We start from the raw sequence: 57,671 nt of genomic DNA on the forward strand, positions 1-57,671 counted from the left end.
TTGTTAATGGAAGAGCGCGCGACAATTGCCCGTGAGCTACACGATTCGCTGGCGCAGGTACTTTCTTATTTACGTATTCAGTTAACGCTTTTGAAGCGCGCCATTCCAGAAGATAACGCCGGCGCGCAAAGCATCATGGCGGATTTTTCCAGAGCGCTGAACGACGCCTACCGCCAGCTTCGCGAGCTACTCACCACGTTCCGTCTGACGTTACAGCAGGCCGATTTACCCTCCGCATTGCATGAGATGCTGGAAGATTTACAGAGTCAGACCCCGGCCAAACTCACGTTGGATTGCCGTTTACCCACGCTGGCGCTGGATGCGCAAATGCAGGTGCATTTGTTGCAAATTGTGCGTGAAGCGGTCCTGAACGCCATTAAACACGCCAACGCGAGCGAAATCGCCGTGAGCTGCGTCACCGCGCCTGACGGCGATCATACCGTTTATATTCGCGATAATGGCATTGGTATCGGCGAACCGCATGAGCCTGCCGGACACTATGGTCTGAATATAATGCGTGAGCGCGCGGAGCGCCTTGGCGGCACGCTGAATTTTTCGCAACCCTCCGGCGGCGGCACGCTGGTCAGTATCAGTTTTCGCTCCTTCAATAAGGAAGAGAGTCAGTTAACGTAAAGAACGGCAAATCGCCGGAAGGCCAGATGTCAGGCTTTCCGGCGTTGGCACAAAAAGTATGCTGTAAAAGCGCATGATAATTTACATTATCTCCTTTATTTCTCCACGTTTGGCTCGTAGCTTGCCGCTACAGTGAAGCAGTTCAAATCTATAACGATATGTAGAAACACGAGGTTCCCCTTTAATGGCGAATTTTTTTATCGATCGCCCCATTTTTGCCTGGGTGCTGGCTATCCTGTTGTGTCTGACAGGGGCGTTAGCCATTTTTTCTTTACCTGTTGAACAATATCCCGATCTGGCACCGCCCAACGTACGTATTACCGCGAATTATCCGGGAGCGTCGGCGCAAACGCTGGAAAATACCGTAACCCAGGTTATTGAGCAGAATATGACGGGCCTCGATAATCTGATGTACATGTCATCACAAAGTAGCGGCACCGGACAGGCGACCATCACCCTGAGCTTTATTGCGGGAACCGATCCTGATGAGGCGGTTCAGCAGGTGCAAAACCAGTTACAGTCCGCGATGCGTAAACTGCCGCAGGCGGTACAGGATCAAGGCGTCACGGTACGCAAAACGGGCGATACCAATATTTTGACCATCGCTTTCGTCTCTACCGACGGTTCTATGGACAAGCAGGATATCGCCGACTACGTCGCCAGTAATATTCAGGACCCGCTCAGCCGCGTCAACGGCGTCGGCGATATTGACGCTTATGGTTCACAGTACTCTATGCGTATCTGGCTCGATCCGGCCAAATTGAATAGTTTTCAGATGACCACGAAAGACGTGACCGATGCAATTGAGTCGCAGAATGCGCAAATCGCCGTCGGGCAGCTTGGCGGTACGCCTTCGGTCGACAAGCAGGCGCTGAACGCCACCATTAATGCGCAGTCATTGCTGCAAACGCCGCAACAATTTCGCGATATCACCCTGCGCGTTAATCAGGACGGTTCCGAGGTCAAACTGGGCGATGTCGCCACCGTGGAGCTGGGGGCGGAAAAGTATGACTACCTCAGCCGTTTTAACGGCAATCCGGCTTCCGGTCTTGGCGTTAAGCTGGCCTCCGGCGCAAACGAAATGGCGACCGCGAAGCTGGTGCTGGATCGCCTCAACGAGCTGGCGCAGTACTTCCCTCAAGGGCTGGAATACAAGATCGCGTATGAAACCACCTCCTTTGTCAAAGCCTCGATTATCGATGTGGTCAAAACGTTGCTGGAGGCTATCGCGCTGGTTTTCCTGGTGATGTACCTGTTCCTGCAAAACTTTCGCGCCACGCTAATTCCGACGATCGCCGTGCCGGTAGTATTAATGGGCACCTTCTCTGTGCTTTACGCGTTTGGCTACAGTATTAACACATTAACCATGTTCGCGATGGTGCTGGCAATCGGGCTCCTGGTCGACGATGCCATCGTGGTGGTGGAAAACGTCGAACGTATCATGAGCGAAGAAGGGCTCACGCCGCGTGAAGCGACGCGCAAATCCATGGGACAAATCCAGGGGGCGCTGGTCGGTATCGCGATGGTGCTGTCTGCGGTATTCGTGCCGATGGCGTTCTTTGGCGGTACCACCGGGGCGATTTATCGTCAGTTTTCTATCACCATTGTCTCGGCAATGGTGCTGTCGGTGCTGGTCGCCATGATCCTGACACCGGCGCTGTGCGCAACGTTATTAAAACCGCTGCACAAAGGCGAACAGCACGGGCAACGCGGATTTTTCGGCTGGTTTAACCGTACCTTCAATCGTAATGCCGAACGTTATGAGAAAGGCGTAGCGAAAATTTTGCATCGCAGCCTACGCTGGATTCTGATTTATGTTCTGTTGCTTGGCGGCATGGTGTTCCTGTTTTTGCGTCTCCCCACCTCCTTTCTACCGCAAGAAGATCGGGGCATGTTCACTACGTCTATCCAGCTACCGAGCGGTTCTACGCAACAGCAGACCCTGAAAGTCGTTGAAAAGGTTGAAAACTATTACTTCACCCATGAGAAAGACAACATTATGTCGGTCTTCTCGACGGTAGGTTCCGGCCCTGGCGGGAATGGGCAAAACGTCGCGCGCATGTTTGTTCGCTTGAAAGACTGGGACGCGCGCGATCCCACCACCGGCTCCTCGTTCGCCATTATTGAGCGGGCGACAAAAGCGTTTAACCAGATTAAAGAAGCTCGCGTCTTCGCCAGCAGCCCGCCGGCAATTAGCGGTCTGGGCAGCTCCGCCGGTTTTGATATGGAATTACAGGATCACGCCGGAGCAGGCCATGACGCGCTGATGGCCGCACGAGATCAACTCATTGAGCTGGCCGGGAAAAACAGTTCCTTGACCCGCGTGCGCCACAACGGCCTGGACGACAGCCCGCAACTGCAAATTGATATTGACCAACGGAAAGCGCAGGCGCTGGGCGTATCGATTGACGATATCAACGACACCCTGCAAACAGCCTGGGGATCGAGCTACGTCAACGACTTTATGGACCGTGGTCGCGTGAAGAAAGTCTATGTTCAGGCCGCAGCGAAATATCGTATGTTGCCGGATGATATTAATCTTTGGTATGTCCGTAACAAAGATGGCGGCATGGTCCCCTTCTCCGCCTTCGCCACCTCGCGCTGGGAAACCGGCTCGCCGCGTCTGGAACGCTATAACGGCTATTCGGCGGTAGAAATTGTCGGAGAGGCCGCGCCGGGGGTTAGTACCGGGACGGCGATGGATATCATGGAGTCGTTGGTGCATCAGCTACCGGGCGGTTTTGGCCTGGAATGGACAGCCATGTCTTACCAGGAACGGCTCTCCGGCGCGCAGGCGCCCGCGCTGTACGCTATTTCGCTATTAGTCGTCTTCCTGTGTCTGGCGGCATTGTATGAAAGCTGGTCGGTGCCCTTCTCGGTGATGCTGGTTGTGCCGCTCGGCGTCATTGGCGCGCTACTCGCTACCTGGATGCGCGGGCTGGAAAACGATGTTTACTTCCAGGTGGGGCTGTTGACCGTTATCGGCCTCTCGGCGAAAAACGCGATTCTGATTGTGGAATTCGCCAACGAAATGAATCAGAAGGGACACGCGCTGTTAGACGCCACGCTGTACGCCAGCCGCCAGCGCCTGCGACCGATACTGATGACTTCGCTGGCGTTTATCTTTGGCGTATTGCCGATGGCCACCAGCACCGGGGCAGGCTCGGGTAGCCAACATGCTGTCGGAACCGGCGTGATGGGGGGAATGATCTCAGCAACCATTCTGGCTATCTTCTTTGTACCCCTGTTTTTCGTGCTGATACGTCGCCGCTTCCCGCTGAAGCCGCGCCCGGAATAAGCTCCCGGCCAGCCTGATACGAGGTGTCGGGCACAAAAAAGGCGACTTTCGTTGAGTCGCCTTTTCTTATCCCCTATGGGAGCGCGGTGCCTTCCAGGCATTTATTTACGAAGCATGACTTCGATAAAATCTTTCCAGTTCCCCAGTTCACGTTCAATCATAATAGCCTCTCTTATTATTATGGGTATTCTACGTAGTTAGCGGTATAGAGAGAAGTTCATTTAACCGATTGTTGCGATATCCTCTGGTTATGCTGTCTATGATATTACTATGGCGCTGTAGCCGTAAATTTTATGTGACTTACTGCAATATTTAGCAACATTAATACCTTTTCTACTACCTTATCAAATCGGGTTAAAAAACAATCAATTGCATGTGCGCAAAATAGGATTTTCCTCGCGAATTATAAACAAGCCACATCTGGAACGTTTTGGAATCATTATTCACATTCACTCAACAATGTTATATTGATTGCCGATCAGCGCTGGATAAATAACCATTAACAGCCACACTTATTATCCCGCAGACGATACTATTGATTATTTATTCGAATTTCGCGTTAAAGGATTCAATATGATTACCCTCTATGGCATTAAGAATTGCGACACGATCAAAAAAGCGCGCCGTTGGCTGGAGGAGCATGGCATTGATTATCGTTTTCACGATTACCGTGTGGATGGCATAGACCTCCCTCTTCTTAATACCTTTATTGCCGAACTCGGCTGGCAGCCGTTACTGAATACGCGCGGCACAACATGGCGCAAACTGGATGAAGGCGACCGCAGCGGGATTACCGATGCCGACTCCGCCGCTGCTCTCATGGTTGAACAGCCGGCAATCATCAAACGCCCATTGCTCTGCGCGCCCGGGAAGCCTATGCTGCTTGGTTTCAGTGAATCCCGTTATCAGCAGTTTTTTGATGAGGTGTAGTCTATGTCGTGCCCGGTTATTGAGCTGACACAGCAACTTATTCGTCGCCCCTCCCTGAGTCCGGATGACGCAGGCTGTCAGGCATTAATGATTGAACGCCTGCGTAAAATCGGTTTTACCATTGAGCATATGGATTTTGGCGACACGCAAAATTTTTGGGCATGGCGTGGGCGTGGCGAAACGCTGGCGTTCGCCGGGCATACTGACGTCGTACCGGCTGGCGATGTCGATCGCTGGATCAATCCGCCGTTTGAGCCTACGATTCGCGACGGAATGTTGTTCGGTCGCGGCGCGGCGGATATGAAAGGTTCACTGGCGGCCATGGTGGTGGCTGCTGAACGATTTGTTGCGCAGCATCCTCATCACCGGGGCCGCCTCGCGTTTTTGATTACCTCTGATGAAGAAGCCAGCGCAAAAAATGGCACCGTAAAGGTGGTTGAAGCGCTGATGGCCCGTAACGAGCGGCTGGATTACTGTCTGGTCGGCGAACCTTCCAGTACTGAAATTGTGGGCGATGTCGTCAAAAACGGGCGTCGCGGTTCCCTCACCTGTAATCTCACTATTCATGGCGTTCAGGGGCACGTCGCCTATCCGCATCTGGCGGATAACCCTGTTCATCGCGCCGCGCCTTTTCTCAATGAACTGGTCGCTATCGAGTGGGATCGGGGCAATGACTTTTTCCCGGCCACCAGTATGCAGGTAGCCAATATCCAGGCAGGCACCGGCAGCAATAATGTCATTCCCGGTGAACTGTTCGTGCAGTTTAACTTCCGTTTCAGCACGGAACTGACCGATGAGATGATCAAAGAGCGGGTACATGCGCTGCTTGAGAAGCATCAGCTACGCTATACCGTAGACTGGTGGCTTTCCGGCCAGCCGTTCCTGACCGCACGCGGCAAGCTGGTGGACGCGGTGGTAAACGCCATTGAGCACTATAATGAAATTAAACCGCAATTACTGACGACGGGCGGTACGTCCGACGGACGTTTTATCGCCCGTATGGGAGCGCAGGTGGTAGAACTGGGGCCGGTGAACGCCACCATTCATAAAATTAATGAATGTGTGAATGCCGCCGATCTCCAGCTACTGGCCCGTATGTATCAACGCATTATGGAACAGCTCGTCGCCTGATGAGCGTTCCGGTAAGAGGAAATAAGCATGGACTGGCTGGCAAAATATTGGTGGATTCTGGTATTGGTGTTTCTGGTAGGCGTACTGCTGAATGTGATCAAAGATCTCAAACGCATCGACCATAAGAAATTCCTTGCCAATAAACCTGAGCTGCCCCCGCATCGCGATTTTAACGATAAGTGGGACGATGAAGAAGACTGGCCGAAGAAAGATCAGCCGAAAAAGTAACCGGATATCATGCCGGACAGGTATCGCTATCCGGCATGGTCCCCACCGTCGGGCATTACGTCGCGCAAACGCTGCGTTCGTCCGGCATCCAGCGCAATCAGCGCCTGCGCCGCCTGCGTACGCTGCAACGCCAGCAGAGCTTTACGGCCTGAAATGCGTAGCCGGGCGCACAGTTCGGCATCGCTGGCTTTTTCCTCCAGCCGCCCTCTCAGCGCCGGTAATGGCAATGCGCTGTATTGCAGTAAACGATGCAGGCAACCTAACGATGTCAGTAGCGGGCGGTGCGCGAACGCAAAACCGACCAGCTCACGCCAGTCTTCATCATTAAGCGCCTGTTCATCTAACGCCGCCAGCGGTATCGCCTCGCCGTTCCACTGCGTCAGGATATCCGCATCGCGGCGCAAACGTCGGTGTTCCTGCTGCGCCAGCCGTTTTCCCGCGTCGCTCAGCGGCAATAACGCCATCGCCGTATAGCAACCGCTGCTCGCCTCCCGATGGTTGCCCATCCGTACCAGTACAAAGCCGCAGCGTTGCCAGAAACGCCACAGCTCCGGCGTATAGCCGAAGCTGACGGAAAGATAATCACACTGCGCCGCCTGCATGCACGCGCAGGCAATCAACTGCTGACCGATGCCTTCGCGCTGGCGGGCGGGGTGCACCGCGATACGGCTTACGCGACGCCCGACCAGCGTCGCGGCTAAAGGGTCGCTACCGTGCGCCGCCAGCGACTGCGCCACCAGATTTCCACGCGGCCGCCGGAAACCGCCCCATACAGCGTGACTGAGTTCTGCGGATAACCCACCCTCTTCGACCAGCCAGAGGGCGCCCGCCACACGGTTATTCGCCGTAGCCTGCAAGAAATGCTGTCCTGGCGCATCCATCATTCGGCGCAGATCCAGCGGCGAAGTACGATAGTGCGCCCCCGACAGTAATTGATACACAGCCCTCGGCAACGCGGGCGTATTCACCCAGGCCTGTTGGTAAAACGCCGAGATTGCTATCGCGCCATGTGGCGCCTGCGCAAACGCTTCATCGTCGAATATCAGCGCCTCGCTGACGATATTTTCCAGCGGGCATTCTGGCGCCCAGCGGACAGGCTGACGAAGCGTGAAGCGGTGAAGCTGCGGAAAACGGGCGCAAAACTTAAGTAAAAAACCGCGTCCGGTGCCTTCGTAGCCCTGAACGGTGGTGGTGAGTAGTATGCGGGGAAAGCGCGAAACCAGTTGCAGCAGCAGCGGCGTGGGGATTGCCGCCGCCTCGTCAACCACCAGCCAGTCGGCTCTTGCCCCGCTCGCCAGCAACGCATCCGGCGCCATAAAGCAGAACCGCTCACCGGCAAACGCTGCCAGGATATCCGTTGCCGTTTTCGCCGGTGCGGTCACGATAGCCGTGCCCGCCATCCGGGAGATGAATTGCCCGGCCAGCGCCGATTTGCCGCGCCCACGGGGGGCAATCACCGTCGCCACGCCGGGCGGCATTTCACGTAAACGCGATAAGATAGCCGCCTGCTCCGGCTGCGGCTCGCCGGTGGCGGGTCGCCAGCGTCCACGGGAAGGATAAGATGGCCAGCAAAACGGCTGGCGCTGTCGCCAAAGCAGCGTTTGCGGATCGCGGGAAAGAGTCCGTTTAAGATGCTGTGCAAACTGCGGTGTAGGGATAGGCTGCGCGCAGTCGCTCCAGCGCAGTGAATCGGTATCAGGCCTGCTTTCCCACGTCTCATACGGCGGCATCAGCAGAAGCAGCCAGCTTCCGGCCTGCAAGGTCCCGCTCAGGGCGGCAAACGCTGCGGCGTCAAAGCCCTGCCAGGCATCAAATATCGCATGACGGAATTCACGGCCCAGCAGCGTTTGTAACGCCTGTGGCGTACAGCACGGCTGGGCGGGCGCGTCAGGCGCGACCCACAGCCAGTCACCGGGCAATGCAGCGCGTATCGCCTCGGCCCGCTCCCGGCACCACGCCGCATCGCCGCTGATGACCAGTAAACGGCGAATGCCTTCCTGTGTCATTTGCGACGTTAACGCCTGTAGCGCATCGATATCAGACATCCCTGCCCCGGTTTATCAAAAGTTTTTGCCAAACGTATTACATTGCGCCGGGTCACCGCTGTCAAATCCACGCTTAAACCAGCTGTAGCGCTGTTCTGAGGTGCCGTGGGTAAAACTATCCGGCACGACGCGCCCCTGCCCCTGTTGCTGTAAGCGATCGTCGCCGATAGCCTGTGCGGCATTGAGCGCCTCTTCCAGATCGCCCGCCTCCAGTACGCCTTGCTGCTGCATACTGTGTCCCCACACGCCGGCAAAGCAATCCGCCTGTAGCTCCATGCGCACCGAAAGGCGATTCACCTCCGTTTGCGACGCGTTTTGCTGCAACTGGCGTACTTTCGGCTCAATACCTAACAGTTTTTGTACGTGGTGGCCGACTTCGTGGGCGATGACATAACCCTGAGCAAAATCACCGTCCGCGCCCAGCTTATTTTTCATATCATCGTAAAATGAGAGATCGATATAGACGGTGCCGTCCGCCGGGCAGTAAAACGGCCCCATCACGGACTGACCCGCACCACAGCCGGTGCGCGTCATACCACGGTACATCACCAGTTTTGGCTGCTGATAGCCGCGCCCCATTTTTTGAAAGAGTTGCCCCCAGGTATCTTCGGTCGTCGCCAGAATCACCGAGGTAAATTTTGCCGCTTCATCATCATTGGGGCTTATCGAACGCGTCGACTGCTGCTGCGAAACCGGCTGACCGGTCAACAGACCGGTTAAATCCACCCCATAGTACCCTGCGACCAACACCACCACCAACAGAATGATGCCGCCTTTCCCGCGCGGAAGACGAAAGCCTGGGCCACCCAGCGAGGGGCCGCCTGGCCGATTACGTCTGTCCTCTACATTGTTACTTTCACGACGCCCTTGCCAGCGCATAATCACCTCATTCTCTCTTTGTTATACAGATGATCGTAGGCGGTCAGGCGCAGGATTACCACAGGTAAACGCTATCAGAATGAGGAAAGGATGATACCGGAGAGCGGTTGCCCCCCGGTCAGAAGCGGAATTAATCTAATTTCACGCCCAGGCGATGCGCGACGGCTTCATAGGCTTCAATCAGACCGCCCAGACTCTGGCGGAAGCGGTCTTTGTCCATTTTGTCCAGCGTCTCTTTATCCCACAGGCGGCTGCCGTCCGGCGAAAACTCATCGCCCAGCACCACTTCGCCTTTATACAGGCCAAACTCCAGTTTGAAATCCACCAGGATAAGACCCGCGTCATCAAACAGTTTTTTCAGTACGTCGTTGGTTTTGTAGGTTAGCTCTTTCATACGCGCCAGATTTTCCTGACTTACCCAACCGAACGTTTCACAGTAGGAACTATTCACCATCGGGTCGTGCAGCGCGTCGTTTTTCAGGAACAGATCGAATATCGGCGGGTTAAGCTCCATGCCTTCTTCCACGCCCAGACGCTTGACCAGCGACCCTGCCGCACGGTTGCGCACCACACATTCAACCGGCACCATCTCCAGCTTCTTCACCAGACACTCGGTATCAGACAGCAAACGTTCCATCTGGGTCGGGATGCCCGCCTCGGCCAGTTTGGTCATAATGAAATGGTTGAATTTGTTATTTACCATGCCTTTGCGATCAAACTGTTCAATGCGCGCGCCATCCCCTGCTGACGTATCATTGCGGAATTCGAGCACCAACAGGTCCGGGTTTTCCGTGCTGTATACGGTTTTCGCTTTACCACGATACAACTCAGCTTGCTTTTGCATCTTTAACACTCCTGGGTGTGAATTAACGATAAGTATTCATTTCCTGCTACGCCTGCCGGAGACGCCGGCCTGTAATTGTGGTGCGAAATAGCGGTTAAATCGCGTTTTTGTACCGACGCACACGTTTGCGTATCTTATCAGAAAAAAGGGCCGGATTACTCCAGCCCTGTTAAATTACTTGTTGAACGCTGCCTGGAAGACGGCAACCAGCGCGTCGTTCTGGCTTTGCGTCAGAGTATGCCCCTTAGGATCGATAAACTGCAAGCTGCTGCGGTTATCTAAATCGCCAACCTGCAATTTATAGTCTCCGGATGCCAGGCCCGGGTCGCTAGCGCCCAGATCCCGCCAGTCGCTGTCAGACAACGGTTTGTACGTTACCGCCATGCTGCCCTGAGAGCGAGTGCTGTCGGTGACTTTCATGCCCACTTTTTCCAGCGCGGCCGGGAGGCGCTGCCACACGAGGTTGAACGGACCGCGAACGACCAGCATAGGTAAACCGGTATCATCAGCGGCGCTCTGCACATCCATCGTTGCGGCGGAACGGTTCTGCGCGGCATTTGCCGCATCCGTAGCGGTCTTATCCAGACCGGCGGAAATGACGTTCATCATTTCCGTGCTATAGCGCTGCAGCGACGCCGCGTCAGCGGCCGGCTTGCCAGCCTGTTCCAGATTAACCAGTTTTACCGTTACCGCCTGCTGATAGCCCTGCGGCTTCACCGAGATTTGATAACGTCCACGATACTGTTCGTCTTCATCCAGGCGGTTCCAGTTCACCCAATCGGTCGTCAGGGTCTGGCTGGCATCGTCACGTTTTTCAATCGGATAATTTTTCGCCTGAATCACGCTGACGACTTGCGGCCACAGCGTGCTGCTACGACCATTTTCCACCAATAGCGTAGCGGTATCGCCAGAGAACTGGGTACGCGCGCCGCTCACTAACGCTAACGGCTGCGCTGGCGGACGGATATCCAACGCCTTACCAACCGCGCCGCTCCCCTTCGTGACCGGTATAACGTAGTCGCCGGTCGTTATCGGCAGGATCATTCCTGCCGGGGCGTGAAGTTCAGCAAGCGGCGCGGCATCCAGATAGGATTCATCGCCGCTTACCTGGCGCTTGTAGCGCGAATCGGAACTACAGGCAGCGAGCAGTAAAACAAGCGAAACACCCGCAACCTTCGCCAGGCGCGACTTTTGTACTGAGTAAGCCATCAAATCTCCCTAAACTTTACAGCAGGCCAGCATACTGAAGCGCTGCTTTGACGATGTCACGACCATGGTCCGTGATAGGCGTCATTGGCAGGCGCAGCGTGTCGGTCGCCACAAGACCCAATGCCTTACATGCCCATTTCACCGGGATAGGATTGGGTTCGACAAATAGTTTGTTGTGTAACGGCATCAGACGCTGGTTGATAGCGCGCGCCTCGGCAAATTGCCCTTCCGCCGCCAGTTTGCACATGTCAGCCATCTCGCGCGCCGCTACGTTAGCCGTAACGGAAATCACGCCATGACCACCCAGTTGCATAAAGTCCAGCGCAGACGCGTCATCGCCGCTAAGCAGAATAAAATCGTCTGAAACCAGCTCTTTGATCTGGTGAACGCGGGTTAAGTTCCCTGTCGCCTCTTTGATAGCGATAATATTTTTTATTTCCGCCAGACGACCCACGGTTTCCGGCAACATGTCGCAACCGGTACGGGACGGCACATTATACAGAATTTGCGGCAAGTCAGTGTGTTCCGCGATGGCTTTGAAATGCTGGAACAAACCTTCCTGCGTCGGGCGATTGTAGTACGGCGTTACCGTCAGGCAGCCAACAATGCCGCTATCGTTAAAACGCTGCGTCAGGCTAATCGCTTCCGCGGTCGCGTTTGCGCCCGTGCCGGCGATAACCGGAATACGTCCGTCAGCCAGTTCCAGCGTCATCATCACGACATCGCCATGTTCATCATGGCTTAGCGTGGCAGACTCGCCGGTGGTGCCAACCGAAACAATCGCCGAGGTACCGTTGGCGACATGATAATCAATGAGTTTTTTCAGGCAAGACCTACTGACGTTACCTTTCTCATCCATCGGCGTAACAAGCGCGACAATACTTCCCGTGAACATGGGCCATCCTCTGTGCAAACAAGTCTCTCAATGGTACGTTTGGTATGGCAATAAAAGCAAGCGACCAAAGCCGTTCTGATTGTTGTATGCAGGTTTTTTTTATGGTTTCCTTAAGATTACCTCACCGCTCAAAGGAATAACTGGTTTGACACCGTCATCACAACACTATTTGGTTATCACTGCGCTGGGCGCCGACAGGCCCGGTATTGTGAATACCATTACTCGCCATGTCAGCAGTTGCGGCTGTAATATCGAAGACAGCCGACTGGCGATGCTGGGCGATGAATTCACGTTTATTATGCTGTTGTCCGGCACGTGGAACGCGATTACCTTGATTGAATCGACATTGCCGTTAAAAGGCGCGGAGCTGGATCTGCTGATTGTGATGAAACGGACGTCCGACCGCCCCCGCCCGGCAATGCCCGCGACGGTATGGGTTCAGGTTGAGGTCGCCGACTCCCCGCATTTAATTGAGCGATTCACCGCGCTGTTTAATAGTCATGAAATGAATATTGCGGAGCTGGTCTCCCGCACGCAGCCGGCTGAAGGTGATAAAGCTGCGCAATTATTTATTCAAATCACCGCACATAGCCCGGCGTCGCAAAATTCCGCAAATATTGAGCAAGCCTTTAAAGCACTATGTACAGAACTCAATGCGCAAGGCAGTATAAACGTCGTCAATTACTCACAACATGATGAACAGGATGGAGTTAAGTAATGAATCCACTGAAAGCCGGTGATATCGCACCGAAATTTAGCTTGCCGGATCAAGACGGGGAACAAGTAAATTTGACCGACTTCCAGGGACAGCGCGTTCTGGTTTATTTCTACCCAAAAGCCATGACACCCGGCTGTACCGTGCAGGCCTGCGGCTTACGCGATAACATGGACGAGCTCAAAAAAGCAGGCGTGGACGTGCTGGGTATCAGCACCGATAAACCTGAAAAACTCTCCCGTTTCGCTGAAAAAGAGCTGCTGAACTTTACCCTTTTGTCCGATGAAAACCATCAGGTGTGTGAACAGTTCGGCGTCTGGGGCGAAAAGTCGTTTATGGGCAAAACGTATGACGGCATTCACCGCATCAGCTTTTTGATTGACGCTGATGGTAAGATTGAACACGTCTTTAATGATTTTAAAACCAGCAATCACCATGATGTGGTGCTGAACTGGCTGAAAGAAAACGCGTAAAAGCCTCAGGCCGCGCTGATGTGCGGCCTGGAAAGGGAATGCGCCGTCAGGCTTGCCGCGCCAGACGCCATATCGCCGCCACATTGCGCGCCGACAGGCTCAGGTTATATTCCGCCTCGTGTAAGGCTTCCGGCAGCGTAACGATATGCGACAAAATCGATAGCGCCGCATCGATACCCTGCTGATACACAACGTGATGATCGTGTTGCAGCCCACCGGCGAGCGCGATAACCGGTTTATGATACCGCTTCGCCACTCTGGCGACGCCAATCGGCGTCTTGCCGCAAATACTTTGGCTGTCCAGCCGCCCTTCTCCGGTAATCACCAGATCGGCATCTTTAACCGCCTGCTCAAGCTGTAGCGTTTCCACGACAATCTCTACGCCGGCGCGTAATTCCGCATTGAGCAACCCTAAAAGCGCGGCGCCCATTCCACCTGCCGCGCCCGCGCCGGGAGCGTTAATCACCTCACGTCCCGTAGCCTGATAAATATGTCGGCCCCAGTTTTCCAGCGCCGCGTCCAGGGTGTTCACCATTTCCGCTGTCGCCCCTTTTTGTGGGCCAAAGATGGCCGATGCACCCTGGGGACCACACAGCGGATTGTTGACATCACACGCCACGGTTATCGATACCTTACGCAGCAATGGGTGACAACCGGACAGATCGATAGAGGCCAGCGCCGCCAGCGCCTCACCGCCCGGAGAAAGCGAGCGCCCCTGTTTATCGCGCAATATAACGCCAAGCGCCTGCATCATCCCCGCGCCGCCGTCATTCGTCGCGCTGCCGCCAATTCCCAGAATAATACGCTTTACGCCACGCTCCAGCGCCGCGACGATTAACTCGCCGGTGCCGTAGCTGGTGGTATTAAGCGGATTGCGCAATTCAGGCGAAACGTGATGCAGCCCGGATGCCGCCGCCATTTCAATCACGGCGGTATCGCTATCGCCCAGCATTCCCCAGCGCGCTGCCACCGGTTGCCCAAGCGGGCCTTGTACCCACTGGTCGACATAACGCCCGCCGCTGGCCTCCACCATTGATTGTACGGTTCCTTCCCCGCCATCCGCCATGGGCACTTTAATGTAGTCGGCGTCAGGATAAATTTCGCGGAACCCCTTTTCTATCGCCTCAGCGACCGCCATTGCGGACATACTTTCTTTAAATGAATCAGGAGCAATAACAATTTTCATAGGGATTATCCTGCAAAACCAAAGAAACCGAACATCAGAGTAGAAATAAAGGTAATGGCTAACCCCACCAGCGTTTCATACGGCATTAGCTTTAAACGTTCATGAATTTGCATATTGACGCTGCCGCCCGTCGCGTGGAAAAAGCTGCCGTGCGGCAGATGGTCCAGCACCGTGGCGCCCGCATGGATCATAGCGGCTCCCGCCAGGGCGGAAACGCCAAGTTCAAGTAACGTGGGAGAGAAAACGCCGGACGCCACCGCCGTTCCCGCCGTGGTTGAGGCCGTCGCCATTGACATCATGGCGCCAGACACGGGCGCCAGCAGCCAGGACGGCAATCCCGAAGCGGTGAGGCCATGAATCAGGACATCTTTAAGTTCGGAATTAGCGATAATGCCGGCCAGCGTACCGGTTCCCAGCAACATAATAGCGACAGGCGCCATACGCATCAGACCAGCGACCATGTACTGGTTACAGTGGCGCGCGCGTCCCATCAACAGCAGACCGACCAATCCCCCTACGGGCAGGGCAATTAACGGGTCAATGGAAATGCCGGCAAACGGACGGAGAGAAAGCAGGAAAATAGCGACCAGCGGCGCGCTAATCGCCACCAGAAAACCGGGTCTGGCGACGGAGTCATCATGGTGAGTCACTTCATGATCGGCGACGCCCGCGCCTTTATTATTCAGCCGTTTCGCTAACAGATAGGCGATAATAAGCCCAACGATGCCCGGAACCACGCCCGCCAGCATAATAGAGGTAAGAGGAACATGAAACGCATCGGAGGCGGCAATAGCGTTCGGGTTGGGTGACATCACGTTACCCGCTTTGCCGCCGCCGACCATCGCCAGCAGAATAGCGCTTTTTGACAGCCCTGCATTACGCGCAATCGACAGCGCAATCGGCGCGACGGTAATCACCGCCACATCAATAAATACGCCGACAGCGGTCAAACATAGTGTGGCAATGGCTAATGCCAATAATGCCCGGGTTTCCCCCACTTTGCGGACAATCGTCTCAGCAATCGTATTCGCCGCCCCGGACTCAATTAATACGCCCGCCAGTACGCCTGCGGCCAGAATACGCAATACGGCATTAACGATGCCCTGCGCGCCTGACACCATCAGCGACACGGTTTGCAGAAGATCGGCACCGCCAATCAAACCGCCGACCAGCGCGCCCGCCATCATGCCGTAGGCTGGCGACACTTTTCTTAAAATTAATACGATGGCCACAACCAATGCGGCAATGGCTCCCAGGGTGGATATCGACGTCATATACTGCGCCTCCTTTAACATGGAGCGCGCAGTATGGAAAAACCCGCCTAAAAATCCGCTGGAGCTTTCAACAAATTTCGATTCGACCTGGCAGCGGTAACTTGTCGGACGGTACAGATTCGGCCTGGAGCTCCATACCGATATAAAGCCAAAGCGTACTTTTTAACTCATTGATTTTTATGTGCGTAATATCCTCACAGCGCTGTAAGCGATAGCGCAATGTATTCACATGAATATGCAATGCTTTGGCTGTTTGCGTCAGGTCACAATTATGTTCAAACCAGGTCCGCAGCGTCTGTTGCAATACGCCTTTCGCGTCATGTTGCGCCAGTTGCAGCCACAGACGCGATAGCTCCTGCACTTGCCAACTTTCAGATAGCCCGCTTAGCAGCGCGGGAAGCGCGTGGTCATGATAAAAAATGTACTGGCTGCGCAGCTTTTGTCTTTTCGCCATCGCCTGCGTGGCTCTCGCAGTGAGCAAAGATCGGTGCAATCCCGTCTCGCCGGCAAAATAGCCCCCAACCAAAATACGGCTAAAGCCCGATGATGCAGCCCATGATTTAAAAATCTGCAATTCACCCATTTCCTGGCGGGTATTCCACTTTCCCTCTTTTAACGTGATAGGTTTAATAATGATTAATTCATTAAATTCGGTAAACGTCACCAAATGGTTGCGCGCGTGATTCTCGAAATAATCCATTACATTGCGCAGCGCTTCGCGATCCGGCTGGGAAAGTTCAATAATCAGCACCACTCTGGGAACCGCCAGATCAATACCCAGATAGGCCGCCATAGAGCGCAACGACTCTGTTGAATTTTCTCGCAAAATCAATTGGTTGATCAGCTCTTCGCGATAGCGTTTATCCCACTGTCGCTGTTCGATCAGCACCATATGCTCGATCACCAGCTCCGCCGCCATTTTAACCAGCTCGGCATACGCGCGAACCTCCTCCGGCTCGCCGGTAATGCCGACCACGCCGATAAGCTGTTCATGAAAAGAGATGGGAAGATTAATGCCGGATCGCACGCCTTTTAGCTGATTGGCGGTAGCGGAATCAATTTCTACAATACGGTTTTCCTTCAGCGCCAGAATGGCCCCTTCGTGACGCTGGCGAAGCCGCGAAGGTTCGCCAGACGCGATAATGACGCCATGTTCATCCATGACGTTTACCGAGTAAGGAATAATTTTCATGGCTCGCTGTACAATTTGCCGCGCGGTATACCCTTTCAAGTAATGTTTTCTCAACACACTCATTCCCTGTTTCGTTATCGCTTCACATTAAAAAAACAATCTCGCATCAATGATGTCACTTATTAACGAATTTCTCAGAAGAATGCTTAGGCTAAGTCACCAAATTTTGGCGGCTTTACAGCGAGAATTTTGTAGGTTCCGACAATAAAAATGCCGCAACACGGTGCGGCATTAAAAAAAAGAGCGGCTTTCTAAGCGCTTGTCCCTCATCAGGCGTGCGCAAAATGGCGGCAGGGCACTATGATGTCGTTCACGCTTTACAACTTTTGTACAGACCGCTCAGGATGAGGCATCCGTCACCTGACCATCCGGCCAGGCATGGACAACGGCTTTAATCAGCGTCGCCAATGGAATAGCGAAAAACACCCCCCAGAATCCCCACAGACCGCCGAAAATCACCACTGACAGAATAATCACCAGCGGATGCAAATTCACTGCTTCGGAGAAAAGTACCGGTACCAGCAAATTGCCATCCAGCGCCTGAATAATCAGATAAACGGCAAAACAGCTCCAGAATTCCGTCCCCAGACCAAACTGAAACAGCGCGACGCCCACCACCGGAATTGTCACCACAAAGGCGCCGATATAGGGGATCAGGACCGAAAAGCCCACCAGTACCGCCAACAGTAGCGAATAGTTGAGGCCAAACAGCAAAAAGCCCAGCCAGGTCGCTACGCCCACCACCACCATCTCCAGCACTTTTCCGCGGATATAGTTGGTGATCTGCTGATTCATCTCATTCCACACCTGCCCCGCCAGCCCGCGATTACGCGGCAGCACGCGGCGCACGGCATTCAGCATCTGCTCTTTATCTTTTACCAGGAAAAAGACCATCAGCGGCACCAGCACCAGATATACCGCCAGCGTCAGTAGCCCGACTAACGAAGCCAACGAATACTTCACCACCGAATCGCCCATGTTAAGCATCCGGGTACGCATGTTTTCCGCCATCGCATCAATAATGCCCGCATCCATCAGCGCCGGATAGCGTCGCGGCAAGGTCGCGGCAAAATCGGACAGTTTATTCAGCATACCGGGCATATCACGAATCAGGTAAATACCCTGCTGCCAGGCAATCGGCATCACCACAAACGCCATTAATAACAGAATGCCGACAAAGAGGATAAGGACAATGGAGGCTGCCCAGCGCCGGGAACAGCCAATCGCCTGCAGGCGCGCCGTCGGCCACTCCAGCAGGTAGGCCAGTACGATAGCGACCAGCAGCGGCGCTAACAGGCCGCTAAAGAAAAAGAGGATGCTAAAACCAGCCACCAGAATGACCAGCAAGGCAATCGCCTCCGGGTCGCTGAAGCGACGGCGATACCATTGCATTAACATTTCGAGCATAAAACCCTTCCCAGAACTCAACTGCGGGATTGTGATGCCGAATTGTATCGAAATGTCACAAAAAAGACTTCGCTTTTTATCGTTGATTCAGGAAACTAAAATAGTGAGTCTGTGCTCATCACAGTTACACTTATGAAGTGTCGGAGCGTGGAACGATATTTCACGACGTTGGTCAAAGGGCTATCTCAAAACAACAGGATAGAGGTTATGTTCAGGCAGTTGAAAAAAAACCTGGTGGCAACCCTCATTGCAGCATTGGCTCTCGGTCAGGTCGCGCCCGCATTTGCCGACCCTGCCGACACGCTGCCCGATATGGGAACCTCGGCAGGAAGCACGCTTTCTATCGGACAAGAGATGCAAATGGGCGACTTTTATGTGCGCCAGCTACGCGGCAGCGCGCCGTTAATCAACGATCCGCTGCTGGTGCAATACATTAACGCGCTGGGTATGCGTCTGGTCTCGCACGCCGACTCCGTCAAAACGCCCTTCCATTTTTTCTTGATCAATAATGACGAAATCAACGCGTTCGCGTTCTTTGGCGGCAATGTGGTGCTGCACTCGGCGCTTTTTCGCTACGCGGATAACGAAAGCCAGCTAGCTTCAGTCATGGCGCATGAAATCTCCCACGTGACGCAGCGCCACCTGGCGCGCGCGATGGAAGATCAAAAGCGCAGCGCGCCGCTTACCTGGGTGGGCGCGCTGGGTTCCATTTTGCTGGCCATGGCCAGCCCACAGGCCGGTATGGCGGCACTAACCGGTACTCTGGCGGGAACGCGCCAGGGAATGATAAGTTTCACCCAGCAAAATGAGCAAGAAGCCGACCGTATTGGTATTCAGGTACTGCAACGCGCCGGATTTGACCCACAGGCGATGCCCTCTTTCCTCGAAAAACTGCTCGACCAGGCGCGTTACTCCACGCGACCACCTGAAATTTTGCTCACTCACCCCTTACCGGAAAGCCGCCTTGCGGATGCCCGCAACCGTGCCAACCAGATGCGCCCGGTCGTGGTGCAATCTTCCGCCGACTTTTATCTCGCCAAAGCGCGCGCCCTGGGAATGTACAATTCCGGACGTAACCAGCTTACCAGCGACCTGCTGGATCAGTGGTCTAAAGGCAACGTGCGTCAACAACATGCGGCGCAATATGGCCGGGCGTTGCAGGCGATGGAAGCGAGCAAGTACGATGAAGCGCGCAAAACGTTGCAGCCGCTGTTAAGCGCGGAACCGAACAATGCCTGGTATCTTGACCTCGCCACCGATATTGACCTCGGGCAGAAAAGAGCCAACGACGCGATTAATCGCCTGAAAAATGCCCGCGATCTGCGCGTTAATCCTGTGCTGCAGTTAAACCTCGCCAATGCGTACCTCCAGGGAGGCCAGCCGAAAGCGGCGGAAACCATTCTGAATCGCTACACCTTTAGCCATAAAGATGACGGTAACGGTTGGGATCTGCTTGCTCAGGCCGAAGCCGCGCTGAACAACCGCGATCAGGAGCTGGCGGCGCGCGCTGAAAGTTATGCGCTGGCGGGACGACTGGATCAGGCAATTTCACTGCTCAGTAGCGCCAGCGCCCAGGCAAAACTGGGTAGCCAGCAACAGGCGCGTTACGATGCGCGTATCGACCAGTTGCGCCAGTTACAGGAACGCTTCAAGCCATACACGAAAATGTAATCGCCGTTTATTAGCCGGATGGCGTCACAAGGAGAACTCATGATCGACACGATTAAAATCTACCATAACCCGCGCTGCTCGAAGAGCCGCGACACGCTGAACCTGCTGAAATCTAACGGCGTGGAACCGGAAGTGGTGCTTTATCTGGATACGCCCGCCGATGCCGCCACCGTGCGGGAACTGCTGCGTATGTTGGGCATGTCCAGCGCGCGCGAACTGATGCGCCAGAAAGAAGATCTCTATAAAACGCTTCACCTGGCGGATAGCCAGCTAAGTGAAGAGGCGTTAATCCAGGCGCTGGTTGAACACCCTAAACTGATGGAGCGCCCCATTGTGGTGGCAAATGGTCAGGCGCGCATTGGCCGACCGCCTGAGCAGGTGCTGGACATCCTCGGTTAACCGTTGAACGCCGCCGTCGCGGCGTATTACAGTTTCAGGATCTCTTTGACAAACGGGATCGTCAGTTTTCGCTGGGCAGTGATCGACGCATGATCGAGCTGATCCAGCGTCATAAACAGCGTGCGCATTTCGCGATCAAGACGTTTGAGTAAAAACCGCCCGACATCTTCCGGCAGTTCAAACCCCCGTAACCGGGCGCGCAACTGTAGCGCCTGAAGTTTGTCTTCATCGGAAAGAGGCTGGAGTTTATAGATTTGCCCCCAGTCCAGACGGGAAGCGAGATCGGGCAAGCCCAGATTTAACTGTCTTGGCGGCCGATCGCCGGTGATCAATAACCGCGTCTTACCGGACTCCAGAATGCGGTTATAGAGATCAAAGATCGCCATCTCCCACAGTTCATCGCCAGCGACACACTCAATGTTATCAATACACACCAGCGAGAGGTGTTCCATACCGTCGAGCACTTCCGGCACGAACCAGGTACGTTTATCGAGCGGGACGTAGCCTACCGCATCTCCACGCTGCGACAATTCAGCGCAGGCGGCGTGCAGCAAATGGCTGCGGCCCGCGCCTTCACGCGCCCAAAGGTAGATATATCCACTATGTTCCTGGCGCAACACGTTTTGTAACGCGGCCAGTAGAGAGGCGTTATCCCCCGGCCAGAAACTTGCGAAAGTTTCGTCGTCAGGAAGATAAAGTGGCAAAGAGAGCTGTGCCGGTGTGTTCAGAGATACCTCAACCCAGGATGACATAAAATCGCGCTGAGTTTACCACATAATTCCCTTGAGATAGAACCGGGCAGCATCGCTGCCCGGCAACCCGTTACTGATGCGGGGGCTCCGCATCATTTGCCTCCAGTACCACTTCTTCCGGACGCAACAGGCTAATCAGTTTAAAAATCAGGCTCAGGCAAATCCCGACGATGGTCGCCAGCGCCATCCCTTTCAATTCTGCCGCGCCAATATGCACTTTCGCGCCGCTCACGCCGATGATCAAAATCACCGAGGTGAGGATCAGGTTTTGCGCTTTGTTGTAATCGACTTTTGATTCGATCAAGACGCGAATCCCCGACGCGCCGATAACGCCGTACAACAGCAGCGAGACGCCGCCCATCACGGGTAACGGGATAATCTGAATCGCCGCCGCCAGTTTGCCAACGCAGGAAAGCAGAATGGCGAAAATCGCCGCGCCGCCGATAACCCAGGTACTGTAAACGCGGGTGATCGCCATGACGCCAATATTTTCCCCATAGGTGGTATTCGGCGTGGAGCCGAAGAAACCGGAGACGATCGTCGACAGTCCGTTAGCGAACATCGAGCGGTGCAAACCGGGATCGCGCACTAAATCCTTTTTGACGATATTCGCCGTCACCACCAGATGACCGACATGCTCGGCGATCACGACCAACGCCGCGGGCAGAATCGTCAGGATCGCGAACCATTCAAAACGCGGCGTATAGAAAGTCGGTAGCGCAAACCAGTGTGCCTGGGCAATCGGCGTGGTATCGACCACCCCCAGCGCGAATGACAGCGCATAGCCTGCCAGCACGCCGATCAAAATCGGAATGATCGCCAGGAAACCGCGAAACAGTACGGAGCCGAACACCGTCACCGCCAGCGTGACCATGGAGATGATAATTGTTTTCGTGTCCGGCGACTGCCCTTGCGCAGGCAGCAATCCGGCCATCCCCGCCGCGACGCCAGCCAGCTCCAGACCGATGACGGCAACGATTGCGCCCATTGCCGCAGGCGGGAACATCACATCCAGCCAGCCGGTGCCCGCTTTTTTAACGATGAAAGAGACCAGACAGAACAACACGCCGCACATAATAAAACCGCCCAGCGCCACTTCATAACCCAGCGGCAACAACAGTAGTACCGGGGAAATAAAGGCAAAGCTCGATCCGAGGTAGGCAGGAATTTTACCTTTGCAGATAAAGAGATACAGCAGCGTTCCGATACCGTTAAACAACAGCACCGTCGCGGGGTTGATATGAAACAGAACTGGCACCAGCACGGTCGCGCCAAACATGGCGAAAAGGTGCTGTAAACTAAGCGGGATTGTCTGTAAAAGCGGCGGTCTTTCACTCACCCCGATAGCACGGCGCGTCATAGTGTTTTCCTCTAAGTGTGTTTGTTATGAGTGGTTTTATTCAAAAAAAAGCCGACTCTTAAAGTCGGCTTTTAATTATTTATTCACTTATTTGGTACCAAAAATCTTATCGCCGGCATCGCCAAGCCCCGGAATAATGTATCCGTGCTCGTTAAGCCCCTGATCGATAGAGGCGGTGTACAGTTCAACGTCCGGGTGCGCTTTTTCCAGCGCCGCAATGCCTTCCGGCGCGGCGACCAGCACCAGCACCTTAATGCTGCTACAGCCGGCTTTTTTCAGCAGGTCGATGGTCGCGATGACAGAACCGCCGGTCGCCAGCATCGGGTCGACGATCAGCGCCATGCGCTCATCAATGTTCGATACCAGTTTCTGGAAATAAGGTACTGGCTCAAGCGTCTCTTCGTTACGGTACATCCCGACTACGCTGATACGCGCGCTCGGTACATTTTCCAGAACGCCTTCCATCATGCCCAGACCCGCGCGCAGAATCGGCACAACGGTAATTTTTTTACCTTTGATCTGGTCGATTTCCACCGGGCCATTCCAGCCTTCGATGGTGACTTTTTCCGTTTCCAGGTCGGCTGTCGCTTCATACGTCAGCAGGCTGCCTACTTCTGAGGCGAGTTCACGAAAGCGTTTAGTGCTAATGTCGTTTTCACGCATCAGACCCAGCTTGTGTTTGACGAGTGGGTGTTTGACTTCCACGATCTTCATACTCTTCTCCTATCCTCAGATGACTGGCAACCACAAAAAAAATCGCCGGATTATACCGCTTTTCCTCTCTGACGCAACACAATGTATGCTTGACCTGGATCAACCAAAAGCGCTGATAGCGGAAAAGTGAGTATAAATCACTCACGTTGAAACAGGCGATAAAGGCTAACAACCGTTTGAATATTAGCAATTTTAAGGGTGAATGACCTGTCCCGACCGCCTGTCGTAAACCAAGTGCTGGATATCCTTTTCTTTTTTACCAACAGGGAAATTTTCAAGCAGCGACCGAAACCATGCAAAAAAAATCGCCCGGATAACCAGGGCGCAGACCACGCTCGCAAACGTTTGCTTTCCCTGTTAGAATTGCGCCGAATTTAACTTTTACCGCAAAAAAACGTGGGGAACCAGGCAGTGACCGATAAGACCTCTCTTAGCTATAAAGATGCCGGCGTCGATATTGATGCGGGTAACGCTCTGGTTGATCGAATCAAAGGCGTAGTGAAGAAAACTCGCCGCCCGGAGGTTATGGGCGGTCTGGGCGGTTTCGGTGCGCTGTGCGCGTTGCCGCAAAAATATCGTGAACCGGTACTGGTTTCCGGCACTGACGGCGTAGGCACCAAACTTCGCCTGGCGATGGACTTAAAGCGTCACGACGCTATCGGTATTGATCTGGTGGCGATGTGCGTAAACGATCTGGTCGTTCAGGGCGCGGAACCGCTGTTTTTCCTCGATTACTATGCCACGGGTAAACTGGATGTCGATACCGCTGCCAGCGTGATCAACGGTATTGCCGAAGGCTGCCTGCAATCCGGCTGCGCGCTGGTCGGCGGCGAGACGGCGGAAATGCCGGGCATGTATCACGGCGAAGATTACGATGTGGCGGGTTTCTGCGTCGGCGTAGTCGAAAAATCAGAAATCATCGACGGCTCCCGGGTTGCCGAAGGCGACGTGCTGATTGCGCTCGGCTCCAGCGGCCCGCACTCGAATGGATATTCGCTGGTGCGGAAAATTATTGACGTTAGCGGCTGCGACCCACAAACCACTCTGTTGGAAGGGAAGCCGCTGGCCGATCATCTGCTTGAACCGACCCGTATCTACGTAAAATCGGTTCTGGAACTGATTGAAAACGTCGATGTGCACGCTATCGCCCACCTCACCGGCGGCGGCTTTTGGGAAAATATTCCGCGCGTTCTGCCGGAGAATACCCAGGCGGTAATTAATGAGTCGTCATGGCAGTGGCCCGCCATCTTTACCTGGCTGCAAACCGCCGGTAATGTCAGCCGACATGAAATGTACCGTACCTTTAACTGCGGCGTCGGCATGGTGATTGCGCTCTCCGCTCCGGAAGCGGACAAAGCGCTTGCTCTGCTAAACGAGAAAGGTGAAAACGCATGGAAAATCGGTATCATCAAAGCCTCTGATTCCGAACAGCGTGTGGTTATTGAATAATGAATATTGTGGTGCTGATTTCCGGCAATGGAAGCAATTTACAGGCGATTATCGATGCCTGCGAAGCGAAGAAAATTAAAGGCACCCTCAGGGCAGTATTCAGCAATAAGGCCGACGCGTTCGGCCTTGAACGCGCCAGAGAAGCCGGTATTCCGGCGCAAGCGCTGACTGCCGATAGGTTTGACAGCCGCGACGCCTTCGATCGCGAGTTGATTCGCAAGATAGACGCGTATGCGCCCGATGTGGTCGTGCTGGCCGGTTTTATGCGTATTCTGAGTCCGATGTTTGTCGCGCATTACTACGGGCGTCTGCTGAACATTCACCCTTCCCTGCTGCCAAAATATCCGGGGTTGCATACCCATCGCCAGGCGCTGGAAAACGGCGATGAGGAGCACGGTACCTCGGTGCATTTCGTGACAGACGAGCTCGACGGCGGCCCGGTCATTCTCCAGGCGAAGGTGCCGGTTTTTGCCGACGACAGCGAAGATGATATCACCGCACGCGTACAGACTCAGGAACATGCGATTTATCCGCTGGTGATTAGCTGGTTTGCGCAGGGGCGTCTAAAGATGCGCGATAACGCCGCCTGGCTGGACGGGCGTCGTCTGCCGCCGCAAGGTTATGCGTCTGACGAATAATACGTCATCGAACAGGACTGCGTCTGCTTGCCGGATGGCGGCATAAATGCCTATCCGGCCTACTCTTTTCCCTTCCTTTATGCTATCAGTTTATTGTCATATTTTTCTGGCGCAGTTGGACATTAACGCGTAATGCTCGCCATAATCATCAGGCAGTGTCCCGTGAATAAAACGGAGTATAGGTAGTAATGGGTCAGGAAAAGCTATATATCGAGAAAGAACTAAGCTGGTTAGCATTTAACGAACGCGTGTTACAGGAAGCGGCGGACAAATCCAACCCGTTGATTGAGCGGATGCGGTTCCTGGGAATCTATTCTAATAACCTCGACGAGTTCTACAAAGTGCGTTTCGCTGAACTGAAACGACGCATTATTATCAGCGAAGAACAGGGTTCAAATTCTCATTCACGCCATTTGTTAGGCAAAATTCAGTCCCGCGTGTTGAAAGCAGACCAGGAGTTCGACGGCCTGTACAACGAATTACTGCTGGAAATGGCGCGTAATCAAATCTTTCTGATCAACGAGCGTCAGCTCTCGGTGAACCAACAAAGCTGGTTGCGCCACTATTTTAAGCACTATTTGCGCCAGCATATTACCCCGATTCTCATTAACCGGGAGACGGATCTTGTTCAGTTTTTAAAAGATGATTACACCTATCTGGCGGTGGAGATTATCCGCGGCGACACCATCAACTATGCGCTACTGGAGATACCGTCCGACAAAGTCCCACGCTTCGTTAATCTGCCGCCGGAAACACCACGCAGACGCAAGCCGATGATCCTCTTGGATAATATTCTGCGCTACTGCCTGGATGACATTTTTAAAGGGTTCTTCGACTATGACGCGCTTAATGCCTATTCGATGAAAATGACCCGCGATGCCGAATATGACCTGGTGCATGAGATGGAATCCAGTCTGATGGAGCTGATGTCTTCCAGCCTGAAGCAGCGCCTGACCGCTGAACCTGTGCGCTTTGTCTACCAACGCGATATGCCCGCCGCGCTGGTCGACGTACTGCGGGAAAAACTGACGATCTCCCGGTATGACTCAATCGTACCCGGCGGGCGCTACCACAATTTTAAAGACTTTATTAATTTTCCGAATGTCGGTAAAGCCAACCTGGTCAATAAACCGTTACCGCGGTTACGCCATCTTTGGTTTGATAAAGAGAAGTTTCGTAACGGTTTCGACGCGATTCGTGAACGTGATGTGCTGCTCTATTATCCTTATCACACCTTTGAACATGTGCTGGAACTGCTGCGTCAGGCATCGTTTGACCCAAGCGTGCTGGCGATCAAAATCAATATTTATCGCGTAGCGAAAGACTCGCGCATTATTGACTCGATGATCCATGCCGCCCATAACGGCAAAAAAGTCACCGTGGTGGTGGAGTTGCAGGCGCGCTTCGATGAAGAGGCGAATATTCACTGGGCCAAGCGGTTAACCGAAGCGGGCGTCCATGTTATTTTCTCTGCGCCTGGGCTGAAAATTCACGCCAAACTCTTTCTCATCTCACGAAAAGAGGGCGATGACGTGGTGCGTTATGCGCATATCGGCACCGGTAACTTCAACGAAAAAACGGCGCGGCTGTATACCGATTATTCGCTGCTGACCGCCGATGCGCGCATTACCAATGAAGTGCGCCGGGTCTTTAATTTTATTGAAAACCCCTATCGCCCGGTCACTTTCGATTATTTGATGGTTTCTCCACAAAACTCACGGCGTCTGCTGTATGAGATGATCGATCGTGAAATCGCCAATGCCCAGCAAGGCTTACCGTCAGGGATTACCTTAAAGCTTAACAACCTGGTCGATAAAGGGCTGGTCGACAGGCTATACGCCGCGTCGGGTTCGGGCGTCCAGGTCAATCTGCTGGTGCGCGGTATGTGTTCTCTTATTCCGCAACTGGAAGGCATTAGCGATAATATTCGCGCGATTAGCATTGTGGATCGCTATCTGGAACACGATCGGGTTTATATTTTCGAAAACGGCGGTGATAAGCAAGTTTGGCTCTCTTCAGCTGACTGGATGACGCGTAATATTGACTACCGTATCGAAGTCGCTACGCCTATCCTCGACCCGCGGCTTAAACAACGCGTCCTGGATATCATTGACATTCTGTTTAGCGACACGGTAAAAGCGCGTTTTATCGATAAAGAACTCAGCAACCGCTACGTACCGCGCGGCAATCGCCGTAAAGTCCAGGCGCAGCTGGCAATTTATGACTACATCAAATCACTCGAGCAACCAGACTAACGCTATGCCAATTTACGATAAATCCCCCCGCCCGCAGGAGTTCGCTGCGGTCGATCTCGGCTCAAACAGCTTTCATATGGTTATTGCCCGCGTGGTTGACGGCGCAATGCAGATTATCGGCCGTTTAAAACAGCGCGTCCATCTGGCGGACGGGCTGGGCGCAGATAACAAACTCAGCGAAGAAGCCATGGAACGGGGGCTTAGCTGTCTGTCGCTGTTTGCTGAACGCTTACAAGGTTTCTCCCCTTCCAGCGTCTGTATCGTAGGCACCCATACGTTACGTCAGGCGCAAAATGCCGCTGATTTTCTCAAACGCGCGGAAAAGGTTATTCCCTACCCGATAGAGATTATTTCCGGTAACGAAGAAGCGCGCCTGATTTTTATGGGCGTAGAACATACGCAGCCGGAAAAAGGCCGCAAGCTGGTGATCGATATCGGCGGCGGGTCAACAGAGCTGGTCATTGGCGAAAACTTCGAACCCAGGCTGGTTGAAAGCCGTCGTATGGGCTGCGTGAGCTTCGCGCAGCTCTACTTTCCCGGCGGCGTTATCAATAAAGAAAACTTCCAGCGCGCCCGAATGGCGGCGGCGCAAAAACTGGAAACCTTAACCTGGCAGTATCGTATTCAGGGTTGGAACGTGGCGATGGGCGCTTCCGGTACGATTAAGGCCGCTCATGAAGTTCTCCTGGCGCTGGGTGAGAAAGATGGCTTCATTACGCCGGAGCGCCTCGATAAACTGAAGTCAGAAGTGTTGAAGCACCGCTCCTTTAATGCTCTCAGCCTGCCGGGTCTGTCTGAAGAACGAAAAGCGGTCTTTGTGCCGGGCCTGGCGATTCTGTGCGGCGTTTTTGATGCTCTGGCTATCCGCGAGCTTCGCCTTTCCGACGGCGCGTTGCGCGAAGGCGTACTGTATGAAATGGAAGGCCGCTTCCGCCATCAGGATGTTCGCAGCCGTACCGCAAAAAGTCTGGCCAATCAATACAACATTGACAGAGAACAGGCCAGACGCGTGCTGGAAACCACCATGCAGATGTACGAACAGTGGCAGGCCCAGCAGCCAAAACTGGCGCATCCGCAGCTTGAAGCGTTGCTCCGCTGGGCGGCAATGCTGCATGAGGTTGGACTGAATATTAATCACAGCGGTTTACATCGCCATTCGGCTTATATTCTGCAACACAGCGATTTGCCCGGCTTTAATCAGGAGCAGCAAATGATGATGGCGACGCTGGTGCGTTACCATCGTAAAGCCATAAAACTGGATGATATGCCCCGCTTTACGCTGTTTAAGAAAAAACAGTATCTGCCGTTAATTCAGCTACTTCGGCTGGGCGTATTACTGAACAACCAGCGGCAGGCGACCACCACGCCGCCGACGCTGCGGCTAACGACCGATGACAGCCACTGGACGTTATGTTTTCCGCATGACTGGTTCAGCCAGAATGCGCTGGTACTGCTTGATCTGGAAAAAGAACAGCAGTACTGGGAAGCGGTAACTGGCTGGCGTCTCAATATTGAGGAAGAAAGCTCGCCGGAGATCGCCGCGTAAATTGTGAGCCAGACGCCGCGCTGCGGCGTCTGCTTTTACTGAATCTCAGATAATAGCTGCGGCTCGCCAATTAAATATCCCTGAAGATAGTCGATTCCCAACGAGAGCACTACGCTTCGTATTTCTTCGCTCTCGACATACTCCGCGACGACCTGCATATTTTTCATTCGCGCTAAATGACAAATAGAAGCTACAATCTGATAATCGAGACTGTTTGACACTATATTGCGAATAAAACTGCCGTCAATTTTAAGAATATCGGCGTCAACGTTTTTCAGCCGCGCATAGCTGGCGTAGCCAGTACCGAAATCATCAATCGCTATCTGACAGCCAAACTGCTGTAGCTGTCCCAGCGTCAACTGCGCCTGCTCAGCATTGGTGAGAGAGTTGCTTTCCGTTACCTCAAAAACCAGTTGCCAGGGTTCAACCTGATATTGCGTAAGCAGTTGCTTAACTTCTGCAGGGAAACGAGCGCGGCATACTGATGTTGGCGACAGATTAATGGCAAAACGATGCGCGGGCATATATTCCCGGCTGGCCGCCATAAACCGCAGCGTGTTTTCAATCACCCAGAGATCGATAGCGGAAGACAAACCAAACTCATGCGCCACGGGTAAAAAATTGTCCGGGTTGATAACGTCGCCGTTGTCATCCCTGAGTCGCAGTAAAATTTCATGGTAAACGTCCCCACGAACGCCGAAAATAGGCTGCGCCATCAGGAAAAAATGATCGTGCTCCAACGCCTGTTGCAGCCGATTCATCATCGCAATTCTGCCCTTCAAATCGCGCTGCAGGTGCATTGCGCCGCGCCGCTGTAAATCCTCCGGCGCGTTAGTCGTCAACGAAAGATCGGAACTGGTGCTTAATTCGCCCAGCAGAAGATAAAGGTGGCTAACCGGAGAACGCACGCAGCAGTAGCTCACGCCGACAGGCGGCTGTAGCGGCAGTCCATCCCAGATAAACCGAAACTGCTTAATATGTTTATCCAGCGCTTCAATACGCTGCTGATGCGCCTCTGTATTAAGACGCAGCACCAGGTCGTGCCCTGACATCTGGTAGACACACTCATTTGAGGCCAGCATCGGCGTAATCCAGTGAGAGAGCTTTTGCTTATACTGGATGCGTAGCATGACGCCATAATTTTTACCCAATAGCTCCAGGCCCGGCACGTGTAAAAAACAGATCGTAGACCAGGGCGCATTTTGGAGCGCGCGGTTTAACGCACGTAAATTGGGAAGATGTACAACCGGGTCAAGATAGGCCAGCCGCCGTGCGCGACCACTCACTACGCGCTGACGCGTGGCCAGTACAGCCATATAATTAACAATAAAAGAAAAAACCAGATAGCTCGAAGAGGTAATCGCTAATTGCGTATCATAACCTGAATACCAGGGCATATAACGCTGATAATAATGAATCGACGTAATTAGCACGACGGCCCAGATAATTGAAATAAACTTATAGCCATAGCGCATCGCACCCCACAGCATGACCGGCAATAATAACGAAAGCGTATAGTTGGTACTAAATATTGAACTATTATCAGTCAATGGCATACACAGTATAAACATTAGTGTAGTCAATACGGCCAGCCAAATAACGATCTCTTTTTTATTGGCCTTGCTATCAATCTGTAGCTTTAATTGCTGATAATACCCCCGCAGGTGCAGCGGATTGCGGAGAGTACGAATAATAAAATAGCACAATGGCACGCCGACAAGGTTACCGACCAGTAACGCCTGGTAATTAATCAGCGTGTTGATATTAAAGGGCATTACCCCCATCAGGCTGGCTTTGCTTTCGTACATGCCAACAAAAGCGGCAAACTGGTAGATGACCAGAAATAATGTTGCAGAACAAAATACCTGCCAGAATATTCGTTGAAACAGCAGGTGGGCGTCGCCGTGGGAAACATTGTTTCGCCGGGGGGAAAAGACACGATAGCCGCCCCAGCTTAGCACGATAGTAATGATAAAGTGCATCGTCACAGAAAGGGTTTCATACAGCCCTGTCTGCGGGTATCTGCGCCAGAAGATAGCAAGCACAATGCCCGGCAGTGCTGCCCAGCCGAAAAAGAGCATCAGGCTAAGCATAAAAGCTAACGGCAGGTAAAAAAGAACCACATTTCCAGTGCTGGTAAGCGCATAAGTATTTGCGCTACTTAAAACAGGTAGTAAAATCGAAGGAAGGATGAGCGGTAGTCCCCACCATTTATCTCTGATATTTATATAAGTTTTATTTAGTTTCATAGATGCTCAGCAGAACCCCCCAATCCCAAAGGGGCGTTAACAGACAGGCATCCCACCTGACTTTAAATTGATGATGCGATATACATCACACGATAGTCATCGATTGTAATTATTAAACAAAAGTAACATTTGATTTAAGTCAATTATTACCTTTCTCCTGCAGCCTTTATTCGCCTTTTTATTCTTTGTTATCATTAATTTATTATTAATGTAAATACTAAAATTATCTTCCATAACAATATAAGATAAATCAACTGACGCAATTTTACATTAAGAGGAATTGACCATCGGTTCGCAGTATGCCTTAATGTAGAGTGAACGCAGGCTTGTTACGTTCTTCGCCTTGATAATACCCTTGAAGAACCCAGCCTGATCCCGCCCATACCGCTGGGCCAACGTTAAGGAACCCTTTGTGAGTCAGGCCAACAGTATGCGAAAACGACATCGATTTAACACTCGCATGACCCGTATCGTACTGCTTATCAGTTTTCTCTTCTTCTTTGGACGTTTCGTCTACTCTTCTATCGGCGCCTGGCAGCACCATCAGGATAAAAAAGAAGCGCAACAGTCATCGCTTTCTGTCACCACGCCGGGACAACGTTAAGCTGTTATCCGTTAAAATAGTGATGGCGGTATTATCGTCACAGGTTTGCCGTGTTATCCAGCGCTCTGTTACCCCCTTCCCTGGTTTAGCATGAACCGATAAAAACAAAGCATCGTATTATCTAATGCTTTGTTTTTTAGTCTAAAAAAACAATCAACTACAAGAAACGATAGTTTACTTTTTTTAAGATTAGTCTTAAATACATTCCTTTTTGCGTTATTACCTAAACAAGGAATTGTGATGAATTTTAAAAAAAATGCTTTGCCTCTGGTTTTGTTTGCCTCTTTTTCTCTTGCCGGATGCCAGTCCAATGCGGATGACTACGCCGCAGATGTTTACCAAACCGGGCAGTTAAACGCGAAGCAAGAAACAAAGACCGTCAATATTATCTCTGTTTTGCCAGCGAAAGTTGCCGTAGATAACACCGCCAATAAAAAAACCGCTCAGACCTTCGGCGCAATTCTTGGGGCTGTAGCGGGCGGCGTTACTGGTCATAACGTGGGCTCAGGTAGCGGTTTGGGTACTACTGCCGGCGCGGTTGGCGGCGGAGCCGTTGGCGCAGCGGCGGGTTCATTAGTTAAAGATAAAACGTTAGTTGAAGCCGTATCTTTGACTTACAAAGAAGGAACGAAGGTTTATACCTCCACCCAGGTGGGAAAAACGTGCCAATTTACCACCGGTCTGGCTATGGTGATATCGACCAAAGATAACGAAACGCGAATTCAACCCAATACGAAATGTCCTGAGAAAAGCTAACTATCGGGAGATTTTATGAAGAAAGTTATTTTAGGCGCTGTTTTATTCACCCTAAGCGGCTCGGTTTTATCTTCTTCTTTGCAGGATCAGCTTGCGGCGGTAGCCCAGGCTGAACAGCAAGGAAAAAATGAAGAAAACAGACAGCGTGATGCTCTGCAAGCCAAACGAGATCAAGAGGCTCAACAGGAAAGACAAAGGCAAGCCAATGCGGCAGCGGTTGCTAAGCAGCGAGCAAAAGCGGCAGAAGCTGAACGGAAAGCACGGCAAGCAAAATTGGCAGCGGAAGCCGCGCAAGATAAAGCGCGCGATCAAAGCTACGAAGATGAGCTTCGTCGTTTAGAAATTCAGAAACAAAAACTGGCGCTGGCCAGGGAAGAGGCCCGGGTAAAAAGAGAAAATGAATTCATCGATCAAGAGCTGAAAAGTAAAGCTGCCCAGACAGATGTTATTCAATCTCATGCTGATGCAAACAGAAATCTATCTGAAGGCGGTCGCGATCTGCTGCAAAGCGAAGGTAAAGCCCGTGAGGAAAAGGCAAGCGGCTGGTTTAACTGATTTCGCTAATCATTTATGACCAGTAAAAACCTCTGCGTGAGCGGAGGTTTCTGTCTGGTCGCACAGTATTTTCGCTGTTCAGGACGGGTCACCCTACATAAAAAAGCCCGCGCAATAAAAAGAAGCTTTAGCGTTAACGCAAAAAGACAATCCCACTCAATGGGTTCAGGCCATGATCAGACGCTTAAAGAGCAACCGCGGGATATCCTGCCTGGGTGACAAGATCATATGCGCGGTTACTAAGATTCCCTCGACCGAATACAAAATCCGATAGCCTTCAGCGTGGTTAAACCCCCGGTAGCTGGCACAAGTTCAGGGCAAATCTGGCATCCCAGCGGGCACTGGCGTACGGTACTCTCAAACTGTGTAAGTATCTCTGCGATAGCCGGATGCGGCTCAACCTCAACGCGCTTCAGGAAACCCGCTATTGTGTCGATGCAGTGCTTTACCGTAAACGTATACTCAAAGGTCACCTGCGGTTCCGCCCTATCCGCCAGAGTCAATGCGAAATCAGGAAGATAACCATCGTGGAAGGAGAATAAGGTGACCAGTCCCATACGTCAGAATTTGTTTTGTAAAGAGCCCATTAAGCTCTGAAATTTTTTAGGCGTAGTCGGCCTGGTGCCAGGAACGGAAGTTTCAATCGTATTTTCAAATGGCCAAACTCTGTAAATCACAACAGATTTCAAACAGGTGGATAATTTTTCTTCAATCATAAACTCACCTTCCTATTGTCGTTAGCATCTGTTATAAAAAACTTAACATCTAATAGAATAACGAATTATTAAAAAGGTCATCGATGAAAAAAACATGCTCTTCATTAAACCTTGGCATCACTCATTCTCTATTGTTCTATATGGCAGTACTCGTCATCATGCCTCAGAGAGCGCCTCTATATCCCATTGTTATTTGGTTGGGTATGATTATTCTCAGTGGGCTAATTGTACACAATTATTGGAATAAAAAGTCATCCAATCAACTGGTCGTTCGCTTACGAAAGAATTATAAAAAAACGCAAGGTGCAGCACTATTGTCGGCATTGCTATTTTTATTAACATGTATTTCCTTTAAAGTCATTAATTATATCAATACCATCATTCCAAGCGCATTAGTTTTTATGACGGCATTGTGTATCATATACACTATATCATCTCACATACAATCGTTCGATAACAAAGAAAAAAACATAGCTATAAAAGTAAAGCTAGGGATTAAATACTCATGGCTAATCGTATCATTAATTTCATATTATCTTGCGCGCTCGCTAATCTCCAATATATTTGATATTCCTTTTGATACCACACTCAATAAACTCATGACGGCAGTCTCAGCATTGCTTTTTATTTTTATATTCTATTATACCATTTACTTTATTTGCATTTCTTATTTAATACTCATGGCCCCAAAAATAAAAAAAAGAAAAGCAACACCATCTGATGACATTAGCTATTCAATGTCAGTTTTCGCTCCACTATTTTTTATTGGTTACATTTCATATATTGCATTTAGTATACAGACGTTTTCCATCATCAAATTCGGTTTCGGATTTGCCATGGAGTATGACACGCGCGATACTTTCTTTTGCAATAATAAGTATATGTGGCTCAGCGAATATTCTAAAGCTCGCTTTATGTTTATCGCTGAAGGAAATTATCGCGCATTAATACCTCACCGTGATGACTTTACAATATCACGCTTGACCTGTACAAATAGTGAACCATTCTATTTACTAGTTACTGTACAAGATAAAAAAGATTTTATGTTAGAAGCTTTGGAAAAACAGGCAGAGATGCTTACTAGTGACCTAAAGACGGCAATATCACTGAATGTTCGATGACGATCTGAATCGCCAAATTCTCGGTAGCCAACTTTCGCACCTCACTCATAATGGACAACCATACTCAAATCTCCCACATTACAGGACAGTTGAGTATGAACACGTCACCGTGAAACAAAGACCGTATCATCGGCCAAAAAAGACTACTTCAGATATCTCATATCTGGGGTATCCGAATCCGGCTTGAACTGGAAGGTAAAACGAGCGATTTGGCTCAGTGATCTTACCCAGCAATAGTGGACACGTGACTTAGTGAGTAAACTCTCAACCAGAGGTAGCTCACATGACAAAACCAGTATCAACCATCAAAAAGATCCGCCAGCAGTTCCGTCTGAGTTGCGACAGCGCCGTGCACCAAGCTCTTCACCGGGCAAAACAGCGCTACGGGGCACTGCGTCTGACCGGTGAACTGCATGCTCAGGGTTACTGCTTCAACGTGAAGACCGTGGCAGCCAGCCTGCGTCGTCAGGCGCTGCGGGCGAAAGCTTCGCGGAAGTTTATCCCGGTCAGTTACCGCGAGCATGGCCTGCCGGTGTCGGAGAACCTACAGAAGCAGGATTTTTACGCCAGCGGTCCAAACCAGAAATGGTCGGGTGATACCATCTGTTTACGTACTGATGAAGGCTGGCTGTATCTGACTGTCGTCATTGACCTGTGGTCGCGTGCCGTTACAGTGCCAGTGGCGGTCTCAGCCCGGAACAGTTTGAAAACCAGAACCTCGCTTAGGTCTGTGTCCACATTACGTGGGTAAGATCACTATAATTGTTGGTCATGGTTAGAAGGGGTGAGTAAATGGACACTACTGAACCATTGAATGGTACCTACTTCTACGGCGGGTTATCCAACCTGACACCACAACAACTATGGTGGGCTATCACCATCGCCGTTGTGAGCGAGCATCTGGGGATCTCAGTGGTTGATGCTGCACTGGTTATCTCAGGGCAACCAATTCTACCTACGAGGGGGAAACCTCGTGGGACAACTCCAGTAACATCAATTGCTTCTAAGTACATCAGTAATTGGTTGAACTATAAACTGCCACCTGGGATCAGATTACCAACGTTGACAGGCAAAACCATCAACTCATTACAGCTAAGCTCAACGAATAATTTAGGTCGTTTCGTTGTTCGTAATGTACCCTGGCTCGGTTGGGTTATGACATTCACTACGATTTATGATATCCAGCGTGATATTAAAGATACATTTAATCGTGTGGCGGTTCCTAAAGATCGCATTCAGTGGACGTACTTCTAATGAGAGATATTGAGAAAGAAATTATCGATTTTATCGATCAGGAATATAACACTAAAAAGTACTTTCTCTGTGGGCCAAAGCGAACCATCACGCTTGATATCAGTATTAAGGATGATCTAAAACTCGTTTTTGAAGATAGTGAAGAACTTCTACAAGAGTACTTCAAGCGTTGGAATGTAGATTCAGAAGGATTTGACATACTCAACTATCTGAATCCAGAGTACTTTGGAAGTAAAGAGCCTGATCCGCGTAAACCACTAACGGTTGGTATGCTCGTTGAAAGTGCTAAAGCTGGACGTTGGTTATATAGTTGAAGAATAAGTTACTATATTTTAAATACCCCTTATTTGGGCTGAATCGCCACGGATAACCTGGACACTTCTGAGTCGTTGGTAGATCTTTTTCTTTATCCGTTCACGCTTCAGTAGCTGGAAAAAGCTTTCTGCAACCGCATTGTCATGACAGTTGCCACGACGGCTCATACTGCCCTCCAGTCCGTGCAATTTCAGCCATTCATAGCGGGTGTACTGACTATCCTGATGAGACTGAACCAGCACCTGTTTTTGGGGATGACGTCGCCACACGGCCATCAGAAGCGCATTCAGGACAATATCTTTTGTCATTCGTGGTTGCATTGACCAACCGATAACTTTGCGCGAGAACAAATTAACGACCACGGCAAGATACAGCCAACCTTCGTGGGTTCGTAATTACGTCAAATTTGCCGTCAGGAGCTGTGCACTACACAAAAAATGCATCTATGCACATAAATAAAAACCCTCTGTAAAAACAGAGGGTTAAATTTCCTTTTACCTGTTCATGAAAACACAGGAAGGGTTATCGGCTTATTCCCATTCAATGGTTTAGGAACCATCCAACATCTTGTTATCACGGAATTTTATGACAACCATTTCCAGACGATACTGTAATAAATACCGTCAAAATGATGAAATTTGTGATATTAATCATGTTGCTATGATGGTTTACAGACACGCTCTTTAGATTTGTATTATTGCCGTACAACACGCATTTAGGGTTATCAGGCCATGATCAGACGCTTAAACAGCAGTTGCTGCACGTCCTGCCGATGTGCCAGGATCGCATGCGCGGTCACTAACGTTCCGTCTACTGAATACAAAACCCGGTAGCCTTCAGCGTGGTTAAACTCCCGGTATTTGGCGCAGCCAATTTTAAGCAATTCGGGGCAAATCTGGCAGCCCAAGGGGAACTGGCCTACGGTACTCTCAAACTGTGTGAGAATATCTGCGATAACCGGACGTGGCTCAACATCAACACGCTTCAGAAAGCCCGCTATTGTGTCGATGCAGTGCTTTACCGTAAGCGTGTACTCAAAAGTTACCTGCTGTTCCATGGAAATCCCTTAATGTTGAGCGCGCTGCATTTAATCCGCAAGGCTATCCAGCAACTGGTCTTTCGAGAACACGCGCCCTTCCGCTTTATCTTTCTCTGACAGGGTCAGCAATTTCAGCAAAGCAATGGCGTTTTCCCGTTCCTGCTGCTGGTCATAGGACTCTATAACATAAGCAGGCACACCATTTTGTGTGACCAGGATGGGTTCTGACAGATCAAGCGTTGCTGCGTTCTTTTTAACGTAGCTGATTGTCTCTACTTTCATGTTGGTCCGCCTAATGGTCATGTCTCGGTTTTAATATAGACTATATTTAGACCACTAACAAGGTCTCATGCCCCCCTGCTCTTCTGAGAAATAGGTCCAGATTAAGTACAGAGATCAATTTGTTCCTGCCGGAAGCTGATTTCCTTTATGCACTCCACAGATCCTACATGTCAGAACAAAACTACCAACACTCTGGTGATAATCTGCCTTTTGTTTATTTAATGAGCAAGGGCAGAGTAAAACCCTATCCGCCAGAACCGGTGTGAAAGTGGGAAGAGAGCCATTGAGGGAGGAGAATAATGTGACCAGTCCCATTCGTCAGAATCTATTTGAACGGGAATGCGATATGCCGCTGCTGGAAGCGCGGCATCTAGCCCTTCTGCTTCTCGGCCTCGATGCTTCCCAACCTGCAAACGCCCTGCCGGAAGAACATCAGGAAAATTACCGTATCCTGCACGACGCCATCAGCCGCACCATCAAAGCCACTGGCATGGTCAGTGCCCCGGCGAATAAACGCATGTTCTATGCCGATGAGATGTTCGCCCTAGCCTGGCGGCTTATTGATGACGAACTTACACCGCCAGAAATTAAGACCCGCAGCCTGAAGGCGGTGATGAAACTGTCGCGTAACAGCCGTGGCCGCAAGTGGCTGAAGACGCTCGGTGACGACGCGCTGCCGGATCTCACTGCTTCCACACAACCTTCCCAGCGTGGGATGCATAAACGAGACAAGGCTCGGGAGAATACTGCCCCGACTCTGCTGGCTACTGGTTCAGCTTCTGGTTGAGGAGACTGACGGGCGTTATGGGACGTCTGATAAACCGACATCTGACCAGATACTTCGAAAGCTGAAGGCTCTGGCTCAGGAACAGGAGTTGCCGTTGGATGGGCTTGGGCGAGGAAGCTTTTATGAAGTGCTGAAGATGGGAAGAAAAGGGGAGCGTAAGTAGGTGTTGCCTGGCTCCTATGTAGCGAACCGATTGAGCTCTGAAGCTTCCAAGTGTATAGTCGACTTGATTCCAGAAGTAAACATGAGAGTCTAGGAGACTCCCCTACATCAAGTAATCTTTACCAAAATACTTGGTTTCACGCAGCATCAAACTGTATAATCGATTAAAATTTTAAGAATAACTATTCCCTATAGTTAAGTGTAATTTAAGCAATGAGATTTTTATCTTAAATAAAATCTCAAAGGATGGATTTATAAATATTTCATAAGGTGATGTGGGGATGATTTGGCTTATTGTATACGGGATATCAATTTTTTCAATTGCACTAATTTATTATTTCATGGGTTGGTATAAATTAACTTATAATTCTCTAACATCTCAAGGGTTGTTTTGGGGAGCTATTTTCGTTCCATTTTTATCATTTCTATATTTTGGCTTTTTTGCGTGGAAAGGTCATTCGGTTGATATGTCATCGCAAGGGTTAAATACTTTTATTATGATAAGCAAACTTCCTTTGGGGTTACTGTCATTATCAATACCATTCGTTGCCATTATAACGAGTTTACATAGATCAATTCAAACAGCCACACAAATATCATCTACCAATACTCAAATTGAATTAATAAAAAAGAAAAACTCCTTAGATGAATTATTTTCAAGAGAGAAAAATTTTGTCGATAAATGTGTCTATATTGAAAAACAGGTTGGAGATATCGACATTAAACTCAAAGATACTGTTAGTACTTTTAAGTTTAGCATTTCTGCGCCACATGTTTTATTTCATAAGATATACAATACAACTCCTAATAATGGTGATATTAGATATGAGTTAACTGGTTTCGTCAATGGTAGCTTTCTTGTAGAGTTTTCAACTATAGAAGAAAATCTAAGACTCCATTATGAATGCATTGAAAAAAAAGATGGTATGGGTATTGATGATGAACTATCTCGTTTGTTTGTAATAGTCAAAGCATTATGTAGAACATTAGATTTATTATCAGTCCCTACCTGTCAAGTTCCTTATTTTTATATAAAAGGTAAAGATAACAACTTTCAGATTTGCATAAGCACAGAAGAAGAGTTAAAAATGTGGCTGAGAAAATATATAATCCTCTCAGAATCTTTATTCAGCGCTGTCAATCTTTCAGGGAAATATTCTTTATTTAATATGAAAAAATACACATTTCAAGGGTTTAAACTATTCCCTTCATTTAGTCAAGGAAATATTATAAACAATTATTCAGGAGTTAACTGGGATAGTTCAGTTAATGTGTTTAAAAATCAGAATTAGTTATTCTCACCTATTTAAATATTGATGGGATATCATAATAAAATATCCCATCCAGCAGTTGCGCTTCAATATAAACATGTCACTCCAAAACAAAAAATATCTTGATAGAAAAGCCCCCTTTTGGATATATTCCAGCTCCCACCCGAGAAAACATGTGCGCTCATCGTTCACAGCAAGCTTCTTGAACACCATGTCTGGTTCACTTGTAAATAGACCCGTTTTAGTTCCATACATTTTTTGAGTTCCCGGCCAAATAATGGTGCTGTCGGTATTCCTCCGGTGTCATATTGTTCAGCGATTCATGCGGGCGTTCACAGTTATATTCTGATAACCATTTTTCCGTGATTTCACGTACTTCATTCAGCGTTCTGAACAGATAAAAATCGAGTATTTCTGTGCGATATGTCCTGTTAAAACGCTCAATGAAAGCATTTTGTGTCGGCTTACCCGGCTGGATAAACACCAGTTTTACGGCATGTTTCTCTGCCCATTCAGTCAGTGCCAGAGAGATAAATTCTGGGCCGTTATCCATGCGAAGCATGGCCGGATAGCCACGGTTTGCCGCGATCCTGTCAAGCACCCGGACCACTCGTGGGGCTGGCAGATTCAGATCTATTTCAATCGACAACGCCTCACGGTTAAAGTCATCAACGACATTGAACGTGCGAAAACGACGCCCACAGACCAGGGCATCATGCATAAAATCAACAGACCAGCTCTGGTTCAGCGCTTCCGGCGTGGCCAGTGGCGAAGGGTTACGCACCGGCAGCCGTTGTTTGCCCTTACGGCGAAAATTCAGCTTCAGCAGACAATAAATACGGTGGATCCTTTTGTGATTCCACATGTATCCCTGCCGCCGCAGAACCTGAAAAAGCTTCGGAAAACCGTATCGTGGATACCGTTCAGCTGCCGCCTGCAGTGCGGTAATAACGGGTTCGTCACGTGTGTTATCCGGACGGTAATGATAAACCGTTCTGCTCAGGTTCAGGCTCCGGCAGGCCTGACGGATACTGAGTCCGAATGCCGTTATCAGATGAGTGACCAGCTCACGCTTAAAGGCTGGTTTTAAAGCTTTTTTTCGATAACGTCTTTCAGCGCCCGGTTCTCAAGGCTCAGGTCGGCAAACATCTGTTTGAGGCGTCGGTTCTCGTCCTCAAGATCTTTTATCTTTTTAATATCAGAAGGTTCCATGCCGCCGTATCTGGACTTCCAGTTAATGGGATGGACTACCTCCTCCCGCTGCGGTTAACTGTACGAAATGTGCTCACCAGGAGAATCACCATGAATATCGTATTTCTGGGTATTGATCTGGCTAAAAATGTTTTTCAGCTCTGCGGGTTAAACCAGGCCGGCAAACCGGTTTATACGAAACGCACTGGCCGAAAAGAATTGCTCCAGACGCTGGCAAATATTCCTGCATGTCTGATTGGGATCGAAGCGTCCACCGGGGCATTTTACTGGCAGCGTGAGTTTGAGAAACTGGGGCACAAAGTAAAGGTCATCAGTCCTCAGTATGTAAAACCCTTTGTCCGCGGGCAAAAAAATGATGGTAATGATGCACAGGCCATCGCAGTGGCTCTGATGCAACCGACAATGCAGTTCGTGCCGCCAAAAAGCCCCGAACAGCAGGATATCCAGGCTTTACACCGGGCAAGGCAGCGTATTGTCAATCACCGTACTGCTACAGTCTGTCAAATAAGGGGGCTGTTACTTGACCGGGGGATCCCCATTGGCAGTGCTGTCTCCAGAGCTCGCCGTGCTATTCCTCTTATCCTTGAAGATGCAGAAAACGGTCTAAGTTCCCGTATGCGCAGAACAATTGCCGAACTCTATGATCTCTTTAACGATCTCGGGCGTCGGATCCATTTGATCTTTGGCACCAAAGGCGGATGACCGCGCATGACGCAGGTGATAGACCGGGAAGCGGTTCGTCAGGTCGTGAAAGAGGCGCTGAATACTGCCGGGGAGCGTGACGGGCATCTGATCGATAAACCGGATCTGAAATCAGCGATGGATTACTGGCACAACCATCTTCGCGATGCCGGGCTGACGGGCGAATACTCTTCCCATTCCCTGCGCTATGCCTGGGCACAGGACGCGATCCGGTATTATAAGGAACAGGGGCTAAGCCAGAAAGAAGCACTGGCGGTAACCTCAACGGATCTGGGCCATGGGGATGGGCGAGGACGGTATATAGAGCAGGTGTACTGTGGCAGATAATTTCTGGCGGTGACTTTCCATAATGTCATATCTAATTAAAAACATTAATGAAGTATATAAATAAAAGAGAAAATGTTAATAAATATTAATTGGCACATTTCATCAAATAAAATATATGACTGAATTTATTTATTGATGCTTTGATATTTATCATTAAGTCATTACGCCGAAAGTGTGACCGTTTTAGAGAATTAGAATGAAACATTTCTCAAACGGGAGAACAATAATGGCACTGAATTATATAAATCTAGATCATTTAACTCGTGAATACATGAAAAAAGAGTTCCAATACGATCAAGAGAAAAATGGATTTTATCTTAGTAACTTTCTTTCCGAAAATGGAAAAGAGCAATGGCCGACCCTACTTGGAGAAGCAATTGAGTATGATGACTCTTGGTTAGAAAATGAAATTATACGTAGAGGGCTTTTAGCTCAATTTTATCCACGAAGAAAACCGCGAAGCACTGAAATGATGCAAGCCAAAGTTCCGGTAACAGCAGCTCAAACTCTAGCAGAGGGTGAGTTTAATCGACTTTACGCACGGGGCTTGAGTGCAAGGGTCATTTCTGAAGGCGATGAATTTGTTGAAGTTTATAGAGCACGATATTCTGAACATCCTCGTCCTGAATCTGAAGCTATTATAGGAAAAAAAATAAACCCTAGTGCTATACTTCAGGATTTGCGCGACAACCCTGGCGTTGATACCGCCTTAGGTATTCCCCCTGGACCTAATTCTGGCATCACAATAAAAAAAGTAGAATAAATAATCTAAGATAATTACGTCACTTTTTTTTGGTAGTGGCGTAATTATTAAAATTCACATTATTTTCTGTCATGTTTCCGTAACTTTCAGCCACTCCTCATACTTACTCGGCGAAAACGGTATAAGCCTCACCAGCGTCCCGGCGATCCACCCATCAACCATATCCGCCCACTGCTGCAACATGTAAGCACGCTGCTGTGCATATTTCGCTTTGTTGTAAATTGCCCTCACCCCTTTTTGCTCATGCGCGAGGCATTTTTCTATCCAGTCTGATGGATACCCTGCCTCATGCAATAAAGTGCTGGCGGTTCGTCGCATGTCATGGACGGTAAAATGCTCCAGCGACTTCCCCTGCGACTGTGCAACTTTTACCGTCGTGGTAATAACCCCGTTGAGAGCTGCATTAGACAACGGTTTGTTGATGCTATAGCGCCCGGCAAGTAAGTAAGGACTTCCTCCAGCACACATTTGCAGCGCCACCAGCAGATCGCAAGCCTGACGGGAAAGATAGACGACATGAGGCCGTCCCCCTTTCATACGGCCTTTGGGTATGGTCCATTCATTAGTGCTGAAATTCACTTCATTCCAGGTCGCCTGAGTAAATTCACTTTTACGCACCAGCGTAAGAAAAATCAGTTTCAGGGCCAGTTTGAGCGTGGGAATGCCAGCGACGGTATCCAGCGTATTAAAGAAGATAGAAATTTCCGGCAGAGAAAGGGTTCTGTCACGAGGAAAAAATGTGGCTATCGAACTGGCCTTGATATCCTGAGCGGGATTCTTAAAGTCATGCCCCCGGTTTTTCGCGTATGTATAAACGCTACTGATAATCTCACGCGCCTGTACCGCCGTGGCATTACCGCCACGATCCACGATGCGATCGCATAGGGTTCGAACCATTGACGGCGTAATCTCCGCCATTTGCTTGTTACCCAGAAAAGGAATGATGTCCCGGTCAATAACGGCCTGCTTCATCGATCTCGTGCTGTCCGCAAGGGAGGCACGCTTCATATAGCTGACGGTAAAATTTGCGAAAGTTTCCGCATTTCTGATCTGATTTTTACCGTCACGTTTCTTCACAGCAGGCGACACGCCTGACTTGATCAGCTTTTTGGCGGCAATGAGTTGTTCACGCGCTTCAGCCAGTGAAATACCGTCAACGCCATACTGTCCAATGGTCAGGGTTTCACGACGGCCATTAATCCGATAATCGTAACGAAATGAGTGAGTTCCGGTGGGCGATACGGCTACATAGAGCCCATCACGATCGGTAACTTTGTAGATTTTTTCCTGCGGTTTAAGTCTTTTAAGCTGGATATCGGTAAGCATACGCCCTCCGGAAACACCGTCAGAATTGACTAATTACTGTATGTATTGACTAATGAGGACTGTCTACTTTTTCGACGATTACGTCAAATTTGCCGCCAGAAGCTGTGCGCTACACAGAAAACTCATCTATGCACATAAACAAAAACCCTCTGCAAAAACAGAGGGTTAAATTCACTTTTACCTGCTCATGAAAACACAGGAAGGATTATCGGCTTATTCCCACTCAATGGTAGCCGGCGGTTTACCGCTGATGTCATACACCACACGGGAAATCCCGTTGACTTCATTGATGATGCGGTTGGAAACACGACCGAGGAAGTCATACGGCAGGTGCGCCCAGTGTGCGGTCATAAAGTCGATGGTTTCGACGGCACGCAGGGAGACCACCCAATCGTACTTACGACCATCGCCCATGACGCCAACGGAACGGACCGGCAGGAAGACGGTAAACGCCTGACTGACTTTGTCGTACAGATCCGCTTTACGCAGCTCTTCAATGAAGATAGCGTCCGCGCGACGCAGCAGGTCGCAGTACTCTTTCTTCACTTCACCCAGAACACGAACGCCGAGGCCCGGCCCCGGGAACGGATGACGGTACAGCATGTCATACGGCAGGCCCAGCTCCAGACCAATCTTACGTACTTCGTCTTTGAACAGCTCTTTCAGCGGTTCAACCAGCCCCATCTTCATCTCTTTCGGCAGGCCGCCGACATTGTGGTGAGATTTGATGACGTGCGCTTTACCGGTTGCAGACGCCGCAGATTCGATAACGTCAGGGTAAATGGTGCCCTGCGCCAGCCACTTCACGTCTTCCAGTTTGAGCGCTTCTTCGTCGAACACTTCTACAAAAACACGACCGATGATCTTACGCTTGGCTTCCGGATCGTTCTCGCCAGCCAGCGCGGACAGGAAGCGCTCTTCCGCCGGTACGTGAACGATATTCAGACCAAAATGGTCGCCAAACATGTCCATCACCTGCTCGGCTTCGTTCAGGCGCAACAGGCCGTTGTCGACGAAAACACAGGTCAGATTTTTACCGATCGCGCGGTGCAGCAGCATTGCGGTGACGGAAGAATCCACGCCGCCGGAGAGACCGAGGATCACTTTATCGTCGCCTACCTGCTCGCGAATGCGTGCCACGGCGTCGTCGATAATTTTCGCCGGCGTCCACAGTGCTTCACACTGGCAGATATCACGCACAAAACGCTCCAGCATGCGCATACCCTGGCGGGTGTGAGTCACTTCCGGGTGGAACTGTACGCCGTAGAAGCGTTTTTCTTCGTTGGCCATAATGGCGAACGGGCAGCTCTCGGTGCTGGCGACGGTCACGAAGTCGGACGGAATCGCCGTCACTTTATCACCGTGGCTCATCCAGACATCAAGCAGCGGTTTGCCGTCGGCGGTCAGGGAATCTTCAATACCGCGAACCAGCGCGCTGTCGGTCAACACTTCGACCTGCGCGTAACCAAATTCACGCTCATTAGAACCTTCTACATGACCGCCAAGCTGCATCGCCATGGTCTGCATCCCGTAGCAGACGCCAAATACCGGCACGCCTGCTTCAAAGACATACTGCGGCGCGCGCGGGCTGTTTTCTTCGGTGGTGCTTTCCGGGCCGCCGGAAAGAATAATGCCGCTTGGGTTGAAGTCACGAATTTGTGCTTCTGTCACATCCCACGCCCACAGTTCGCAGTAAACACCCAGCTCACGCACGCGGCGTGCAACCAGTTGAGTGTACTGAGAACCGAAGTCCAGAATGAGGATGCGATGCTTATGAATGTTTTCCGTCATTGACGCTTATTCCGAGGCAAGTGAAACAGATTAAATAAATCGCCCGACGCGAAGGTCGGGCGAAGAAAATCAGGAGCCCAGACGGTAGTTCGGGGACTCTTTGGTGATGGTCACGTCGTGAACGTGGCTTTCCTGGATACCCGCACCGCTGATACGCACAAACTCCGCTTTAGTACGCAGTTCGTCGATGGTAGCACAACCGGTCAGCCCCATACAGGAGCGCAGGCCGCCCATCTGCTGGTGAATGATCTCTTTCAGGCGACCTTTATAGGCTACGCGGCCTTCGATACCTTCCGGCACCAGTTTGTCGGCGGCGTTGTCGCTCTGGAAGTAACGGTCGGAGGAACCTTTGGACATCGCGCCCAGCGAGCCCATGCCGCGGTAAGATTTGTACGAACGGCCCTGGTAGAGTTCGATTTCGCCCGGGGATTCTTCGGTACCGGCCAGCATAGAGCCCACCATTACCGCGCTCGCGCCTGCGGCGATGGCTTTGGCGATATCGCCGGAGAAACGGATACCGCCGTCAGCGATAACCGGAATCCCGGTGCCTTCCAGCGCTTCAACTGCGTCAGAAACAGCGGTGATTTGCGGAACGCCCACACCAGTCACGATACGGGTGGTACAGATAGAGCCAGGGCCGATACCCACTTTCACCGCGCTGCAACCGGCTTCCGCCAGTGCGCGAGCGCCTGCGCCAGTGGCGACGTTGCCGCCGATGATTTGCAGGTCAGGATATTTAGCACGGGTTTCACGGATACGTTGCAGAACACCTTCTGAATGACCGTGAGAGGAGTCGATCAGCAGGACGTCAACGCCTGCCGCCACCAGCGCGTCAACGCGCTCTTCGTTGCCCGCGCCTGCGCCGACCGCCGCGCCGACACGTAAACGGCCCTGCTCATCTTTACAGGAGTTTGGTTTACGTTCCGCTTTCTGGAAATCTTTTACGGTAATCATGCCAAGCAGATGGAAGTTATCATCAACGACCAGCGCTTTTTCTACGCGTTTTTCGTGCATTTTTGCCAGCACGACTTCACGGGCTTCGCCTTCACGAACAGTCACCAGACGCTCTTTCGGCGTCATGTAGACACTTACCGGCTGGTTCAGGTCAGTCACAAAACGCACGTCACGACCGGTGATGATACCCACCAGCTCGTTATCTTCAGTCACCACCGGATAGCCCGCAAAACCGTTACGCTCGGTCAGGGCTTTCACTTCATGCAACGTGGTGGTTGGCAGGACGGTCTGCGGGTCGGTCACTACGCCGGACTCGTGTTTCTTCACGCGGCGAACTTCTTCAGCCTGGCGCTCGATAGACATGTTCTTGTGGATAAAACCGATGCCGCCTTCCTGTGCCAGGGCAATTGCCAGGCGCGCTTCCGTCACGGTGTCCATCGCCGCAGAAAGCATAGGAATATTCAGACGAATAGTTTTCGTCAACTGCGTGCTGAGATCGGCAGTATTCGGCAAAACGGTGGAGTGAGCGGGAACAAGGAGGACGTCGTCAAACGTCAGGGCTTCTTTAGCGATACGTAGCATGGGCAATATCTCACCTGGGAGGTTAATAAATATTGCCGCGGCATTATACAGAACGTAATCGGTTGCATCTACATTTTTTTGCAAATAGTGCTTGCGATCCCCCGTGAGCAGGTTACTATCGATTGAATAACCTGCTGATTTAGAATTTGATCCCGCTCACATGTTATCCTCTCAAACTTCCTCAATTTTTACCGTAAGCCGCCTTAACCAGACGGTTCGTCTGCTGTTAGAACAGGAGATGGGACAGGTATGGATCAGCGGCGAGATTTCTAATTTCACGCAGCCTGCGTCGGGTCACTGGTACTTTACGCTCAAAGACGATACCGCTCAGGTGCGCTGTGCGATGTTCCGTAACAGCAACCGCCGGGTGACGTTCCGTCCGCAGCACGGGCAGCAGGTGCTGGTACGCGCCAATATCACGCTGTACGAGCCGCGCGGCGATTATCAAATCATCGCCGAAAGTATGCAGCCGGCTGGCGAAGGCTTGTTGCAGCAGAAGTATGAGCAGCTAAAAGCCAAACTCCATGCCGAAGGCTTGTTCGATCAGCAGCATAAACAGCCGTTGCCCTCCCCGGCCCACTGCGTGGGGGTGATCACCTCGAAAACCGGCGCGGCGCTGCACGATATTCTCCATGTGCTGAAGCGTCGTGACCCATCCCTGCCCGTTATTATCTATCCAACCGCGGTACAGGGCGACGACGCGCCGGGGCAGATCGTTCGTGCTATCGAACTGGCGAACGCGCGGGGCGAGTGTGATGTACTGATCGTCGGACGCGGCGGCGGTTCGCTGGAAGATTTGTGGAGTTTTAACGACGAACGCGTGGCGCGGGCGATTTTTGCCAGCCGCATTCCGGTAGTCAGCGCCGTCGGCCACGAAACCGACGTCACGATAGCTGATTTTGTCGCCGACCTGCGCGCGCCTACGCCATCAGCAGCGGCAGAAATTGTCAGCCGCAACCAGCAGGAGTTGTTGCGCCAGATTCAATCCGCCCAGCAGCGTCTGGGCATGGCGATGGACTACTACCTCGCCAACCGTAGCCGTCGTTTCATGCAGATTTTTCACCGTCTGCAACAGCAACATCCGCAACTGCGTCTGGCCCGTCAGCAAACCGCCCTGGAACGTCTACGCCAACGGATGGGATTTGCGCTTGAGGCCAGGATTAAGCAGGCCACTCAGCGCCAACAGCGCGTAAGTCAACGCCTGAGCCAGCAAAATCCGCAGCCGCGCATTCACCGCGCGCAGTCGCGCATCCAACAGCTGGAATATCGTCTGACGGAGAATATCCGCTCACGGTTAAGCGAACAGCGCGAGCGTTTCGGCAACGCGGTCACGCATCTGGAGGCGGTCAGCCCGTTAGCCACGCTGGCGCGCGGCTATACGGTTTCGACGACAACGAACGGCAAGGTGCTGAAAAAGATCAAACAGGTCAAAGCAGGCGATATTATGACTACGCGACTGGAGGACGGCTGGCTTGAAAGTGAAGTCAAATCCGTCACGCCGGGCACGTAATCCAACGCTCCCCCACCCTTTGCAGCGCGATGTTGGGTTTCGACTTCGCCTCAGCCAACCTACGCGCCACGTCGGATAAGGTGTAACCACAATCCGACGATCAACCGGTTTGTCATTCGCCTCAAAACCGGGCAGGGAACGCCCGCCCGGTTTTGTCTAGCTTACCAGTTATAGCGCAGATTGAGGCTACCGTTCAGATCGCCAAAGTCATTGCTGCCAGTCTGCCCGGCAACCTGAGCGCGAACGCTCCACTGCTTATCGATATCTGCCTGCAGACCCACTTTCAGCTCCGCACGGTTAGCCGGAAGATCCTGTTTCACCGTGGCATCATCAAACGATACCGACACATCATCGCTGGTGTGCAGCCAGTTAGCTTCAGCAAACGGCTGGATAACCGTACGGCTGCCTTTGTACAGCTTGCCGTCAACACGCAGACCCAGGCGCGTTGTCCAACTGTCGCCATCCTGACCATCGATCCGGGTGCCGTAGTTATCTTTCACGCTATCCGCTGAGTAATTCTGCCAGACAACCTGCGCCTGCGGCGTCAGACTGACAGTATTGCCGTTGCTAAGCGCAATATCGTAGCGATAACCGGTTTCCAGCGAGACAGCGTTAGCGGTTGAATCATAAGATTCAGATCCCGCATCACCGCTCTCTACGCTGTTGTTGTAGAAACCGTATTGATACCAGCTATCGACATACGCGCCGCTATGCGTTTGGGCATCGGCAAACCAGGTGGCATAGACACCGAGGTTGTAGCCGTCTACGTTGGCGCTACTGGTGAACTGGCTACCGTCTGCGCCACGGTTACCGGTGCTGTCGGTATCGGCGTTGATGTAGCTCGCCATGACGCCAACGGTAACGCTCTGCTGGCCGTTACCCCAGGCCAGAATGTCGCCGCCTAACTGGAACTGGGAGTAGTTGCTGTCCATATCGATATTGCCGCTGACAGCCTCGGATTCCGCTTTACCCGCTTTGAAGCGCGCCCATACGCTGCCATCGGCATTACGATACTGGCTGCCCTCGCGGTCATAGAGGGTCTGCATTTGCAGGTTGCGCGCCATCCACTGGTTGCCCATGTACGCGCCGATATCCGCACGGTACTGCGGTGCGACATCGCCGCCATCGTCCGGAGGCGTGACATCGCCGCCGTCGCCGCCGTCGTCCGGAGGCGTGACATTACCGCCATCGCCGCCGTCGTCCGGAGGCGTGACATTACCGCCATCGTCACCGCCATCCGAAGGCGTGTCATCACCGCCGCTGTCGTCATCATCAGACTGTGCTTTTGACGCCAGATACCAGTCGTTGTCACTTTCATTCCAGTACAGACGGTAGGTATAGAGACCGGCGTTAACCTCATTTTTTAGCTCAAACGCATCGCTGGTCGATACGCCGCCAACATCCACCACTTCGATACCGTTAGTGGTCTGTGCTCCATCGCCGATGCCGTTGATGTACAGATCGGTGGTGCCGGAGGCATCGCCGGTAATCACCAACTTATCGGTCGCCGAATCATCGTCGCCCAGGACGGTATTCAGGTAAAGCGAGCCGCCGTTGCCGGTGTAATTGCCATCAACATAAAGCGTATTGCCAGGCGTGCTGGAGCTGCTACCGCTGGTCATTGTCCCCATGTTGATCAGATCGCCATTGAGGGTGAAGATGGCGCCTGTTTCCTCGCTGTCGCCAAAGACCAGCGTCCCTTCGTTGGTCACCTTACCGTTAACGGTCGTACCGTTGCTGCCGCCGAAGGTCGCCCCGGAGGCGACGTTCACCGCCTGCTGGCTGCCCACTTCGCCAATCGTACCGTCTCCGGCCAGCCACAGCGTGCCTTCCTGTACGTTGGTATCGCCGCTATAGGTGTTCGCGCCGCTCAGCGTCAATTTACCCGCGCCCAGTTTGGTCAGCGATTTACCGTCCCAATCGCCGTTGCCGGTTTTATCGCCCAGTACGCTGGTGACTTCAAAACTGTCGCCTGCGCCCAGAGTAAACGTGCCGTGTGCTGGCGTCGCTGACGTGGCGGTCGCATTCCAGCTCAGCCCTTCGGTAAGCAGATATTCTGACGCATCTTCAGGATTGATTGTCCCGGTTACGGTCAGATAGTCCGGCTGGTCAGTGAGGTTCATCGTCAGGCTGGTAAAGTCGCCGCTGATATCGCTGTCCATATCCATCAGTTTAAAGGACTGGAACTCCGCGTCGGAGGCGCGCACTTGCAGGCTGGCGTCGCTGACGACCAAATCGCCGCCAAGCGTGGCGCTGCCGCCGGTGATCAGCGGTTGCACTGAGTCACTATTCAGCTCAACGTTCAGCGTACTGCCATCTTGCTGAATTAACGCACTGTCGCCGAGATCCAACGAGGTGCCGAGCGCCAGTTGGGTCGTCGCGCCGCTATGAGTGGTGATGCCGCCCACCGCGCTGACTTCACCGTCTGCGTCCAGCACCAGCGTGGCGTTATTGTCTACCAGACCGGTGCCCAGCGCCGTCGTACTGGCGGCGACCAGCGTACCCTCATTGATGGTGGTGCCGCCGCTGTAGTCGTTGTCGCCGGAGAGGATCAGCGTGCCTGCGCCTTCTTTGGTCAGCGATTTACCGTCCCATCTGCTACCCGGATCCAGCGTGTCATCAACGTCTGTCAGTGTAGCCGCAACGTTAAAGCTGCCGTCAGGGTCGCTCAGGGTAAAGGTGCCGTGGGCGTCGGTAGTGGCGTTGTCTCTGTCCGCATACCAGGAAAGGGAGGCCGTCAGGTCATAGTTGGTGTTGTCCGTTTCATCGACTTTTCCGTCGATAGTCAGGAAGTCAACATCTTCGCGGTTCATCCCTGCAATGGTCAGATCGTCGAAATCGCTCGTAATGGCGCTGTCGCTGTCAATCAGCGTGTAGGTGTATGCCTCAGGCGTCCAACTGTCCGTAACGCTGCCGATGCCGGTAACATTCAGAGTGCCGCCCAGCGTGACGCTGTCGGCGGTAATGGCGCTTTCACCGTTGGCCTTACTGAGGTCAATATTCAGCGTACTATCGGCTTGCTGAGTCAGCGAGTCGACGTTGAGCGTCGTACCTTTGGCCAGCTCAGTCGTTGCTCCAGACTGGGTCGTGACATTTGCAAGGTTGAATTCGCCCTCCGCTTCCAGCTTCAGCGTACCACTGTTGTCGATATCGCCGCTGCCCAGCGCGTTGACGTTGGCGGCAATCAGCGTGCCGTCAGAGATAGTGGTGCCGCCGGAGTAACTGTTATCGCCGCTTAACGTCAGCTCGCCCGTACCGGTTTTCACCAGCGAGCCGCTGCCGGAAAGCGTATTTTCCAGCTCGCCCTCGCCCACCTGAAGTACGCCGCTGTTGTCGATATCGCCGCTGCCCAGCGAATCCGCATGGTCAGCCGTCAGCGTACCGCCGGAAATAGTGGTGCCGCCGGAGTAATTGTTATCGCCGGTCACGATCAGCTCATCGCTACCGCTTTTGACAATTTGGCCCTCGCCGGTCACGTTGTTATCCAGCGTTCCCTGGCTCAGCGCAAGCGTTGCGTTTTCTGCAATCGTCACATCGCCAGTGCCGAGCGAGGCGGCGTCTTTGGCGGCCAGAATGCCGCCGACAATTTCAGTGTCGCCGTAGTCGTTGCCGGTGTTGCTGAGGATCAGCGTGCCGTCGCCTTGTTTGGTTAGCTTGCTGCCGTTCCAGTTGGAGTTAGCCGTGGTTTCGTCCAGTTCGCTGGTGACGGTAAAGGTACTGTCTGCATCAACGGTAAAAGTGCCATGCGCAGCGCGCGCAGAATTTGCGCCCGCGTACCAACTCAAGCCCGTAGACAACTCGTAGTTGGTATTATCATTCGCATCAACGCCCGCGTTGATCGTAAGGTAATCCGGTATAGCGGAGGTGTCGGCATCCAGCGTTACGCTGTCAAAATCGGTAGTGATCGCGGTTTGCGAATCAATCAGCGTGACCGATCCAAAGTGTTCGTCGGTTTCGGGCGCGACAAAGGTGGCCGTTGAGCTAAGGTTCAGCGTCCCGCCCAGCGTGACGTTGGCGGCTTTGATAATTGGCGAGCTGTTGGCGGTATCCAACGTCGCGTTTATCTGGCTGTCATCCTGCAAAGTCAGGGTATTGTCCACCGTCAGTAGCGTACCTGTCGAACCGCTCGCGTTGCCCAGCGTAATGCCGCCGTCGTTGGTCAGATTGCCGATGATTGACGGGTCGGTCATGTTCCACAGGCTGGTGTCGTCGAGCGTCAATGAACTGTTCAGGCCGTTGACGCTCCCTTGCAGTGAGGATTTTTCGGCCAGCGACAAGGCCGATACTGTGCTCCCCGTCTCAATGTTGCCATTCAGCGTTGTGTTTTTGGCCTCTACGGTTGCCGCATTATCCAGTTTAATAGCCGTTGGGCCGGTCAATGTGCTGTCGGTTAATGTAATGGGCGTTTCTATCACCGTGTTTTTATCAACGTGCAGCGCGGCGGCGTTGTCTGAGGTCACGTCCGCATTTTCGACCGTCAGCCCGGAGATATTGCTGTAAAAACTGCTGCCTCCCGTGGTCATCAAAATGCCATCGCCTTTGGCTCCGACGGTGGCGCCATTAATTTTGACGGAAGATCTCGCGCTTTTAATGCCTATATCTTCGGAGGTGATGACCATCAAACTTTTTTTGCCGGAAATATTCACCGTTGAGGCGTTAGCGGCCTCAATGGCGGCGCCTTTGGCATTATCGTGCGTGACGGTAGAGTTCGTAATATCAAGAACGCCCTTGTTGGACGCAATAACAGTACTGTCTGTACCCGTGGAACTAACTGCACTACCGTCCACCTCCAGCCAGGAGTTGTATGTCGTATCGCCAACCACACGCACCTGGCCGTTTGTCAGCGTGATTGTGCTGCCGCCCTCAATTCTCAGCGTACTTCCTTCTTGCGATGTTAAGTCACTGGTATTTTCCGTTGTCGCCTTAACCTCAGTCCCTATCAAGGTTGCTTTTGACTCGCCATTGAGCGTCAGGACACCATAGTTCCCCCCGATCTGGATGATTCCCCCCGTTAGTGTCATGCTACTTTGTTCTTTGAGATCGATGCCGGCAGTGTAGATTCCTGTCGTAGTGATTTGTGCGTCGGTAAGGTTAAGCGTCGCCCCTTTGTTAAGCGAAACCGCCGTGCCGATCGCACGAGTACTACCTGAGAGGATGTCTCCACCGCCGTCTGTTTCAATCACAACATCCGTGCCTGTACCCGACGTTGCCTGCCAGCCCCCCTTATCCGTTGGCAGACCTTCCAGAGACAGTGCTGTACCCTGGCCGGTACCTGAATAAGAGATTGGAGACGTTTCTGTGCTCAGGTCATGCTTGGTTCCGTCAATGTAGGACACTTGATTGTCGGCCATGGCCAGCGGGCTGAAAAATCCGAGCGCCGCAGCCACGGCGCAAGCCAGCACATTGCGCGTTGCTTTTATTATTTGTCCATATTCGGACTTTTTATTTGGGGAATGGGTTTCACTCGCGCATACTTGCGCTTTAACTTTGCTGTGGCCTCGCGCCAGTTCTGAAGCCACAACATACATATTTCGCACGGCGCTCCAGACAATACTGTAGGTCCTGTTCAATTTTTAAATTTCCTTTTAATAACGTTCACGAAGCAAACTGGATTTTGATTGGCTGTAAATAGCTTTTAAATGGTGTATATAAATGAGATAAATAATAAATGATAAAAATATGGTTTTATGAATGATTGCAATCACCTGTAACAATATATTATCAAAGCCAAATTATTAACCAATTTCAAGGCCTATTTCAATATCGGGTCAACTTTTGATTAATTTATAATTGATATAAATATATCCATCTCTTTTATATATATTTATATTGTGAATATCATTTAATGATTTCATATATTGAGATAAATAGATGCGTGAGGCAAAAAGGGGTAATTATCATGCGACACCTGGCGTTGTTTTAAATATACTCGTCATACTTCAAGTTGCATGTGCTGCGGCTGCGTTCCCTCACCCCAGTCACTTACTTTAGTAAGCTTCCGGGGATTCGCTCGCTTGCCGCCTTCCTGCAACTCGAATTATTTAGAGTATATAGGTAGCGCCAGACGCGTAATACGTTACTCCACACACGTCGCATAACCTGCTGTGCTTGTCGGCTTAATGGCGCAGTTTTGTTGCCTGGTATTCTCATCCACGCCGCAATACATGCCGCCGCTCGAGGTTGATTTAGATAAAGAGGGATAGCCCTGCGTCGGCCAGCCTAACGAGCTACAGGATTCGCCGCATCAGAGCGCAACTGAACGCTGCCCTGATATACCGGGATCGTTACACTGTCGGCCTGAGGCGGAGTGCCGTTAATAGCCGCAGTTTGCTCAGTGAGTTCCTGCCATGCGCCGCTGCTTCGCACGGCCTGCGCGAAGAAAGGCGTTAAACTGAGGGCGCATAGCAGCAGCCAGAATAAAAAACCGACACACTTTTTCGATTTCACTGACGTACCTGAGAAAGGTCCATTTCGTTGCAGTTCATTCCGTGAATACAAAAACGTAAAAATGCATCGCTACCGGAACAACGCCAGCCGCAAGGGATACCCAGGTTGGGCGACGCAATGCGTCACCCAACATTCAAAGGCGCTCCCGGCCCCATTCACTACGGCACCCGGCACGAGCCTAAGCCCGAGGTCGTCGATTTTTCACGATTACAGGTTGTCTGGCCGGTCGTTTCGTTAAATGAACAGTAGACCTTATTGCTTTGACCTTCATCTTGCGACACATAATCCCAGGACGATGTCGTCGGCCATTGCAACGTGCTGATAACGCTCTGCAACGCTTTCAGATCGTCCAGCGAGGCCATATTTTCCTGCGATCCGCAAAGATGTGTCAGCGATGTTTCAACGTGCTCGGACTGATAATAATAGTTCGACGCCCAGTATTCGTTAGTCATCAGCCAGGTATACTGGGGCATGGCAGAGAGCTCGGCTTTCAGATACGGGCGGCGCAGCGTAACGCCGTTCACCTGCACGGTATCCGGCATATGACCCCAGTATGACGCATACGGCGTATCCGGGCTGGTTTGTACCGTAAAGATTGCATCCACGCTCGCCGCCTCATCAAATTGATTCGCAAGCGCCGCCGTGACAGACGTTTTTAACCCCGACGATTTATCCTGAGTTAACGTAAACCGCAACTTACCGTCATCGCCAGTGAAGCCAGACCATTTTGTGCTGAGGCCATTCTGGTTATTAAACGCCACTGCCGCACCCGCCGCAGGTGCAACCGGCGTCAGCATCATATTCGCTGGCGAAGTTGTAAACGGAACCGGCTCGCCAATCACGCCGGGATCAATGTATTGCTTATCCACCGCACCGCGCGAATAAGCGTATCCACGCGTCAACAGTACGGCCACCCCGGCCTGCGGCTGCCCGTCGTCGTTAGTCACCGTTACCGTCATCGGTATCGTTTCGCCTTTTTTCGCCACGGCCGCTGATTTATCGGCGTTCCATGCGTCGGAAGAGAGCGCGATATTCAGCCCGCTGCGCGATGTTGTCAGGCAGAGTTGTAAGTAGTAGTTACCCGGGTTTTCCGACATGCTGTAGTTTTTCCCCGTCTTGAGATCTTTATACTGCCAGTAAAGGGTTGAGCCTTTCAGCAGGCTATCGCCAGCCCACCACCGCTTCCCGACGGGCAATCCAATATCGGTCGCCACCTTGCCGCCTGGGTGATCGTTGTACAGCGCCGTGAAATCATCCATCGCAGCCATCTGGTTCATCGGGCACCCACCGTAATTACCGGTATTAAAATTATTCACCATGATCCAGTATTCATTGGTTTCGAAATAGGTATCCGTGTGCGCCTCCGATGAGGGCTCGCCTACCACCAGCGGGCGCTTAAACTCCGCACCGTTGCTGGCGGTGAAGGTCTCCGGCATATGGCCGTACATGTTGGCCTTGTCGCTGTCCGGGCTGGTGAGGACGGTGAACACCACCGGCAGCGATGAGGTCGCCGTCGGCGTATCGTACAGACTCGCGGTCAGCAGGTTTTTCAACCCTATGCCGCCGGGTTCGGCAAGTGTCAGAGTCAGCGTACCGTCCGCGCCGGTGGTGCCGGTCAGAGCCGATGTGGCATAGTAAAACTGTTGCTGCGCACCGGCGAGCGGCGTCACCGTCATGTTGGTGCCGTTAGTGGCTACAAATTTATTATAGTCAGTGTTGCGCGGCGTCCCGGCGTCGCGTTTAAGCGAAAAAGCCGTATAAGGCACCGGGTTGCCCATCGCATCGGTAGTGGTGATGAGCAGCGGGATCGACTCGCTGTTTTT

The 57,671-nt window shown here is 51.7% G+C and carries 44 protein-coding genes and 9 pseudogenes (2 of these 53 cut by a window edge); 26 read left to right on the top strand and 27 right to left on the bottom strand.

The genetic code is table 11. The features are described 5' to 3' along the window. Positions 1-633, top strand: the 3' portion of a protein-coding gene (gene narQ, locus ACLJPQ_RS14550) for a nitrate/nitrite two-component system sensor histidine kinase NarQ (protein ID WP_023215830.1). 1,068 nt of this gene lie to the left of the window's left edge; the window shows 633 of its 1,701 coding nt (coding positions 1,069-1,701); its start codon lies beyond the left edge, outside the window; it ends in the stop codon at positions 631-633. Between the two features lie 184 nt (positions 634-817). Continuing rightward, positions 818-3,931: a multidrug efflux RND transporter permease AcrD gene (gene acrD, locus ACLJPQ_RS14555; protein ID WP_080184835.1), complete on the top strand. Its 3,114-nt coding sequence runs from the start codon at positions 818-820 to the stop codon at positions 3,929-3,931. A 101-nt stretch (positions 3,932-4,032) separates the two neighbouring features. Here the strand turns inward: acrD and ypfM are convergent, their stop codons facing one another. Continuing rightward, a complete protein-coding gene (ypfM, locus tag ACLJPQ_RS14560) occupies positions 4,033-4,092 on the bottom strand; it encodes a protein YpfM (RefSeq protein ID WP_001386977.1) in 60 nt (19 codons plus the stop codon). Positions 4,093-4,504: 412 nt separating this feature from the next. On the opposite strand from ypfM, the gene ACLJPQ_RS14565 reads away from it, so the two are divergent. Genes ACLJPQ_RS14565 through ACLJPQ_RS14575 form a run of 3 tightly spaced genes read left to right on the top strand, consistent with a single transcriptional unit; the run spans position 4,505 to position 6,220 of the window. Beyond that, entirely contained in the window at positions 4,505-4,861 is a 357-nt protein-coding gene (locus tag ACLJPQ_RS14565) for an ArsC family reductase (RefSeq protein ID WP_000631923.1), read from the top strand. A gap of 3 nt (positions 4,862-4,864) precedes the next feature. Next, positions 4,865-5,992, top strand: coding sequence for a succinyl-diaminopimelate desuccinylase (dapE, locus tag ACLJPQ_RS14570; protein ID WP_001277825.1), 1,128 nt, complete (start codon positions 4,865-4,867; stop codon positions 5,990-5,992). Positions 5,993-6,019: 27 nt separating this feature from the next. Further along, positions 6,020-6,220: a YpfN family protein gene (locus ACLJPQ_RS14575; RefSeq protein ID WP_000383842.1), complete on the top strand. Its 201-nt coding sequence runs from the start codon at positions 6,020-6,022 to the stop codon at positions 6,218-6,220. 26 nt (positions 6,221-6,246) lie between these two features. Here the strand turns inward: ACLJPQ_RS14575 and tmcA are convergent, their stop codons facing one another. The 5 genes from tmcA to dapA form a co-directional block, all read right to left on the bottom strand. After that, on the bottom strand, positions 6,247-8,265 hold the full coding sequence (gene tmcA / locus ACLJPQ_RS14580; RefSeq protein ID WP_080184834.1) for a tRNA cytosine(34) acetyltransferase TmcA: 2,019 nt from the start codon (positions 8,263-8,265) through the stop codon (positions 6,247-6,249). Between the two features lie 15 nt (positions 8,266-8,280). Further along, positions 8,281-9,144, bottom strand: a complete 864-nt coding sequence (locus ACLJPQ_RS14585) for a neutral zinc metallopeptidase (RefSeq protein ID WP_001267523.1) — start codon at positions 9,142-9,144, stop codon at positions 8,281-8,283. A 130-nt stretch (positions 9,145-9,274) separates the two neighbouring features. Further along, positions 9,275-9,988 (bottom strand): phosphoribosylaminoimidazolesuccinocarboxamide synthase, encoded by a 714-nt coding sequence (gene purC / locus ACLJPQ_RS14590; RefSeq protein ID WP_080184833.1) that lies wholly within the window; start codon positions 9,986-9,988, stop codon positions 9,275-9,277. Between the two features lie 174 nt (positions 9,989-10,162). After that, positions 10,163-11,197: an outer membrane protein assembly factor BamC gene (bamC, locus tag ACLJPQ_RS14595; protein WP_023245015.1), complete on the bottom strand. Its 1,035-nt coding sequence runs from the start codon at positions 11,195-11,197 to the stop codon at positions 10,163-10,165. Positions 11,198-11,213: 16 nt separating this feature from the next. Next, positions 11,214-12,092 carry a 4-hydroxy-tetrahydrodipicolinate synthase gene (dapA, locus tag ACLJPQ_RS14600; protein WP_080184832.1) on the bottom strand — a complete coding sequence of 293 codons (879 nt, stop codon included), beginning with the start codon at positions 12,090-12,092 and terminating at the stop codon, positions 11,214-11,216. A gap of 145 nt (positions 12,093-12,237) precedes the next feature. Here dapA and ACLJPQ_RS14605 point away from each other — a divergent pair, with 145 nt between their 5' ends. Further along, positions 12,238-12,810, top strand: a complete 573-nt coding sequence (locus ACLJPQ_RS14605) for a glycine cleavage system transcriptional repressor (RefSeq protein WP_000189061.1) — start codon at positions 12,238-12,240, stop codon at positions 12,808-12,810. Beyond that, the gene (gene bcp / locus ACLJPQ_RS14610; RefSeq protein ID WP_001068686.1) at positions 12,810-13,280 is read left to right on the top strand and encodes a thioredoxin-dependent thiol peroxidase; all 471 of its coding nucleotides are present in this window, start codon (positions 12,810-12,812) and stop codon (positions 13,278-13,280) included. The genes ACLJPQ_RS14605 and bcp overlap by 1 nt, the downstream gene beginning before the upstream one ends. Before the next feature lie 46 nt (positions 13,281-13,326). Here bcp and ACLJPQ_RS14615 read toward each other — a convergent pair whose 3' ends face one another. The 4 genes from ACLJPQ_RS14615 to ACLJPQ_RS14630 form a co-directional block, all read right to left on the bottom strand. Continuing rightward, positions 13,327-14,466, bottom strand: a complete 1,140-nt coding sequence (locus ACLJPQ_RS14615; RefSeq protein ID WP_000706446.1) for a glycerate kinase — start codon at positions 14,464-14,466, stop codon at positions 13,327-13,329. Positions 14,467-14,471: 5 nt separating this feature from the next. After that, positions 14,472-15,740, bottom strand: a complete 1,269-nt coding sequence (locus tag ACLJPQ_RS14620) for a GntP family permease (protein WP_000200859.1) — start codon at positions 15,738-15,740, stop codon at positions 14,472-14,474. 67 nt (positions 15,741-15,807) lie between these two features. Further along, positions 15,808-16,995, bottom strand: coding sequence for a sugar diacid recognition domain-containing protein (locus ACLJPQ_RS14625; protein WP_001533732.1), 1,188 nt, complete (start codon positions 16,993-16,995; stop codon positions 15,808-15,810). Between the two features lie 276 nt (positions 16,996-17,271). Next, positions 17,272-18,339 carry an AI-2E family transporter gene (locus tag ACLJPQ_RS14630; protein ID WP_000892056.1) on the bottom strand — a complete coding sequence of 356 codons (1,068 nt, stop codon included), beginning with the start codon at positions 18,337-18,339 and terminating at the stop codon, positions 17,272-17,274. 207 nt (positions 18,340-18,546) lie between these two features. Between ACLJPQ_RS14630 and bepA the strand changes: the two genes are divergently transcribed. Both bepA and arsC read left to right on the top strand, forming a co-directional pair. Beyond that, positions 18,547-20,010, top strand: a complete 1,464-nt coding sequence (bepA, locus tag ACLJPQ_RS14635) for a beta-barrel assembly-enhancing protease (RefSeq protein ID WP_000489631.1) — start codon at positions 18,547-18,549, stop codon at positions 20,008-20,010. A 39-nt stretch (positions 20,011-20,049) separates the two neighbouring features. Beyond that, positions 20,050-20,409 carry an arsenate reductase (glutaredoxin) gene (gene arsC / locus ACLJPQ_RS14640; RefSeq protein WP_080184831.1) on the top strand — a complete coding sequence of 120 codons (360 nt, stop codon included), beginning with the start codon at positions 20,050-20,052 and terminating at the stop codon, positions 20,407-20,409. A 26-nt stretch (positions 20,410-20,435) separates the two neighbouring features. Here arsC and ACLJPQ_RS14645 read toward each other — a convergent pair whose 3' ends face one another. The 3 genes from ACLJPQ_RS14645 to upp form a co-directional block, all read right to left on the bottom strand. Further along, a complete protein-coding gene (locus ACLJPQ_RS14645; protein ID WP_061835882.1) occupies positions 20,436-21,137 on the bottom strand; it encodes a DnaA inactivator Hda in 702 nt (233 codons plus the stop codon). Between the two features lie 94 nt (positions 21,138-21,231). Next, positions 21,232-22,521 (bottom strand): uracil permease, encoded by a 1,290-nt coding sequence (uraA, locus tag ACLJPQ_RS14650; RefSeq protein ID WP_000198343.1) that lies wholly within the window; start codon positions 22,519-22,521, stop codon positions 21,232-21,234. A gap of 87 nt (positions 22,522-22,608) precedes the next feature. Next, complete coding sequence (upp, locus tag ACLJPQ_RS14655) at positions 22,609-23,235, bottom strand: uracil phosphoribosyltransferase (RefSeq protein WP_000706208.1); 627 nt, start codon at positions 23,233-23,235, stop codon at positions 22,609-22,611. A 411-nt stretch (positions 23,236-23,646) separates the two neighbouring features. On the opposite strand from upp, the gene purM reads away from it, so the two are divergent. The 4 genes from purM (at position 23,647) to ppx (ending at position 29,123) form a co-directional block, all read left to right on the top strand. After that, the gene (gene purM, locus ACLJPQ_RS14660; RefSeq protein ID WP_000130477.1) at positions 23,647-24,684 is read left to right on the top strand and encodes a phosphoribosylformylglycinamidine cyclo-ligase; all 1,038 of its coding nucleotides are present in this window, start codon (positions 23,647-23,649) and stop codon (positions 24,682-24,684) included. After that, positions 24,684-25,322, top strand: coding sequence for a phosphoribosylglycinamide formyltransferase (gene purN, locus ACLJPQ_RS14665; RefSeq protein WP_001028589.1), 639 nt, complete (start codon positions 24,684-24,686; stop codon positions 25,320-25,322). The genes purM and purN overlap by 1 nt, the downstream gene beginning before the upstream one ends. 188 nt (positions 25,323-25,510) lie before the next feature. Beyond that, a complete protein-coding gene (ppk1, locus tag ACLJPQ_RS14670; RefSeq protein WP_000529555.1) occupies positions 25,511-27,577 on the top strand; it encodes a polyphosphate kinase 1 in 2,067 nt (688 codons plus the stop codon). Between the two features lie 4 nt (positions 27,578-27,581). Next, positions 27,582-29,123 carry an exopolyphosphatase gene (gene ppx / locus ACLJPQ_RS14675; RefSeq protein ID WP_001123330.1) on the top strand — a complete coding sequence of 514 codons (1,542 nt, stop codon included), beginning with the start codon at positions 27,582-27,584 and terminating at the stop codon, positions 29,121-29,123. A 35-nt stretch (positions 29,124-29,158) separates the two neighbouring features. Here the strand turns inward: ppx and ACLJPQ_RS14680 are convergent, their stop codons facing one another. Continuing rightward, the gene (locus tag ACLJPQ_RS14680; RefSeq protein ID WP_076937008.1) at positions 29,159-31,372 is read right to left on the bottom strand and encodes a sensor domain-containing phosphodiesterase; all 2,214 of its coding nucleotides are present in this window, start codon (positions 31,370-31,372) and stop codon (positions 29,159-29,161) included. 96 nt (positions 31,373-31,468) lie between these two features. Next, a complete protein-coding gene (locus ACLJPQ_RS14685) occupies positions 31,469-31,606 on the bottom strand; it encodes a hypothetical protein (protein WP_001540598.1) in 138 nt (45 codons plus the stop codon). Between the two features lie 178 nt (positions 31,607-31,784). On the opposite strand from ACLJPQ_RS14685, the gene ACLJPQ_RS14690 reads away from it, so the two are divergent. The 3 genes from ACLJPQ_RS14690 to ACLJPQ_RS14700 all read left to right on the top strand — a co-directional run bounded on the left by ACLJPQ_RS14690 (position 31,785) and on the right by ACLJPQ_RS14700 (position 33,287). Beyond that, entirely contained in the window at positions 31,785-31,976 is a 192-nt protein-coding gene (locus tag ACLJPQ_RS14690) for a YfgG family protein (protein WP_000075924.1), read from the top strand. A gap of 240 nt (positions 31,977-32,216) precedes the next feature. Further along, the gene (locus tag ACLJPQ_RS14695; RefSeq protein ID WP_001009636.1) at positions 32,217-32,732 is read left to right on the top strand and encodes a glycine zipper 2TM domain-containing protein; all 516 of its coding nucleotides are present in this window, start codon (positions 32,217-32,219) and stop codon (positions 32,730-32,732) included. A gap of 15 nt (positions 32,733-32,747) precedes the next feature. After that, on the top strand, positions 32,748-33,287 hold the full coding sequence (locus ACLJPQ_RS14700) for a DUF5384 family protein (protein WP_000755800.1): 540 nt from the start codon (positions 32,748-32,750) through the stop codon (positions 33,285-33,287). 165 nt (positions 33,288-33,452) lie between these two features. Here ACLJPQ_RS14700 and ACLJPQ_RS14705 read toward each other — a convergent pair. Both ACLJPQ_RS14705 and ACLJPQ_RS14710 read right to left on the bottom strand, forming a co-directional pair. Next, positions 33,453-33,596: pseudogene (locus ACLJPQ_RS14705) on the bottom strand (hypothetical protein); the annotation flags it as partial. Between the two features lie 251 nt (positions 33,597-33,847). Continuing rightward, positions 33,848-34,003 (bottom strand): hypothetical protein, encoded by a 156-nt coding sequence (locus ACLJPQ_RS14710; RefSeq protein ID WP_000568804.1) that lies wholly within the window; start codon positions 34,001-34,003, stop codon positions 33,848-33,850. An 83-nt stretch (positions 34,004-34,086) separates the two neighbouring features. On the opposite strand from ACLJPQ_RS14710, the gene ACLJPQ_RS14715 reads away from it, so the two are divergent. The 5 genes and pseudogenes from ACLJPQ_RS14715 (at position 34,087) to ACLJPQ_RS14735 (ending at position 36,692) form a co-directional block, all read left to right on the top strand. Then, positions 34,087-35,124: a hypothetical protein gene (locus tag ACLJPQ_RS14715; protein WP_017441380.1), complete on the top strand. Its 1,038-nt coding sequence runs from the start codon at positions 34,087-34,089 to the stop codon at positions 35,122-35,124. A gap of 50 nt (positions 35,125-35,174) precedes the next feature. Further along, positions 35,175-35,342 (top strand): annotated as a pseudogene (locus tag ACLJPQ_RS14720) (integrase); the annotation flags it as partial. 98 nt (positions 35,343-35,440) lie between these two features. Beyond that, positions 35,441-35,794 (top strand): annotated as a pseudogene (locus ACLJPQ_RS14725) (IS3 family transposase); the annotation flags it as partial. 122 nt (positions 35,795-35,916) lie between these two features. Beyond that, the gene (locus tag ACLJPQ_RS14730) at positions 35,917-36,378 is read left to right on the top strand and encodes an STM2901 family protein (RefSeq protein WP_000381627.1); all 462 of its coding nucleotides are present in this window, start codon (positions 35,917-35,919) and stop codon (positions 36,376-36,378) included. Continuing rightward, on the top strand, positions 36,363-36,692 hold the full coding sequence (locus ACLJPQ_RS14735; RefSeq protein WP_077905271.1) for a DUF1493 family protein: 330 nt from the start codon (positions 36,363-36,365) through the stop codon (positions 36,690-36,692). Before ACLJPQ_RS14730 ends, ACLJPQ_RS14735 begins: the two co-directional genes overlap by 16 nt. A gap of 78 nt (positions 36,693-36,770) precedes the next feature. On the opposite strand, the pseudogene ACLJPQ_RS14740 reads toward ACLJPQ_RS14735, so the two are convergent. The 3 genes and pseudogenes from ACLJPQ_RS14740 to ACLJPQ_RS14750 all read right to left on the bottom strand — a co-directional run. Beyond that, positions 36,771-37,088 (bottom strand): annotated as a pseudogene (locus tag ACLJPQ_RS14740) (DDE-type integrase/transposase/recombinase); the annotation flags it as partial. Between the two features lie 329 nt (positions 37,089-37,417). After that, a pseudogene (locus ACLJPQ_RS14745) lies at positions 37,418-37,585 on the bottom strand (type II toxin-antitoxin system RelE/ParE family toxin); the annotation flags it as partial. Between the two features lie 195 nt (positions 37,586-37,780). Further along, on the bottom strand, positions 37,781-38,014 hold the full coding sequence (locus tag ACLJPQ_RS14750; RefSeq protein ID WP_000862030.1) for a type II toxin-antitoxin system Phd/YefM family antitoxin: 234 nt from the start codon (positions 38,012-38,014) through the stop codon (positions 37,781-37,783). Positions 38,015-38,315: 301 nt separating this feature from the next. On the opposite strand from ACLJPQ_RS14750, the pseudogene ACLJPQ_RS14755 reads away from it, so the two are divergent. Together ACLJPQ_RS14755 and ACLJPQ_RS14760 are read left to right on the top strand one after the other, a co-directional pair. Next, positions 38,316-38,964: pseudogene (locus ACLJPQ_RS14755) on the top strand (hypothetical protein). Positions 38,965-39,244: 280 nt separating this feature from the next. Next, positions 39,245-40,255, top strand: a complete 1,011-nt coding sequence (locus tag ACLJPQ_RS14760) for a hypothetical protein (protein ID WP_080184830.1) — start codon at positions 39,245-39,247, stop codon at positions 40,253-40,255. Between the two features lie 220 nt (positions 40,256-40,475). Here ACLJPQ_RS14760 and ACLJPQ_RS14765 read toward each other — a convergent pair. Continuing rightward, a pseudogene (locus ACLJPQ_RS14765) lies at positions 40,476-41,470 on the bottom strand (IS3-like element IS1351 family transposase); the annotation flags it as partial. A 66-nt stretch (positions 41,471-41,536) separates the two neighbouring features. Here ACLJPQ_RS14765 and ACLJPQ_RS14770 point away from each other — a divergent pair. Continuing rightward, positions 41,537-42,475, top strand: a pseudogene (locus ACLJPQ_RS14770) (IS110 family transposase). Positions 42,476-42,701: 226 nt separating this feature from the next. Further along, positions 42,702-43,238, top strand: a complete 537-nt coding sequence (locus ACLJPQ_RS14775) for a hypothetical protein (protein ID WP_080184829.1) — start codon at positions 42,702-42,704, stop codon at positions 43,236-43,238. Between the two features lie 69 nt (positions 43,239-43,307). On the opposite strand, the gene ACLJPQ_RS14780 is transcribed toward ACLJPQ_RS14775, so the two are convergent. The 3 genes from ACLJPQ_RS14780 to guaB form a co-directional block, all read right to left on the bottom strand. Next, positions 43,308-44,564, bottom strand: coding sequence for a tyrosine-type recombinase/integrase (locus tag ACLJPQ_RS14780; RefSeq protein WP_080184828.1), 1,257 nt, complete (start codon positions 44,562-44,564; stop codon positions 43,308-43,310). Positions 44,565-44,777: 213 nt separating this feature from the next. Further along, positions 44,778-46,355, bottom strand: a complete 1,578-nt coding sequence (gene guaA / locus ACLJPQ_RS14785; RefSeq protein WP_000138296.1) for a glutamine-hydrolyzing GMP synthase — start codon at positions 46,353-46,355, stop codon at positions 44,778-44,780. A 69-nt stretch (positions 46,356-46,424) separates the two neighbouring features. Then, on the bottom strand, positions 46,425-47,891 hold the full coding sequence (guaB, locus tag ACLJPQ_RS14790; RefSeq protein WP_000944174.1) for an IMP dehydrogenase: 1,467 nt from the start codon (positions 47,889-47,891) through the stop codon (positions 46,425-46,427). A 160-nt stretch (positions 47,892-48,051) separates the two neighbouring features. On the opposite strand from guaB, the gene xseA reads away from it, so the two are divergent. After that, positions 48,052-49,401: an exodeoxyribonuclease VII large subunit gene (gene xseA, locus ACLJPQ_RS14795; RefSeq protein WP_080184827.1), complete on the top strand. Its 1,350-nt coding sequence runs from the start codon at positions 48,052-48,054 to the stop codon at positions 49,399-49,401. 161 nt (positions 49,402-49,562) lie between these two features. On the opposite strand, the gene shdA is transcribed toward xseA, so the two are convergent. The 3 genes and pseudogenes from shdA to ratA form a co-directional block, all read right to left on the bottom strand. Next, positions 49,563-54,971 (bottom strand): fibronectin-binding autotransporter adhesin ShdA, encoded by a 5,409-nt coding sequence (shdA, locus tag ACLJPQ_RS14800; RefSeq protein WP_080184826.1) that lies wholly within the window; start codon positions 54,969-54,971, stop codon positions 49,563-49,565. Between the two features lie 658 nt (positions 54,972-55,629). Further along, positions 55,630-55,848, bottom strand: a pseudogene (locus tag ACLJPQ_RS14805) (hypothetical protein); the annotation flags it as partial. A 158-nt stretch (positions 55,849-56,006) separates the two neighbouring features. Next, positions 56,007-57,671, bottom strand: partial view of a DUF823/DUF824 repeat adhesin RatA gene (gene ratA / locus ACLJPQ_RS14810; protein WP_138010042.1) — the 3' portion only. 3,942 nt of this gene lie beyond the right edge of the window; the window shows 1,665 of its 5,607 coding nt (coding positions 3,943-5,607); its start codon lies off the right edge, out of view; it ends in the stop codon at positions 56,007-56,009.

This window comes from Salmonella sp. SAL04213, from assembly GCF_046550535.1.
In the GTDB taxonomy this organism is placed as follows: domain Bacteria; phylum Pseudomonadota; class Gammaproteobacteria; order Enterobacterales; family Enterobacteriaceae; genus Salmonella; species Salmonella enterica.

Coding starts and splice junctions, on each gene's coding strand:
- bamC (WP_023245015.1), bottom strand. CDS start 11,197: ATGGCTTACTCAGTACAAAAGTCGCGCCTGGCGAAGGTTGCGGGTGTT.
- ACLJPQ_RS14695 (WP_001009636.1), top strand. CDS start 32,217: ATGAATTTTAAAAAAAATGCTTTGCCTCTGGTTTTGTTTGCCTCTTTT.
- bcp (WP_001068686.1), top strand. CDS start 12,810: ATGAATCCACTGAAAGCCGGTGATATCGCACCGAAATTTAGCTTGCCG.
- guaA (WP_000138296.1), bottom strand. CDS start 46,355: ATGACGGAAAACATTCATAAGCATCGCATCCTCATTCTGGACTTCGGT.
- acrD (WP_080184835.1), top strand. CDS start 818: ATGGCGAATTTTTTTATCGATCGCCCCATTTTTGCCTGGGTGCTGGCT.
- upp (WP_000706208.1), bottom strand. CDS start 23,235: ATGAAGATCGTGGAAGTCAAACACCCACTCGTCAAACACAAGCTGGGT.
- dapA (WP_080184832.1), bottom strand. CDS start 12,092: ATGTTCACGGGAAGTATTGTCGCGCTTGTTACGCCGATGGATGAGAAA.
- guaB (WP_000944174.1), bottom strand. CDS start 47,891: ATGCTACGTATCGCTAAAGAAGCCCTGACGTTTGACGACGTCCTCCTT.
- ACLJPQ_RS14620 (WP_000200859.1), bottom strand. CDS start 15,740: ATGACGTCGATATCCACCCTGGGAGCCATTGCCGCATTGGTTGTGGCC.
- ACLJPQ_RS14615 (WP_000706446.1), bottom strand. CDS start 14,466: ATGAAAATTGTTATTGCTCCTGATTCATTTAAAGAAAGTATGTCCGCA.
- uraA (WP_000198343.1), bottom strand. CDS start 22,521: ATGACGCGCCGTGCTATCGGGGTGAGTGAAAGACCGCCGCTTTTACAG.
- purN (WP_001028589.1), top strand. CDS start 24,684: ATGAATATTGTGGTGCTGATTTCCGGCAATGGAAGCAATTTACAGGCG.
- ACLJPQ_RS14680 (WP_076937008.1), bottom strand. CDS start 31,372: ATGAAACTAAATAAAACTTATATAAATATCAGAGATAAATGGTGGGGA.
- arsC (WP_080184831.1), top strand. CDS start 20,050: ATGATCGACACGATTAAAATCTACCATAACCCGCGCTGCTCGAAGAGC.
- ACLJPQ_RS14565 (WP_000631923.1), top strand. CDS start 4,505: ATGATTACCCTCTATGGCATTAAGAATTGCGACACGATCAAAAAAGCG.
- ACLJPQ_RS14775 (WP_080184829.1), top strand. CDS start 42,702: ATGGCACTGAATTATATAAATCTAGATCATTTAACTCGTGAATACATG.
- ACLJPQ_RS14710 (WP_000568804.1), bottom strand. CDS start 34,003: ATGATTGAAGAAAAATTATCCACCTGTTTGAAATCTGTTGTGATTTAC.
- bepA (WP_000489631.1), top strand. CDS start 18,547: ATGTTCAGGCAGTTGAAAAAAAACCTGGTGGCAACCCTCATTGCAGCA.
- ACLJPQ_RS14730 (WP_000381627.1), top strand. CDS start 35,917: ATGGACACTACTGAACCATTGAATGGTACCTACTTCTACGGCGGGTTA.
- ppk1 (WP_000529555.1), top strand. CDS start 25,511: ATGGGTCAGGAAAAGCTATATATCGAGAAAGAACTAAGCTGGTTAGCA.
- ACLJPQ_RS14715 (WP_017441380.1), top strand. CDS start 34,087: ATGAAAAAAACATGCTCTTCATTAAACCTTGGCATCACTCATTCTCTA.
- ACLJPQ_RS14760 (WP_080184830.1), top strand. CDS start 39,245: ATGATTTGGCTTATTGTATACGGGATATCAATTTTTTCAATTGCACTA.
- ACLJPQ_RS14575 (WP_000383842.1), top strand. CDS start 6,020: ATGGACTGGCTGGCAAAATATTGGTGGATTCTGGTATTGGTGTTTCTG.
- xseA (WP_080184827.1), top strand. CDS start 48,052: ATGTTATCCTCTCAAACTTCCTCAATTTTTACCGTAAGCCGCCTTAAC.
- ACLJPQ_RS14685 (WP_001540598.1), bottom strand. CDS start 31,606: ATGGAAGATAATTTTAGTATTTACATTAATAATAAATTAATGATAACA.
- ppx (WP_001123330.1), top strand. CDS start 27,582: ATGCCAATTTACGATAAATCCCCCCGCCCGCAGGAGTTCGCTGCGGTC.
- dapE (WP_001277825.1), top strand. CDS start 4,865: ATGTCGTGCCCGGTTATTGAGCTGACACAGCAACTTATTCGTCGCCCC.
- ACLJPQ_RS14625 (WP_001533732.1), bottom strand. CDS start 16,995: ATGAGTGTGTTGAGAAAACATTACTTGAAAGGGTATACCGCGCGGCAA.
- ACLJPQ_RS14750 (WP_000862030.1), bottom strand. CDS start 38,014: ATGAAAGTAGAGACAATCAGCTACGTTAAAAAGAACGCAGCAACGCTT.
- ACLJPQ_RS14780 (WP_080184828.1), bottom strand. CDS start 44,564: ATGCTTACCGATATCCAGCTTAAAAGACTTAAACCGCAGGAAAAAATC.
- ACLJPQ_RS14585 (WP_001267523.1), bottom strand. CDS start 9,144: ATGCGCTGGCAAGGGCGTCGTGAAAGTAACAATGTAGAGGACAGACGT.
- ACLJPQ_RS14700 (WP_000755800.1), top strand. CDS start 32,748: ATGAAGAAAGTTATTTTAGGCGCTGTTTTATTCACCCTAAGCGGCTCG.
- ACLJPQ_RS14630 (WP_000892056.1), bottom strand. CDS start 18,339: ATGCTCGAAATGTTAATGCAATGGTATCGCCGTCGCTTCAGCGACCCG.
- tmcA (WP_080184834.1), bottom strand. CDS start 8,265: ATGTCTGATATCGATGCGCTACAGGCGTTAACGTCGCAAATGACACAG.
- purC (WP_080184833.1), bottom strand. CDS start 9,988: ATGCAAAAGCAAGCTGAGTTGTATCGTGGTAAAGCGAAAACCGTATAC.